The organism is Actinomadura darangshiensis (assembly GCF_004349235.1).
GTDB classification, from domain to species: Bacteria; Actinomycetota; Actinomycetes; order Streptosporangiales; family Streptosporangiaceae; genus Spirillospora; species Spirillospora darangshiensis.
This window is the reverse complement of the sequence record NZ_SMKY01000024.1, coordinates 1-57,630: the sequence shown is the minus strand read 5'-3', so window position 1 is coordinate 57,630 and position 57,630 is coordinate 1. Positions and strand designations below refer to the sequence as shown.

Annotated in this window: 54 protein-coding genes; 22 read left to right on the top strand and 32 right to left on the bottom strand. The window is 65.9% G+C overall.

Features of this window, described 5'->3' with window-relative positions:
- Positions 1-50 precede the first annotated feature (50 nt).
- The 5 genes from E1293_RS08180 to E1293_RS08160 all read left to right on the top strand — a co-directional run bounded on the left by E1293_RS08180 (position 51) and on the right by E1293_RS08160 (position 6,643).
- The gene (locus E1293_RS08180) at positions 51-473 is read left to right on the top strand and encodes a hypothetical protein (RefSeq protein ID WP_132195508.1); all 423 of its coding nucleotides are present in this window, start codon (positions 51-53) and stop codon (positions 471-473) included.
- 110 nt (positions 474-583) lie between these two features.
- Entirely contained in the window at positions 584-2,272 is a 1,689-nt protein-coding gene (locus tag E1293_RS08175; protein WP_243716088.1) for a VirB4 family type IV secretion system protein, read from the top strand.
- 2 nt (positions 2,273-2,274) lie between these two features.
- A complete protein-coding gene (locus tag E1293_RS47325) occupies positions 2,275-4,728 on the top strand; it encodes a type IV secretory system conjugative DNA transfer family protein (protein WP_207938731.1) in 2,454 nt (817 codons plus the stop codon).
- Entirely contained in the window at positions 4,725-5,642 is a 918-nt protein-coding gene (locus tag E1293_RS08165; protein ID WP_132195504.1) for a replication-relaxation family protein, read from the top strand. Before E1293_RS47325 ends, E1293_RS08165 begins: the two co-directional genes overlap by 4 nt.
- Positions 5,633-6,643, top strand: coding sequence for a C40 family peptidase (locus tag E1293_RS08160; RefSeq protein ID WP_243716087.1), 1,011 nt, complete (start codon positions 5,633-5,635; stop codon positions 6,641-6,643). Before E1293_RS08165 ends, E1293_RS08160 begins: the two co-directional genes overlap by 10 nt.
- Here the strand turns inward: E1293_RS08160 and E1293_RS08155 are convergent.
- From E1293_RS08155 to E1293_RS08145, 3 genes are all read right to left on the bottom strand, one after another.
- Positions 6,582-6,953: a helix-turn-helix transcriptional regulator gene (locus E1293_RS08155; RefSeq protein ID WP_132195502.1), complete on the bottom strand. Its 372-nt coding sequence runs from the start codon at positions 6,951-6,953 to the stop codon at positions 6,582-6,584. The two genes, E1293_RS08160 and E1293_RS08155, sit on opposite strands and share 62 nt — an antisense overlap.
- Positions 6,954-7,789: 836 nt before the next feature.
- The gene (locus tag E1293_RS08150) at positions 7,790-7,990 is read right to left on the bottom strand and encodes a DUF397 domain-containing protein (RefSeq protein ID WP_132195500.1); all 201 of its coding nucleotides are present in this window, start codon (positions 7,988-7,990) and stop codon (positions 7,790-7,792) included.
- Entirely contained in the window at positions 7,987-8,871 is an 885-nt protein-coding gene (locus tag E1293_RS08145; RefSeq protein ID WP_132195498.1) for a helix-turn-helix domain-containing protein, read from the bottom strand. The genes E1293_RS08150 and E1293_RS08145 overlap by 4 nt, the downstream gene beginning before the upstream one ends.
- Positions 8,872-9,339: 468 nt before the next feature.
- Between E1293_RS08145 and E1293_RS08140 the strand changes: the two genes are divergently transcribed.
- The 7 genes from E1293_RS08140 to E1293_RS08115 all read left to right on the top strand — a co-directional run bounded on the left by E1293_RS08140 (position 9,340) and on the right by E1293_RS08115 (position 14,503).
- On the top strand, positions 9,340-9,567 hold the full coding sequence (locus E1293_RS08140; protein ID WP_132195496.1) for a hypothetical protein: 228 nt from the start codon (positions 9,340-9,342) through the stop codon (positions 9,565-9,567).
- Positions 9,564-10,202, top strand: a complete 639-nt coding sequence (locus E1293_RS08135; protein WP_132195494.1) for a hypothetical protein — start codon at positions 9,564-9,566, stop codon at positions 10,200-10,202. Before E1293_RS08140 ends, E1293_RS08135 begins: the two co-directional genes overlap by 4 nt.
- Entirely contained in the window at positions 10,202-10,672 is a 471-nt protein-coding gene (locus E1293_RS08130) for a hypothetical protein (protein ID WP_132195492.1), read from the top strand. Before E1293_RS08135 ends, E1293_RS08130 begins: the two co-directional genes overlap by 1 nt.
- 88 nt (positions 10,673-10,760) lie before the next feature.
- Complete coding sequence (locus tag E1293_RS08125; RefSeq protein ID WP_132195490.1) at positions 10,761-11,753, top strand: hypothetical protein; 993 nt, start codon at positions 10,761-10,763, stop codon at positions 11,751-11,753.
- Between the two features lie 11 nt (positions 11,754-11,764).
- A complete protein-coding gene (hemC, locus tag E1293_RS08120) occupies positions 11,765-12,763 on the top strand; it encodes a hydroxymethylbilane synthase (RefSeq protein WP_132195488.1) in 999 nt (332 codons plus the stop codon).
- A gap of 5 nt (positions 12,764-12,768) precedes the next feature.
- Positions 12,769-12,897, top strand: a complete 129-nt coding sequence (locus E1293_RS50130; RefSeq protein ID WP_279473028.1) for an NUDIX hydrolase — start codon at positions 12,769-12,771, stop codon at positions 12,895-12,897.
- Positions 12,898-13,549: 652 nt separating this feature from the next.
- Positions 13,550-14,503, top strand: a complete 954-nt coding sequence (locus tag E1293_RS08115; protein WP_132195486.1) for a pentapeptide repeat-containing protein — start codon at positions 13,550-13,552, stop codon at positions 14,501-14,503.
- A 218-nt stretch (positions 14,504-14,721) separates the two neighbouring features.
- On the opposite strand, the gene E1293_RS08110 is transcribed toward E1293_RS08115, so the two are convergent.
- The 5 genes from E1293_RS08110 to E1293_RS47320 form a co-directional block, all read right to left on the bottom strand.
- A complete protein-coding gene (locus tag E1293_RS08110) occupies positions 14,722-15,111 on the bottom strand; it encodes a ParB N-terminal domain-containing protein (protein WP_132195484.1) in 390 nt (129 codons plus the stop codon).
- Positions 15,112-15,216: 105 nt separating this feature from the next.
- Positions 15,217-16,215 carry a helix-turn-helix domain-containing protein gene (locus E1293_RS08105; protein WP_132195482.1) on the bottom strand — a complete coding sequence of 333 codons (999 nt, stop codon included), beginning with the start codon at positions 16,213-16,215 and terminating at the stop codon, positions 15,217-15,219.
- Positions 16,216-16,900: 685 nt separating this feature from the next.
- The gene (locus E1293_RS08100) at positions 16,901-17,353 is read right to left on the bottom strand and encodes an ATP-binding protein (RefSeq protein ID WP_165978134.1); all 453 of its coding nucleotides are present in this window, start codon (positions 17,351-17,353) and stop codon (positions 16,901-16,903) included.
- Between the two features lie 314 nt (positions 17,354-17,667).
- Positions 17,668-18,876 carry a hypothetical protein gene (locus E1293_RS08095; protein ID WP_132195478.1) on the bottom strand — a complete coding sequence of 403 codons (1,209 nt, stop codon included), beginning with the start codon at positions 18,874-18,876 and terminating at the stop codon, positions 17,668-17,670.
- Positions 18,877-18,988: 112 nt separating this feature from the next.
- Complete coding sequence (locus tag E1293_RS47320; protein WP_165978133.1) at positions 18,989-19,165, bottom strand: hypothetical protein; 177 nt, start codon at positions 19,163-19,165, stop codon at positions 18,989-18,991.
- A gap of 90 nt (positions 19,166-19,255) precedes the next feature.
- Between E1293_RS47320 and E1293_RS08090 the strand changes: the two genes are divergently transcribed.
- Positions 19,256-20,005, top strand: coding sequence for an FkbM family methyltransferase (locus tag E1293_RS08090; protein ID WP_132195476.1), 750 nt, complete (start codon positions 19,256-19,258; stop codon positions 20,003-20,005).
- On the opposite strand, the gene E1293_RS08085 is transcribed toward E1293_RS08090, so the two are convergent.
- From E1293_RS08085 to E1293_RS08020, 14 genes are all read right to left on the bottom strand, one after another.
- Positions 19,989-23,450 carry a hypothetical protein gene (locus tag E1293_RS08085; protein ID WP_132195474.1) on the bottom strand — a complete coding sequence of 1,154 codons (3,462 nt, stop codon included), beginning with the start codon at positions 23,448-23,450 and terminating at the stop codon, positions 19,989-19,991. The two genes, E1293_RS08090 and E1293_RS08085, sit on opposite strands and share 17 nt — an antisense overlap.
- A 115-nt stretch (positions 23,451-23,565) precedes the next feature.
- On the bottom strand, positions 23,566-26,313 hold the full coding sequence (locus E1293_RS08080; protein WP_132195472.1) for a BTAD domain-containing putative transcriptional regulator: 2,748 nt from the start codon (positions 26,311-26,313) through the stop codon (positions 23,566-23,568).
- Positions 26,310-26,705, bottom strand: coding sequence for a pilus assembly protein TadG-related protein (locus E1293_RS08075; RefSeq protein WP_165978132.1), 396 nt, complete (start codon positions 26,703-26,705; stop codon positions 26,310-26,312). The genes E1293_RS08080 and E1293_RS08075 overlap by 4 nt, the downstream gene beginning before the upstream one ends.
- Positions 26,706-26,767: 62 nt before the next feature.
- Positions 26,768-27,220: a TadE/TadG family type IV pilus assembly protein gene (locus E1293_RS08070; protein WP_132195468.1), complete on the bottom strand. Its 453-nt coding sequence runs from the start codon at positions 27,218-27,220 to the stop codon at positions 26,768-26,770.
- On the bottom strand, positions 27,217-27,612 hold the full coding sequence (locus E1293_RS08065; protein ID WP_132195466.1) for a TadE family protein: 396 nt from the start codon (positions 27,610-27,612) through the stop codon (positions 27,217-27,219). Before E1293_RS08065 ends, E1293_RS08070 begins: the two co-directional genes overlap by 4 nt.
- Positions 27,609-27,833 (bottom strand): hypothetical protein, encoded by a 225-nt coding sequence (locus E1293_RS08060; protein WP_132195464.1) that lies wholly within the window; start codon positions 27,831-27,833, stop codon positions 27,609-27,611. Before E1293_RS08060 ends, E1293_RS08065 begins: the two co-directional genes overlap by 4 nt.
- A gap of 34 nt (positions 27,834-27,867) precedes the next feature.
- Entirely contained in the window at positions 27,868-28,758 is an 891-nt protein-coding gene (locus E1293_RS08055; RefSeq protein ID WP_132195462.1) for a hypothetical protein, read from the bottom strand.
- Positions 28,755-29,636 (bottom strand): type II secretion system F family protein, encoded by an 882-nt coding sequence (locus E1293_RS08050; protein WP_132195460.1) that lies wholly within the window; start codon positions 29,634-29,636, stop codon positions 28,755-28,757. Before E1293_RS08050 ends, E1293_RS08055 begins: the two co-directional genes overlap by 4 nt.
- Complete coding sequence (locus tag E1293_RS08045; RefSeq protein WP_132195458.1) at positions 29,636-30,910, bottom strand: TadA family conjugal transfer-associated ATPase; 1,275 nt, start codon at positions 30,908-30,910, stop codon at positions 29,636-29,638. Before E1293_RS08045 ends, E1293_RS08050 begins: the two co-directional genes overlap by 1 nt.
- A gap of 98 nt (positions 30,911-31,008) precedes the next feature.
- Positions 31,009-31,818, bottom strand: a complete 810-nt coding sequence (locus tag E1293_RS08040; RefSeq protein ID WP_165978128.1) for a P-loop NTPase family protein — start codon at positions 31,816-31,818, stop codon at positions 31,009-31,011.
- Positions 31,819-31,820: 2 nt separating this feature from the next.
- Complete coding sequence (locus E1293_RS08035) at positions 31,821-32,420, bottom strand: SAF domain-containing protein (protein ID WP_165978131.1); 600 nt, start codon at positions 32,418-32,420, stop codon at positions 31,821-31,823.
- Between the two features lie 875 nt (positions 32,421-33,295).
- Positions 33,296-33,730 (bottom strand): hypothetical protein, encoded by a 435-nt coding sequence (locus E1293_RS08030; RefSeq protein ID WP_132195452.1) that lies wholly within the window; start codon positions 33,728-33,730, stop codon positions 33,296-33,298.
- Positions 33,731-34,532: 802 nt separating this feature from the next.
- Positions 34,533-37,091 carry a DEAD/DEAH box helicase gene (locus E1293_RS08025; protein WP_132195450.1) on the bottom strand — a complete coding sequence of 853 codons (2,559 nt, stop codon included), beginning with the start codon at positions 37,089-37,091 and terminating at the stop codon, positions 34,533-34,535.
- Positions 37,088-39,043, bottom strand: coding sequence for a site-specific DNA-methyltransferase (locus E1293_RS08020; protein ID WP_207938729.1), 1,956 nt, complete (start codon positions 39,041-39,043; stop codon positions 37,088-37,090). Before E1293_RS08020 ends, E1293_RS08025 begins: the two co-directional genes overlap by 4 nt.
- Positions 39,044-39,423: 380 nt before the next feature.
- Between E1293_RS08020 and E1293_RS08015 the strand changes: the two genes are divergently transcribed.
- Positions 39,424-41,184, top strand: coding sequence for a hypothetical protein (locus E1293_RS08015; RefSeq protein ID WP_132195446.1), 1,761 nt, complete (start codon positions 39,424-39,426; stop codon positions 41,182-41,184).
- Positions 41,185-42,062: 878 nt separating this feature from the next.
- Here the strand turns inward: E1293_RS08015 and E1293_RS08010 are convergent.
- Entirely contained in the window at positions 42,063-42,629 is a 567-nt protein-coding gene (locus E1293_RS08010; RefSeq protein ID WP_132195444.1) for an ImmA/IrrE family metallo-endopeptidase, read from the bottom strand.
- Positions 42,626-43,150, bottom strand: a complete 525-nt coding sequence (locus tag E1293_RS08005; protein WP_132195442.1) for a helix-turn-helix domain-containing protein — start codon at positions 43,148-43,150, stop codon at positions 42,626-42,628. Before E1293_RS08005 ends, E1293_RS08010 begins: the two co-directional genes overlap by 4 nt.
- Before the next feature lie 127 nt (positions 43,151-43,277).
- Between E1293_RS08005 and E1293_RS08000 the strand changes: the two genes are divergently transcribed.
- The 4 genes from E1293_RS08000 to E1293_RS07985 are packed head-to-tail and all read left to right on the top strand — an operon-like array spanning position 43,278 to position 45,994.
- Positions 43,278-43,547 carry a hypothetical protein gene (locus E1293_RS08000; protein ID WP_132195440.1) on the top strand — a complete coding sequence of 90 codons (270 nt, stop codon included), beginning with the start codon at positions 43,278-43,280 and terminating at the stop codon, positions 43,545-43,547.
- A 5-nt stretch (positions 43,548-43,552) separates the two neighbouring features.
- Positions 43,553-43,990, top strand: coding sequence for a hypothetical protein (locus E1293_RS07995; RefSeq protein WP_132195438.1), 438 nt, complete (start codon positions 43,553-43,555; stop codon positions 43,988-43,990).
- Positions 43,987-44,484 carry a hypothetical protein gene (locus E1293_RS07990; protein WP_132195436.1) on the top strand — a complete coding sequence of 166 codons (498 nt, stop codon included), beginning with the start codon at positions 43,987-43,989 and terminating at the stop codon, positions 44,482-44,484. Before E1293_RS07995 ends, E1293_RS07990 begins: the two co-directional genes overlap by 4 nt.
- Entirely contained in the window at positions 44,474-45,994 is a 1,521-nt protein-coding gene (locus E1293_RS07985; RefSeq protein WP_132195434.1) for a ThiF family adenylyltransferase, read from the top strand. The genes E1293_RS07990 and E1293_RS07985 overlap by 11 nt, the downstream gene beginning before the upstream one ends.
- A 793-nt stretch (positions 45,995-46,787) precedes the next feature.
- On the opposite strand, the gene E1293_RS07975 is transcribed toward E1293_RS07985, so the two are convergent.
- Positions 46,788-48,011 carry an alpha/beta hydrolase family protein gene (locus E1293_RS07975; protein ID WP_207938728.1) on the bottom strand — a complete coding sequence of 408 codons (1,224 nt, stop codon included), beginning with the start codon at positions 48,009-48,011 and terminating at the stop codon, positions 46,788-46,790.
- A 94-nt stretch (positions 48,012-48,105) separates the two neighbouring features.
- On the opposite strand from E1293_RS07975, the gene E1293_RS07970 reads away from it, so the two are divergent.
- Positions 48,106-48,732 (top strand): TetR/AcrR family transcriptional regulator, encoded by a 627-nt coding sequence (locus tag E1293_RS07970; protein WP_132195432.1) that lies wholly within the window; start codon positions 48,106-48,108, stop codon positions 48,730-48,732.
- Positions 48,733-48,813: 81 nt separating this feature from the next.
- Here the strand turns inward: E1293_RS07970 and E1293_RS07965 are convergent, their stop codons facing one another.
- The 3 genes from E1293_RS07965 to E1293_RS07960 all read right to left on the bottom strand — a co-directional run bounded on the left by E1293_RS07965 (position 48,814) and on the right by E1293_RS07960 (position 51,132).
- Positions 48,814-49,239, bottom strand: coding sequence for a nuclear transport factor 2 family protein (locus E1293_RS07965; protein ID WP_165978130.1), 426 nt, complete (start codon positions 49,237-49,239; stop codon positions 48,814-48,816).
- Between the two features lie 818 nt (positions 49,240-50,057).
- Positions 50,058-50,408, bottom strand: coding sequence for a barstar family protein (locus E1293_RS50670; RefSeq protein ID WP_207938727.1), 351 nt, complete (start codon positions 50,406-50,408; stop codon positions 50,058-50,060).
- Positions 50,317-51,132, bottom strand: coding sequence for a hypothetical protein (locus E1293_RS07960; protein WP_207938726.1), 816 nt, complete (start codon positions 51,130-51,132; stop codon positions 50,317-50,319). The genes E1293_RS50670 and E1293_RS07960 overlap by 92 nt, the downstream gene beginning before the upstream one ends.
- Before the next feature lie 332 nt (positions 51,133-51,464).
- On the opposite strand from E1293_RS07960, the gene E1293_RS07955 reads away from it, so the two are divergent.
- On the top strand, positions 51,465-52,160 hold the full coding sequence (locus tag E1293_RS07955; RefSeq protein ID WP_132195428.1) for a hypothetical protein: 696 nt from the start codon (positions 51,465-51,467) through the stop codon (positions 52,158-52,160).
- 109 nt (positions 52,161-52,269) lie between these two features.
- Here E1293_RS07955 and E1293_RS07950 read toward each other — a convergent pair whose 3' ends face one another.
- The 3 genes from E1293_RS07950 to E1293_RS07940 all read right to left on the bottom strand — a co-directional run bounded on the left by E1293_RS07950 (position 52,270) and on the right by E1293_RS07940 (position 54,374).
- Positions 52,270-52,683: a DUF3592 domain-containing protein gene (locus tag E1293_RS07950; protein WP_165978129.1), complete on the bottom strand. Its 414-nt coding sequence runs from the start codon at positions 52,681-52,683 to the stop codon at positions 52,270-52,272.
- A 145-nt stretch (positions 52,684-52,828) separates the two neighbouring features.
- The gene (locus E1293_RS07945) at positions 52,829-53,872 is read right to left on the bottom strand and encodes a hypothetical protein (protein WP_132195424.1); all 1,044 of its coding nucleotides are present in this window, start codon (positions 53,870-53,872) and stop codon (positions 52,829-52,831) included.
- Positions 53,859-54,374 (bottom strand): VOC family protein, encoded by a 516-nt coding sequence (locus E1293_RS07940; RefSeq protein ID WP_132195422.1) that lies wholly within the window; start codon positions 54,372-54,374, stop codon positions 53,859-53,861. The genes E1293_RS07945 and E1293_RS07940 overlap by 14 nt, the downstream gene beginning before the upstream one ends.
- 57 nt (positions 54,375-54,431) lie before the next feature.
- Here E1293_RS07940 and E1293_RS07935 point away from each other — a divergent pair, with 57 nt between their 5' ends.
- Positions 54,432-55,067, top strand: a complete 636-nt coding sequence (locus E1293_RS07935; protein WP_132195420.1) for a TetR/AcrR family transcriptional regulator — start codon at positions 54,432-54,434, stop codon at positions 55,065-55,067.
- A 434-nt stretch (positions 55,068-55,501) separates the two neighbouring features.
- On the top strand, positions 55,502-56,917 hold the full coding sequence (locus E1293_RS07930; protein WP_132195418.1) for an endo-1,4-beta-xylanase: 1,416 nt from the start codon (positions 55,502-55,504) through the stop codon (positions 56,915-56,917).
- A 26-nt stretch (positions 56,918-56,943) separates the two neighbouring features.
- On the opposite strand, the gene E1293_RS07925 is transcribed toward E1293_RS07930, so the two are convergent.
- On the bottom strand, positions 56,944-57,630 hold a 687-nt coding region (locus E1293_RS07925), incomplete at its 5' end, for an MDR family NADP-dependent oxidoreductase (RefSeq protein WP_132195416.1).

Below are 57,630 nucleotides of genomic sequence, written 5' to 3'. Positions count from 1 at the left end.
TGTATAAGAGACAGGCCCATCACCGCCCACATCACCGAAGGAGCTTCGGCATGACGCACACCTATCTGCGTTCGCAGCGACCGGCCGTCAACCATCTGGCCGACGGGCTCCGCCGCTACGCACAAGGCACCTGCGGCGAACTCGCGGCGGTCGAGCTGCTGATCGTTCACCGGTTCTGGCTGACACGCGCCGACTTTCGTTCACAGTTCATCGAGCGCGACGTCGCCCCAGATGTCCGTGCTGACGTGCTCGCCTGGGTGAAATGGGACCGGGCCGCCGCAGCGCTCGCCTGTGGGCGCCTGGTGTGTTCCGCGGGCGAGGCCGCCGTCCTCCAGGTCGCCGCCGCCCTGGCCACCGGCGGTGCGTTCTCCGCCTCCGCGCTGAGCAGCCTCGATCGCGAGAACTTCGCCCGCGTCTTGACCGCGACCGTGCAGGCCAGCGGCCACTCGGCCGCTCAGGTGGTGATCCGATGAAGTTGGCCGCACTCGTCCGCGCTGCCGCTGCCCCAGCCGCATCCACCGAAGGAGACGAGCGAGAGCAGCGCACCGGGCTGGGCGATCTCCTGGCACCATCGGCGCTCCGCGTGAACGCATCATCCCTGGACTTGCCGGACGGCTGTTGCGCGTCGTTCGCCATCACCGGATATCCGCGCGAGGTCGGCGCGGGCTGGCTGGAGCCGCTGCTCACCTACCCCGGCCGCCTCGACGTCTCCCTGCACGTGGAGCCGATCCCGCCGATGGTCGCCGCACAACGGCTCCGGCGGCAGCTCGCGCGCCTGGAGTCCAGTGCCCGCGCCAACGCCGAGGCGGGCCGGCTGGCGGACTTCAGCGCCGAGGCCGCCGCTGACGATGCCGCCGACCTGGCCTCGTCACTGGCGCGCGGAGACGGCCGCCTTTTCCGTGTCGGTCTCTACCTCACCGTGCACGCCTGGGACGCCGAGGATCTGGACGCCGAGGTTCAGCAGGTTCGGGCCCTGGCCGCATCCCTCTTGCTGGACGCACAGCCGACCACGTTCCGCGCCATGCAGGGCTGGGTCTCGACGCTCCCGCTCGGAACGGACGCGATTCGGCAGCGCCGCACCTTCGACACCTCCGCCCTGGCCGCGTCGTTCCCGTTCGCGTCCCCGGACCTGAACGCCCCGACCGGCTCCAACGGGGTGCTGTACGGGGTGAACGTCGCCAGCTCCGGCGTCGTCGTGTGGGACCGGTTCGCCCAGGACAACCACAACTCCGTCGTCCTGGCCCGGTCCGGTGCGGGCAAGAGCTACTTCACCAAGCTCGAAGCGCTCCGCCTGCTCTACCACGGCGTCGAGGTATCGGTGATCGACCCCGAGGACGAGTACCGGGCCCTGGCCGAAACCGCCGGCGGCACCCACTTGGGCCTCGGCGCGAAAGGTGTGGCGTTCAACCCGTTCGACCTGCCCACTGACCAGGGCGACGACACCTTGATCCGCCGTGCCTTGTTCACCCAGACACTCGTCGCCGCCATGCTCGGCGAGCCCCTCAAGGCGTCCGCGCGGCCTGTCCTCGACCGCGCCGTCCTGGCCGCCTACGCCTCCAAGGGCATCAATTCCGACCCCGCCACCTGGACACGTCCCGCTCCGCTCCTGGCCGACCTGGTCGAACAGCTCGCCATCAGTTCCCATCCCGAGGGCGAGGCGATCGCTGAACGCCTCAACCCCTACGTCGCCGGGTCCTACAAGGAGCTGTTCGCGCAGGCAACGACGACCCGCCCGGACGGGCATCTGGTGGTGTTCTCCCTGCGGGACCTGCCCGAGGAGGTCAAGTCCGTCGGGGTGCTGCTCGCGTTGGACGCCATCTGGCGCAAGGTCGCCAACCCCGCCGACCGCCGCCCCCGCCTCGTCATCGTCGACGAGGCATGGATGCTGATGAAGGAGGCCGAGGGCGCCCGCTTCCTCTACCGGCTCGCCAAGTCCGCCCGCAAACACTGGGCCGGACTGACCGTCGTCACCCAGGACGCCGCCGACCTGCTCGCCTCCGACCTCGGCCGCGCCGTCGTCGCCAACTCCGCAACCCAGATCCTGCTCCGCCAGGCACCCCAAGCCATCACCGCCGTAGGCGACGCATTCGCCCTGTCCGAAGGCGAGCGCGCCTTCCTCCTATCGGCCGAAAGGGGTGAAGGCCTGCTCTGCGGCGGAAACGCCGGCGACCGGGCAGCCTTCGCCGCCATCTCCTCACCCGCCGAACACAAGGTCATCACCACCGATCCCGCCGAGCTAATCGACCACGAAGAGGAGGGCGACCCGCTGTGACCATGCTCCAGGACGTCCCGCGCTGGACGCACATCTTCGACCAGAGCCAGCACATCCCTGCGCTCGTCACGCACTACGGCCCCATCACCGCCGTAGCCGCAGGAGCGGCTTTCGTGGTGTACCAGGCGGCTCGTGCGGCACTCTGCCACTGGCAGAACCGGCGGTTCCATCAAGTCGACCGCCTGATCACGGTGTCGGTACCGCCGCAGGTCGATCCGGCCAGCGCGCATGCGTGGTGGGCCCACCAGATCGGCCTGCTCGCCCCGGCATGGAAACGATGGCTCTTCGGACAGCCGCACTTGGCCTTCGAATACGTCGCCGACGCCTCCGGAGTCCGCATACAGATCTGGGTTCCCGAAACGGTGCCGAACGGCATGGTCGAAGAGACCATCCGAGCCGCCTGGCCAGGCGCCACCACCACAACAGCCCGCCCCGCCGCGCTACCCATCCCCACGAGAGCGGCGACGGTCGGAGGGCGTCTCGTGCTGTCCCGGGACGACTCTCATCCGCTGAAGACCGATCACCAGACCGATCCGGTCCGCTCCCTTCTCGGCGCGATGTCGGGACTCGACGAGGGGCAATACGCCGCCGTCCAGATCCTCGCTCGGCCTGTCACCGGCCGCCGCCTCGCCCGCGCCCATCGTGTCGCCTCCAGGCTCAAGGGCGGGAGCCCTGCCGCATCGCGGGGCTTCTTCTTCGACCTGATCACACCCGGCATGCGCGCACGTACATCTGGGCACGGGGCCACCGCCGCGCGGGCAAGTGCGCATCCCGAACGCGCCGAGCAGGTTCGCGCGATCCTCGCCAAGGCGGCACAACCGCGCTTCGAGGTCGACATCCGTTACGCGGTCGGGGCACCCGATACCGAACACACCCAGAAATGGTTGCGCGGACGAGCCCACGCCCTCGCATCGGTCGCCGCGCTGTACGCCTCCGGCCACCAGCACCTGCGCCGCCGCAAACTTCCAGAGCCGACCAGCGCCCTGGCCTGGCGTCGATTCCGACGCGGCTACCTGCTGGGCGCCGCCGAACTGGCCGCCCTCGCACACCTGCCACTCGATCCGGACGCGCCCGCGATCACGCGCGCCGGAGCCCGACCGGTCGCCCCGTCACCCGACGTCCCCACCGGCCCGGACGCCGTCAACGGCCCCGCGCGGCTGCTGGGCGACGCCGACGCGAGTCACCGGCGCCCCGTCGCGCTACCGGTCAGCTCGGGGCGCCAGCACGTCCACATTCTGGGCCAGACCGGCGTCGGCAAATCCACCCTGCTCGCCTCGCTCGTCCTGGCCGACGCCAACGACGGCCGCGGCGCCCTGGTCATCGATCCCAAGGGCGACCTGATCGCCGACGTCCTCGACCGGCTCCCGAGCCGTATGGCGGGCCGGACGGTGCTGTTCGACCCGTCCGACCCGGCACCGCCGCCCTCGGTCGGGATCCTGTCCGGCCCCGACCCGGCGTTCGCCGTGGATTCGGTCGTGTCGATCTTCCACCGCTGCTTCCGCTCGTCCTGGGGCCCGCGCCTGGACGACCTGTTGCGCTCAGCCTGCCTTAGCCTCATGCACGCCCAAGGCGCCCGCGCCACCCTCGCCCAAGTGCCGCAACTCCTCACCGACTCCGCCTTCCGTGCCCGCGTGGTCGGACGGCTCTCCGACGACCTACTACGCGGCTTCTGGGCTGGCTACGACGAACTGTCACCGGCGGGACGAGCGGCCGCGATCGGCCCCGTGATGAACAAGCTCCGCGCCGTCCTGCTCCGCCCGTTCGTCCACCAAGCCCTCTCGGCGACCGGCTCCACCGTCGACCTGGCCCGGCACCTCGACCACGGCGGCCTCGTCCTGGCCCGCCTCCCCAAAGGCGTACTCGGCGAAGACGCCGCCCGCCTCATGGGATCACTCCTGCTCGCGCACACCTGGCAAGGCATCACCCGCCGCGCCGCAGTGCCCGAGCACGAACGCCCGGACTCGGCCGCCTACATCGACGAGTGCCACAACTTCCTCAACCTGCCCGGATCAGTCTCCGACATCTTGGCCGAGGCCCGCGGCTACCGCCTGTCGCTCGTCCTTGCCCACCAGCACCTGTCCCAACTGCCCAAGGACTTGCGCGACGCCGTCTCCGCCGACGCCCGCAACAAGATCTACTTCGCCGCCTCGCCCGAGGACGCAAGCGACCTCGCCCGGCACGCCGGCCCCGTGCTGTCCGCACATGACCTCGCCCACCTCGGCGCCTACCAAGCCACCGGACGACTCGTCACCGCCGGCCAGCCAACCCAGGCATTCACCTTCCGCACCCGCCCACTCCGCGACCCGATCCCTGGCCGCGCCGACCACATCCGCGCGGCCTCCCGCCAGCGCTTCACACCACGCGTGACAACGACCAAGCCCGCCACCGGAAAACCCGGGGCGCAGTCCGACCCGCGCGCCGAGGGCCCAGCCACCGAGGAGAACCGGTCACATTGAAGAAGACGATCCGCCACCGCCGGACGGCCAGCACGCCAAGACGAGCGACACCCGAACTCTTCCTCGAACTCCGATCGCGCCTCACCGACCGCGACCGGGCAATTCTGGAGTTGGTCTGGGAACACCGTGTCCTCACCACGCACCAACTCGCCGCCATCTTCTTCACCACACCCGGTAAGGCCCGAGACCGGCTCCTGCAACTGTTCCGTCTCAAAGCCCTCGAACGCTTCCAACCCTGGGTCCCCGTCGGAGCAGCGCCCTACCACTGGGTCCTCGGCCCTCTCGGCGCCCACAGCCTGGCCGCCCACCGCGACATCACCCTGTCCGGGCTCGGCTACCGCCGCACCACCACCCTTCAGATCAGCCATTCCCGGCACCTGGCCCACCAGGTCGGCGTCAACGAGTTCTTCACCCAGCTCCACACTCAGGCCCGCCACACACCCGGCGCCCACCTCGACAAGTGGTGGCCCGAGCGCCGCTGCACCCAGCTATGGGGAGACCTCGCCCGCCCCGACGCCTACGGCCGATGGACCGAAACCACAGCCCAGGGGCCAGCAACAGCCGACTTCTTCCTCGAACACGACACGGGCAGCGTCACCCTCGCCAAAGTCGCCGCCAAACTCAGCGGCTACGAGGCCCTCACCGAGGCCACCGGCATCACCACTCCAGTTCTGTTCTGGCTGCCCAACGCCCGCCGAGAAGCCCATCTCCGTGCCTTGCTGGGAACACCACCGGTTCCAATCGCCACGGCCGTCCATACTCCCGCCGACACCACCACCGGCGGCCCCGCCGGACCCGTATGGCTACCAGCAGGACAGGACGCCCCCCGCCGCCGACTGAGCGACCTGGCCATGGCATCGCCGCCAACGTCCGGGCCCGGACCCGGTAGGGCGGGGGACGCCGGTTGCCCGTAATCGCGGTCCTGGTCGCCCTCATGCTTTTTGTGGTCGTCCTCATCGGTGCCGTCACCGGCTCGACACCCAACGCGTGCGGACAGCGGGCAACTGGACCGCCAGTCGCCGGAATCCCCGCCAACTACCTCGCCCTTTACCGCAAGGCGTCGGTGGACTACGGCATCCCCTGGGAGATTCTCGCCGCCGTCGGATCCATCGAGTCCGACCACGGACGCTCCAGAGCACCAGGCGTCCGCTCCGGCGAAAACGACGCCGGAGCCGGTGGCCCCATGCAGTTCCTATCCGGCACCTGGGCAAGCTTCGGTGTCGACGGCAACCACGACGCCGAGAAGGACCGCCACGACCCAGCCGACGCCATCCCCGCCGCCGCCAACTACCTCCGCCACAACGGCGCCCCGCCCAAGATGCGCGCCGCACTCTTCGCCTACAACCACAGCAAAACCTACGTCGACGACGTCCTCAACCGCGCACGCAAGTACAAAACGACGCCCGCCAGCAGTAGCAGCCCAACCGAGGGCGCTTCTCCGGCCGAGTGCGCCGATGCCGCCGCCATAACCGCACCCAACGAGACCATCGCAAAGATCATCGCCTTCGCCATGGCGCAACGCGGCAAGCCCTACGTATTCGGCGCCACCGGCCCCGACGCCTGGGACTGTTCCAGCCTCGTCCAAGCCGCCTACGCCGCCGCCGGCCTCACCATCCCACGCACAACCTTCTCCCAATGGCCCTTCGGCGTCCGCGTACCCAACAGCCAAGCCCGACCCGGCGACCTCGTCTTCTTCAACTCCGGTCCTGGCACCTCCAACAACCACCCAGGCCACGTCGGCCTGGTAATCGGCCACGGCCAAATGATCGCCGCCCGCTGCTCCTCCTGCCACCCGGCCATCGGCGTCGAGCCCTATCGCCGCTCAGACTGGACCGGCACCACTCGCCCGCTGCTTAGGATCTTGCGCTCACGGCCTTCGGTCCCTCCCCACGCAAGAGCGCTGCCACGGTCGTAGAGTCGCGGGACGTAACGGCTGCATAGTGCGCCAGCAGCGCGTCCTGTTCTTTACGGGTCATGGCCGCGTCGGCCAAGATCGCATTCTCAACGTCCGACGCCAAGCCAAATTGCTGAACCACGAGGTACTTGTAGGGAACGTTGAAGATCACCGCCAGTTTCTGAACCTGGTCAGCTTCTGGCCAACGCTTGCCCCGCTCCCACTCAGAGACGGTTCCTTGGGACACGCCCACGCGTGCCGCCACCTCTGACTGCTTGAGCCCAGCATCGTCCCTGTGGTTGCGCAGTACGCGACCGAATTTGTCGTTCATGCAGGCGACAGTAACAGGCTTTCGCGCCTCACAGACTGCGATGAGAAATACCGTTGAGATTCCAGCAAGCAAAGTCTTTCGGGCATCAGCCACAACCGCATCGGGCCCGAACCACACGGGCGAGATCCATGATCATCGAGTAAGTCCACGTCCTTCCGTAGCTGGCATATGACCAGCTCACAGGCCACCTGACCCCACCCCACGTCACCAGACATGTCGCCCAGAAAATATCTAACCATCTCAAGTATTCCTCTAATCCCATCACCGCCTTAGTGAAGTCCAAATATCAAGGCTCCCATTGTTGGAACACTCAACCTTATCTATTGATATTCCATGCCCTCCATTTCGCCAGAAAGGCGTCTTGTCGAGTCGACAAAATATCGCCCTTGAAACACCAAGCCCTCACATGTCAAGCATTCACTATAAGGGATGTTAATCCACCACCACCTTAAAGTATGCTACTAATATTGAAATATCCGCACAAACAAATTTCTCACTTGAGTGCCATTCACTTTTCCCTCAAGCAGAAGGTTCTTTTTGGGTATACAAATACTTGCATCTCACTGATCATCTAAAATGAATAAAGAGTTTTGCGGCCTAATATCTCAAGGATAGTTGGTATCGGACTAATGTGTTAGATAGACTTCGGCATCAATGTATGCCTCTAAACTAATGGGAACCATCGAATGGCGCGCACTGGCCCGGGTGGTGTCCCACCTACCCGGGCCTGCGTGGGCTACTTCCTCAGACTGCACCAGAGACGAACAGCGCCACGCATCTCATCGAGCACGCGACGGCCCCGGCCGTAACTGATGCCGAGAGTCCCCGTGGGACGGTTACAGGTCCAGGTCGCCGGCTTTCACATCATTGAGGAGTCGAGTGAAGACCGTGCGGTCGAGGAGGAGGTGGCCGCCGTTGAGATTCTTACTGTCACGCACACCGATGGCGGACCGCGCCTGTGCGACCTCCACGCATGCCTGTTCGGAGTTGCTGCGGCTGCTCTTGCGCCACTTGGCTGCAGCGAAGTCGGCACTCATGGTCTGTTCATCTCCCTTGCTGTCTGCCGGAACAGCGCCGAACTGTCCTCCTGGGGGAGGGCGTTGTCCCAGATGAACGCAAACCCGTCGGAGTAGCGGTCGATCTCGCGGGGTTTGTCCAGGTACAGGGCTCCGGTGAAGCCTTGCACATACACGATGGGGGGTTCGTGGTCGCGTCCGTCTCCGGTGGTCGGGAACCTCATGAGGATGAACGGCCCGGTGTCGAGCCCTCGATGCGCCCCCACCTCGTAGGGCACGACGCGGATGGAGACGTGCGGGCGTTCGTTGAGTTCGGCGAGTCCGTCGAGCTGCGCCGCCATGACCGCCGGCCCGCCGACGACTCGGCGGACAACGGCTTCGTTCAGAGCGACCCTGATGGTGGGGGGTGACGTCGGTCGGGTCACCAACGTCTGGCGTTGGACTCGCAACTGCACCCGACGATCGATGTCCTCGTCCTGTAGGCGCGTGTTGTTGCTGATGACCGCGCGGGCATAGTCGGGGGTCTGGAACAGACCTGGAACCAGCTCGGGTGAGTACTCCTCAAGACTCTGTGCCGCCTCCTCCAAGCCGATGAACAGGTCGAATCCGTCTGGGATGACGTCACCGTAGGCGTGCCACCAGCCCTTTCCCTTGGTTTCCTTGGCGAGGCCCATCAGGGCCACCTTCAGCTCGTCGGGCGCCCCGTATACCCGGCACATGGTCTCGACGTCGTGAGATCGCAGGGACGTTTGCCCGGTCTCGATCCGCCACATTTTCGCCTCGGACCATTCGAGCGCTTTCGCGGCGGCTTGCACCGTTAGGCGTGCGTTCGTCCGAAGTTCGCGCAGGTAGCGGCCGAGCTGCCTCCGCGGGACGGTTGACCCCGTCGCGGCTTCCGGCATCCGCTTCACCTCCATCCCGGGGCGGTCTTTCACTCGAAATGAAAGCATCCCCCCGCACGATTCGCAATGAGCCTCCGACCTGCGGAAATTCGGTACGGAGAATCACTCTGAAACCTTGCAGCGCTGGTTTTCATGGTGCTCTACTCGGAGTCAGCACGGAGGTAGTTCGCGGCAATCCGTGATCTCGGCGAGCCGGTCAGGGCGCCCGTTCCGCGCTTCGCCACCGCAGAGGAACAACGCCCCCACGCATGGAAGAGGCCGACTATGAAGATCATCGAGAAACACCGACGGATGGGTGGCGGCGGCCACACCTCGGGGGTGTGAGCTGTGGGAGCCCACGCGCGATCTTCCGGAGCGCGATATGTCCCCCCACGTCCGGAGCCGAGTCAGGCAAGCGTCCCCACCACTCTGATCCCGCAACGCGAGCGAGTCACGTTCCTGGCCCACCTCTCTAGGGCGTTCGCCCAGATGGAGGGCATTGTCACGGCCTTCGCCGACCCGCAGGGGTTCGTGGTCCTCAACGTGATCCCGCTGGGCGTCCCCGGACGAGCCGTCACGGTCGGGTGCCACTACTGCCGAGACGGGGCGTGGTGGTTCTACAACACCCGCACGGGCGAGTCCATCCGCCCCGTGAACGACACGAGGGTGGCGGCCCACCAGATCAGGACCCAGATGGAAGAGGCGGCAGCGGCATGACCTTGGTGGTATCGGACTACCCCCGCAAGCATGTCGGCAAGGTCGCCGAGATCAACGGCATGACCATCGCCGACGGCCCGTGGATCCCCGTACGCGAGGCGTTCGGCATCACGGGTCTCAGGTCTGGTGTGCTCATGCGCTGGGAGGAGGAGGGCCTGATCTCTGTTAGCCAGGACTCCGAGCGGTCGCCGCGGCGGTACCTCAAGCCCGAACTGGAGATCGTCGCCAAGCTGGGCACCAACGGCCCACCGAGTCTGCGGGCCCTGCGCCGCTACCTGACGTCCCGCCTCGACGGCGAAAGCGACGACGGCCTGCCGGTCGGCCTCGCGAACGCCGACACCCAGAAGACGGACGCTCCCGGCGCGGACGGTGCAGAGAGCGCGGCGTTCCTGACCACGCTGGCCAACCTGCTGCGCGGGCAAAAACTCTCGCCCGAGGTGGTCAGTAAGCAGCGGATACGCGTCACCAAGGACGCTGCCTCCCGCGGGGTCGCGATCGAGTGCCGGCGCCGCGCAAGCGACGCTGATCGCTGGTGGTTCAGCTGGGGCGGCGGCGTCTGGCTATGCGAGGCCGACAACCCGACCGAGGCCGTGGTCCAGGTGAAGACGGCGCTGCGCACGGTGGGAGGACCCTGATGACGACGAGCGGGCCGATGGGGTATACGGCCAGGCCGGAGGCCATGGGCGCGCTGATCTCCACCCTGTTCGCCGACCGGCTGTTCGAGCACGGCATCCCCTACCTGCGCGTCGGACTGATGACGGTCTACGTGGAGGAGCACGCAACGGCGGAGTTGGCGGACATGAAGCGTCGTCCCGCTGCAGAGGCGATCGGAGCGGCCCTGGGCGTCGTCGCGAAGGTGTGGGACGAGGCGATGACCATGCACGGGATGTTCCGCCAGACGATCGATGAGTGCCAGCGGCAGGTTCGTCTGGAACTGGAAGAGATCGTTGACGAGCACATCACGCTCGTGAGGCAGGCGGGAGAGCGCGGGCCAAACCCGCGCGTGGAACCCGACCAGACCGACTCCGGCCAGAATGAGCTGTTGCCTGCCCAGATGCGCACCCTGGGCGCGGACCCGTCCCCCAAGCGCTCCGGCCCCCCGTAGAGATCACGCCCCGGAGCGCGGGGAGGGGCGCGCTCCGGGGCGCGGGTCCTGAAGCCGTCGGTGATCGGACGGTTCCAGGCCCCTCCAGATGCGAGGCGAACGTCTCACCCTCATCAGATCCAGTCCAGTCCTTCAGCAACTCCTCTATGGAAGCGAGGTGACGATGGTCAAGGAGTCTCTCCCTCGGCTGTCGGCGGATCGTCTTGTCATGGTCGTGCTCGTCCGGGAGGACGGCGGGGACGCCGGCCGTCCACCCGGTGCGGTCCCGACCTACACCCTGGACCAACTCCCCAGCGTGACGGCGCGCGCCCACCAGGCCGGCATCACCGCGTTGAAGGTCTTCACCACCGACCGGCGCGACGCCTCGGCGGCGGGTGCCGCGGCGAGCGGCTCGGTGATGCCACGTGCGATCCGCGCCATCAAGTCGATGCGCCTGGGTGTGCAGGTGATGACGGAGACCTGCCTGTGCGGCTACCTGTCCACGGGCGATTGCCATCTCACCGCGCCCAATGGACAGCCCGACCAAGCGGCGACCATCGCGGCGCTGGCACACCAAGCCGTGACCCAAGCCAAGGCCGGAGCCGACGTGGTCGGCCCCGCCGCGATGATCCCCGGCTCGATCGCGGCATGCCGGAGCGCCCTGGACTCCACCGGATTTCACCGCGTCCGCATCATGCCGCACTTGATCGTGGACTCACGTCTTTATGGCGGCTACCGGGCCGCCATGGGCATCCGCCCCCAGAACCGGCCGTTCCAGCTCCCCGCCTCCGGCCGTACGGCCACGGCGGTCGAGCGGGGACTCATGATGCTGTCCGAGGGCGCCGACTCGCTGCTGATCGAGCCCGCCCTTTTCTCCACCGACATCCTCTGTGCGCTGCACGCCAGGGCCAGCGTGCCGCTACTGCCCTTCTCCGTCTCCGGAGAATGCACCACCCTGCCGCCCGAACTGCTGGCCGAGGAGTACGCCATGCTCCTGCGCGCCGGGGCATCGCGAGTGGTCAGCCATGCCGCTCTCACCCTCGCCGCTACGCTCGGTGAGGCGTCCTCCACCGTCTCGACATCCCGGAAGACACTGACATGACCATCGTTCCCATGGGTTCCAGCAGTCCTCTGACTCCCGCCGCCGCGTACTTCGAGAACGCGCTGCCCGGGCGAGCGCTACGGCTCGGTGGACGCGCCAGCCACCTCGCCCGCGCCTACGCCCGGAACGTCATCGACGCTCTCACCGCCGTCATGCCCGACCTGGATATCGAGTACGTCCCCATCGAGACCTCGGCGGACCGGTACAAGGGCGACCTGTCGGAGCTGGGCGGCAAGGGCCTGTTCATGAAGGAGATCGATAAGGCCCTGATGATGGGCCGGATCGACGCCGCCGTGCACTGCATGAAGGACGTCCCCGGCGACGTCCCCCTGCCCAAAGAATTCGTCTTCGCCGCCTACCTCCAGCGCGACGACGTACGCGACGCTGTGATCTTCCCCGACGGCTCAAAGCACGCCACCATCGGCGACCTCCCCGCAGGGGCGCGCATCGGAACGTCTGCTGTCCGGCGCAAGGCACAGCTCCTGCGGACGCGGCCCGACCTCAACGTGCAGCGGTTCCGCGGGAACGTCGTCCCACGCCTGACTCGCCTCGATGAAGAGCAGGAGGTGGATGCCCTGGTTCTGGCGGGCGGCGGCCTGGCCAAGGTCGGCATGCAACACCGCATCTCGCAGCTCCTCAGCCTGGACGAGATGTGCCCCGCCATTGGGGCCGGCGTCGTCGGCGTCCAGTGCCGCAAGTCCGACGAAGGGATAGTGGAACTCCTCCAGGTCATCGACGACGCCCAGACCCGCACCCACATCCTCGCCGAACGCACGATGCTGCACGCGCTCCAAGGCCACTGCAACAGCCCGATCGCGGGACACTGCCACACCACCGACGACGGCCAGCTCAGCCTAATCGGCAGGGTGTTCAGCCGCGACGGCGCGACGTTCGCCTACGCCCACGAGTGGGACACTCCCGAACACGCCTACGAGCTGGGCGCCTACGTCGCCGCCACCCTGACCCGCAAGAACGCCCGAAGCATCATCGCCGGCACCCGCCTGCACTGAACCAGGTGGCGACCGACATCGCGACTCCGCAGACAGCGGCGCACGCCGCACTGACCGACCCGCGCCGACTCGTCCTGCTGCTGGTCAAACCGTCCTACAAGAAGCGATGGCACCTGCCCGGCGGATTCGCGTGAGAGGGCGAACTGCCATCCGCCGGAGTCGCCCGCGAGGTGCGGGAGGAGCTGGCCATCTCGCCGTAGCTACCTCGCGCACCCTCAGTCATCGCGTGGGTGCCACACGCCAGCGACCGCCTCCTGATCTACTACGCGGCCAAGCTCACGTCTTCGCAAGCACGCGACGTGAGAATCAACGGTCACGAGATCATCGGGTTCCAATGGTGCGACCACTGCGCCCTCAGTCAGTGGGTTCACCCGACCATCGCCGAACGGGTCTACCTCACCCTGCAAGCCTCTCGGCGAGGCCAAACCCTCATCACGGAACGACGGGACCTCTAAAAACCGCCTCGGAGATGTTCGTACTTGGGCTTACCGTCCCCAGTCGCTAGAAACCAGAACGTCCTCTGCGGAGTCCAAGAGAGTGACCGACTTGCACAGTGCCCAGGGAGTTACGATGCAACCCACTTCCTCTCGGCCACCGTCGCCCGATGGCCAAGCATCCTCCAGTGACGTAGGCGGACCGCGTCTGGTACCGATTGGCACTGCATTGGCCGGGGCCTTGGTGATGGCCGTAGCGGGGGCGGTCGGCCTTGTGGTGTCGGTCCTGTTGGTCCTGGGGACGCCGGGGCTTCAGACTTCCCGAACGGTACCCCTCGCACAGTTCTTGGACGTGATCAAGCTTGCGTTCGCTGCGATTGCAGGGATCGGTGGAGTAATCGCACTGGTCGTGGCCTATCGACGGCAGCGTGTAACTGAAGCAGCAGCTCGTCTTGAGCACGCCAAAGAGGGCCGCGAAACAACACGCCTGTTCAACGAGCGCTTTGCTGCCGCATGCGGTCAACTTGGAGACGAGAGCCCTGCGGTCCGGCTGGCGGGTGTCCATGCCCTTGCCGGGCTGGCCGACGACTGGCCCACCGGTCGCCAAACCTGTATCGATGTTCTATGCGCATACTTGCGAATGCCCTACGAGGAGGAACCACCAACTAATTCCACAGTTGAGCACGCCATCCGCCTGCGCTCAATGGGCGAGGTACGCCGAACGATCTGGGCAGTAATCGGCTCTCACCTGCGAACTGGAGCGACTTCATCTTGGACGGGACATAATTTCGACTTCACAGGCGCTGTGATCGACTGCGACGTTCCGTTCTTCGACATCGAAATTCCAAGTGGCATCATGACATTTAACGGCGCCCGCATCATCTGCGGCAACATATGGCTCCACAACGCGAAATTCTCGGGAGGTGAAGTAATATTCACCAACATTGAACTTCTCGGCGGAGAATTTTCCTTTCAAGGTGCCACCTTCGGGGGTGGCGTCATCTGGTTCGTTGGCGCGGAATTCTCAGGAGGCGAGCTATCCTTTATCTGGACTCACTTCTGCGGCGCAGAGATTTGGTTTCCAAAGTCGCGATTCTCCGGCACCAGAATATGGTTTGACCACGTACGCTTCTCCGCAGGGAAGGCATACTTTGGGGACGCACAGTTCTGTGGCAGCGAAATCGCGTTCAAAGAAGCATGGTTTGAGGGCTGCGAAGTTGACTTGCGCACTGTGACTGGCGTCGACCTGACCGCTTTTTGCCTACCGCCCTCGGCACCAGGACTCCTACTTCCCCCAGGCACGTAACCGGCGGCGGCGCGCACGGGGCCGCACCGGCGGCGGCGCGCACGGGGCCGCACCGGCGGCGGCGCGCACGGGGCCGCACCGGCGGCGGCGCGCACGGGGCCGCACCGGCGGCGGCGCGCACGGGGCCGCACCGGCGGCGGCGCGCACGGGGCCCGGGTGGCGTTCCGCCTACCCGGGCCCCTGTCGCGCGTGGTGCTGTGTGTGATGTTCCTGTCGGTCTACCAGCGGCGTTTGATGCCGCCGCCCATGAGTCGGCACGCGCGCTCGTCGTCGCCGTCCAGGAAGATGACCGGCAGTTCGGTGACGCCGGTCTGCCGGGCCTTGTGGATTCGGTGCCACCCGTCGATCACGATCGGCGTCCGCACCTCGGGAAGCGGAACGGCAAGCAGCGGGCGGGACAGGTCCACCGTTTCCGCGTAGTCGTCGTCGATGCGGATGAGTGCGCCGAGTGCGCCGATTTCCGACACATTCGCGCGCGTGACCGGGTAGCGGGCGGCCGCCCGTGCGGCGAGCGCGACGTCCCATGCCCACCCGAGCAGGACGAACACCTGGTCGTAGGGGTCGTGGTCCGTGTCGTGCGAGGTCGTGCCGGTCGCGTCACCGGACATGTAGCGTCTCCTTCGTCATGACAACCTCATTGCGGTGGGTGGGGTCGTGAGACCCCGAGTCATGACGGGGCGGACGGGCTGCTACCCGTCCGCCCCGCCTACGGGTCACGCGGCGTTCGTGCTGTCCTCGTCGCCGCTACCGGTGTCCGCGTCGCTGGTTGCCGGGCTGGCCGCACGGAACCGGCGGGGCCGCTCACAGGTCAGGACCGCCTCGCCCCGTCCGACGAGGGTGTCGAGGGCGTTGGCGACGGCACCGGATGACCGGTCCAGGACCTTGGCGATCTCGCCGGGCGTGAACTCCAGGTCGGGGAACGCGTTCAGGTGCCCGGCGACCAGGGGCCGCAGGGGCGTCGGCGCAGTGCGGTCACCGGCCGCGCGCGGCGCCCGCATCCCGGTGCCCGTCCGGGTGGCGGTGGTGGCGCGGCTGGTCCGGCGGACGCTACCGGCGTAGCGCGCGATGTCTTCCATGCCGCTGGTGATCCGCTCGTCGTCGTCCGCCGCGATCGCGGCGAGGGTCGTGGTGACCGTGCTCAGCAGGTCGGTCAGGATCACGCGGGCCGTTTCGCGCTGCTCGGCCTTACGCATCTCGGCGTCAACCCGCGCACGCCGTTCGGCCTCCTCGTCCTGCGCCTTGCGCAAGGACTCGGCCGCCGCCGCCCGCCGGTCGGCCTCGTCCGACAGCACCTGCATCGCCGTGGCGAGGGTGTCCGGTGAGATGACACCCGTTCCGGCGGTGGTGTCCGGGGCCGTCGTGGTGTCGGTGGCCGTGTCGTCCGACGGGTCGGGCGGGGTGGTGTCACCGGCCTCGGTGGTGGCCGTGGGGGCGATAGGTGACCACACGTCCGGCGTGCGGCCCCGACCGGTGCCCTCACCGGCCGCCCGGACGGCGCGTCCGGCGTCCGCGAACGCCGTCAGGGCTTTGGTCACCGTCGCGCGGCTGACCCCGGACGCCTCAGCCAGCGCCGTCACCGTCGCGCCGTCCGGCGCAGCGTTCAGCGCATCCCACACGGCCCCGGCCGCCCCAGTCGGGCGGTTGTCCGCCGTGCCGTCCGCCGGGACGGTGGTAGCCGTGTCAGCGGTCTCGGTGGTGTTGGTGTTCGCCATTGTTTCTGCCTCCCGATTGGCGACCGATTCAGCGGGACTTTCCCGCCCGGCGTCGTCCGCCATAACGACCATTGCTCGACGTCACGATGAATGCAACACGGAGCGCCGACGAATTTTGTTGCCGGAACGGCTGGAGAGGCTTACCTCAGTAAACAGAAATTTAATGATCGGGCCGGTAGTCGCGACCTGAACGAAACTGCGATGCATGGCCTTGCGCGAGATTCCACTGGACTTGCACATTCGGCCTCGGCCGTTCCGGTAGCAGCGACTCGCCTCGCACGCGAGTCGAACTTCTTGCTGCGCCATCAAATGGCACCCAACGGCGCCGGCCATTGATGCGGATCTGGTGGTGATCAAAAAAGGCCAGGTGGTTGGTTCTCGTAATTCGATGAAGGATTCTAATGCGAACAACTACACCCTTACATGTTCCCCTTGGAGGGATATCCGGGCGCACCGCCACCCCACCCGAGGCACGCGTTGACCTGCGTCGACACCGATGGGAGGACAGGGTGCCCATAGACAACCCTCCGGCCACTCCCCCGATCGCACCCCCGGTTGCCCAGCCACTTCGCCTCGTGGACGAGCAAAGGTCCCGCCCGCACCTGAGCAAGGTGCAGACGGGACCTGAGCTTGGTCCTATTCTGGAGGCGCGGGACCAGCCTGATAACCCCAGGCTGGTCCCGCCCTACGCGGCAGGGGTAACCGGCGTGCCCAGCGGCGGGTCGTCGTGCGGCTTGTCGACGCAGATCAGGTCCGCCCAGACGGTGTGGCCCTCACCCGGGCTTCCGTGGACGCCCAGCATCGCGGCGAGCTGCGAGACCGCCCGCAGGCCCCTCCCTCCCTCACTCTCGACCGGCCCGTTGAGCGGGTCGTGCCTCACGGTCGGGTAGCCGCCGCCACCGAGGTCACTGACACCGACGTAGGCCAAGCCACCGAGCACCAGCTCGACGGCGAACTGACCCCCATGCTGGCCCGATCGGGTGTGGCGTACCGCGTTCGAAGCGAGTTCGGTCACCACGAAGCCCACCTCCGAGGCGATCGAGGTCTCGGCGAACAGGAACATCGCGAACTGCCGCGCGAGCGGAATCTGATCCGTCCGCCCAGGGAAGACGCGCCGCCACGACATCGATGCACCCATCGCCGACGCCGTGGGTTCGAGGTTGAATCTCGACATTCCTTGAATCCTCCTGCCCGGCCACCACGCCGCCGCGTTCCCATTAGCGGCGAATTCACGTGGTGAACCGGCCACCATCAAGGAACAGCTCGCATCGATTCGTCAAGCTCGCGAATACTTACACCGCGGGCCCATGCGCTCAAGGAATGGACGAACATTCAACTTCAAGTAGGCCGCGATACAAAGACGCCGCCCGTAACATGGCGCGCCAGTAAAGGGTATTCGCTTATGCCGCACGCCCACCCTACCGCAGAGCGAGCATTGGCCACTCGCAGGCCTCAGGTGGTATTGGTTGGCGGGGACCAGTCCGGCAGGCCGGCTTGAATTTCCTCTCGGATAGCATCCACTGCTCCCTGGGCGATGATCACCAGGGCCGTCCAGGTATGTCCCGGGTCGTAGGGCGGATAGGAGATCCCGAGGTCTCTGTAGGCGGTGACGGCCTTACTTTTGGCATCTCCGTGCTGCTGACCATTTCGGATGACGACCACTTTGCGAAGGGTATCTATTGAGTCTTTAATGCGCCCCTTACCCTCGAATGCCAAGCCCTCGGGAAGGGCATCCTTCAGCGCAGATAGCGCCCCCGTTCGTGGAGGCGACATCCTTCCGATCGGGACCACACACGCGAAAACCTCCGCCAAGGCACTCATCGCCGGGTTGAACTCCTCCTCGCTGGCACATGGCTGGGCGAGTCGCGCACAGTTTGCCATGTGTAGACCAGCAAACAGGCGCTGCCCCGTCTTCAGCTTCCAGACGACGTCCAGGTAGTCGATGGCCTGGGGCAGGTCCATGTGACCGACTGGCCTCGGCGGTGTGGGATTAGGCGCGGGGGTGAGCAGTTGCAGGATCCGCTCAACGTATTCATCGATGGACTCGACACCGCGCATGGCGCGGATGCCGCCCAGCCCAGTGAGCAGCCGCATCTGCCATCCACCGCCCGCCCGCGTTCCCAGGCCCGACCAGGCCCGGAGGGGTTCGTTCGCCAGCAGCGTTCCCACAGCTGCTAGTACCAGGTCACTGGGCGGCGGGCCACCGGCCTTGCCGGCGTGAGACCAGAGCCGGGATTTGACGTCCTCGGAGTCGACGTGGGCCAGGACTTCCTTGGTGGGATCTGGTTGGATGGCCCGCTCTCGCTCGGTCATGAGCTGGATCGCCGCCAGGAATGCGCTCTGGAGTGGCTCGGTCCCAGGAATGAGCCGGAGACCCGCCGCAGTGAGGCGCAGCACGGTCGTTGTGCGCAGGTGCGGACCAGAGTCGGAAGTCGAAACGAGCCCATAACTCGCGACACCTGGCCAACCCTCCGCCAAGCGCGGAAGGGATGCCAGGACGGCCTCGGCATCTATGTCCTCGGCATCGAGCCTGAGGTCAACGTACTGCCAGACCGGCCAGCTCGCTCTCGCGCTGAAGCCGTCGTAAACGACCTGGAGAAGGCGTTTCTGTTGGTCAGTAAGCGGAGCATGTAGGGAGGGTGGGGGAAGTTCGCTACTCATGCGCTCATAGTGGCCGCTGACCTGTGGCCCTGCCCAACCCATTTTTCACATGTCGCGGGTTGGGCATGAAGGCGCCCTTGGCGATCCGCCCGCCTTAGCAAGACTGGGGCACCTAGGGAGTCTGCGCGATGTTGTTCATCCGCCCCACGGCGAGCATCACGGTTCTCGCCGGGCTCACCGCTGGCGCGGTCGCCAGGCTGGCAGCGGCAACATCGGTCAACAGCGCCACCCGCGTCCCGGTTGGCCTCTGGATCGGCCTGATGGTCGAGATCAGCGTGACGACCTGCACGTCATGTCGCCCCGGTGGCCTGAGGTTTCGAGTTTGTTGTCCGCGTGACGCCTCCGCTAGATCGGCGAAGCGGGCCGTAGGTTGGCGTACGTGGGTGGTTATGACTTGATCGCGTATGCGGGCAACGCGGAGGATGTCGTGCTGATGCGCGCCTTCGCCGGCCATCGAGGCGGGTCCTTCGTGGATGTCGGTGCTGGGGAGCCCGTCAGCGGCTCTCTGACCAAGAACCTTGTGGACGGCCTGGGCTGGCGAGGGGTGAACGTCGAGCCGTTGCCCGAGCGCCACGCGCGTCTTCAGCAAGCCCGGCCCAGCGACGTCAGTCTGTGTGTGGCCGTCGGAGATGAGCCGGGCACCGCAGCGTTCTTCCGGGTCGTCCCAGGGCGGGGAAAAACGGGCGGCCGGGGTCTCAGCACCCTACGTAGGGATGTCCTGGAGGAGCATCTTGGGGACGGCTGGCGTCATGAGGAACTGCGCGTCGATGTCATCGCCCTGGAGACGATTCTCAGCGCGCATACAAAACCGGGCTTCGACCTGTTGAAGGTCGACGTGGAGGGGGCGGAGGCCGCCGTCCTACGGTCTGCTGACCTGCGGGTGTGGCGGCCGCGGGTGATCGTGGTCGAGGCGACCGTCCCCTTGACGTCCCGGCCGAGCCATCAGGAGTGGGAGCCCCGCGTCCTCGCGGCCGGGTACAGACTCGCGCTCTTCGACGGCCTCAACCGCTTCTACGCGCGCGACGACGAGGCTGACCTGTATGAGCGGCTCGCGGTGCCCGCGAACGTGCTGGACAACTACATTCCGTACGCGTGCGCTCGCCGCGCCGGGCTCATTGAGCCAGACTGAGCAGGTCAGGACGGTGGTCACGTAGCCATCCCGTGATCCATGCCCCGTCGGTTTCGGTAAGCCCGAGGGACGGGGCGTCAATGAGGCGACGCAGCATCATCAGCGGCAACAGGGCCGTCAAGGCGTCCTGGTCGACGGCGTCGTGACCGTAGCCGTCAAGGAGAGGCCCGGGTTCTCCGCCGCGTGGCATATCGACGGCCAGCGACCAAGCGAGGTCAAGTACCGGTGGCCCGGTCTCGTTCGCCCCCGGGTCGAGCAACCCGGTCAGGACGTCGCCGTCGAACAGCGCGTTATGGCAAACGGCGACATCGCCATGGATCGCGGTTTGGGGAAGCCCTCGGAATGCTGCATCGAAGTGCTCGCCGATGGCCGAGTAGGCGTCCGGTACGGCGGTCCGCGCCCAGCCCAGCAGGACGCCGAGCGCGCCGGGATCGTCCAACCGCAGCCCCTCGCCGGGAGGCTGAGAATGCCATAGCCGAAGCTGGTAGCCCAGATCCCGCTGACGCGTGGGTGTCGGCCGGTCCGCAGGCACGCCCGGGAGGCGTTCGAGGACGGCCCACCACGCCTCCCCGACCCTTCCCGCGTCCAGCAGCCGAGGCGCCCGGACGCCTGCTGTAGCGCGCAACTTCTCAAAGGTACGGACGGTCTCCAGTCGTTCGTGCAGCCGCCGGCGCACCTTCACCACCGTCCGCTCGCCCGGCACGACACCGTGGGAACCGAGCGTCGCCAGCGCGGCGGTGAGGTCACGCGTGCCGTCGAACGCCGGGCTGGCCAACGCGCCCCGGATCGCGGACTCCACGAGGTCGTCGGGGACGCGGCCAGTCGGGATCAGCGTGCGGCGATCACCGGTGTCCAGGGGGCCGCAGATCGGTGCCTGCAGTCGGGACAGGACCTCCGACCAGCGGTGTCGTGCAGACTCGGGATCGTCCAACCACTCGATGGCTGCGAAGTCGGCGTCCAACCCGGCCCAGGACCGGGTGACCGGCCCCCAGACAGGAAGGCAGTCCTCGCCCAGCCTGTGTGCGGCGCGCGCAGCCTGCTCTGCCCGTCCGCCGGAGGCGTCCAGCAGGATCTGCAACGCCTCCACAGGCAGCAGTTCACGGGAGGCTCCGAGTTCACCGAACCGGCGCGCCGCTGCCTCAAGCAGTTCAGCGGCGCTGCGACGCTCGCCCAGCAGCGACCGCGCCATCGCCTCGGCCATGTCGCACTGGGCGAGCCCGATTGGTTCGCCAGCGGAGCTGTTGAGCTCACGAGCCCGGTTAACGAGCGACAGCGTGCGGTCGGGGTCGTACCACATCAGCGCCAGCAGCAGGTGCCGCAGTGCGCGCGCTTCCCAGAGGGGTGCGTTGGCTTCGCGTGCCGCCTCCAGCGTTGATTCGAAGAAGCGAGCCGCCTCGGCGAACCGCGCGTTCTGGAGGTGAGCGTGGCCGAGCAGGTCAGCAGCCCGCACCTGGTCCGGCCCGACCTGTGATGCGCCGTCCATCAGTCGCGCCACAGACCGGTAGTCGCTGCGGCGTAGTGCGTTGTCGGCCAAACCGAACCGCGCGCTCGCACCGATCAGAGAGGTGGGCTCGATACCGGACAGATGCTCGGCGGCCTCTTCAACCTTGCCGATGATGTGCGCGCGGCTCGCCAGCTCGTGCCGGTAGTAGTCCGCGAACGGTCCGTCGGGTTCACCGATCAGCTCGCGCAGCGCGCGGTAACGATCCTCGGCGTTGGCATCGCCGCGTGCCGTCAGCCGCGCGACGGCGGTCAATCGATCCAGCTCCCGGGAACCGGGAAGCTCCGGCAGAGACGACAGCACCTGCCAATGCCCGAGAACAGTGAGGCTGTAGGCGACATCGCCGAGAGAGTCCGGCGTCAGCCGATGTTCGTCCGCGGCGCGCAGGACCAGCAGGAACGCGGCCACGCATCGCCTGCTCCGTATGCCCAAAGGAAGCGGATGATCCGCGTCGTCGTCCCATACCGCCAGCGCAGCACGCGTTAGATGCTCGATGGCCTGTTCGGTGTTACGGGTCCGTTCGGCCTGTGTCCAGCCGTCGTCGGTGTCGGCGTCACAGTCGATGACACTTCGGCGCAGGTTCTCGTGCAGCCGGTACGGCGGCCACACCGTCTCGTCCCGCCGGACGAATGGGCGCTGCACGAACCTCTCGATCTGCCGGAGTCGTAGATGAGGCAGCACCGCATGCAGGACGTCCCCATCGAACGCCTCCAGCAGCGACGCGGCTCGCAACAGGTCGCGATCGGTCGCGGACAGGTCCCGCATCGTCCGCAGCACCAGCTCGGGGAAGCCCAACCCGAACACGTCCGGGGGCGGCACTTCGCCCCGCGCGAGGTACTGCCCGAACAGCTCAGCCGACAGATCGAGGTACAGCGGTGACCCGCCCGACCCGGTGATGATCCGTTCCCGGATCGCGGGCCCTATCGCCGGGGTCCCGTCCACGGTGAGCCGTGCCGTCAGATAGGTCTCGGCTGATGCCCTGTCGAACCCGCCGAGCCCGAGTTGGTCGTGCTCGGCGAGCCCTGGCCAGCGGCGCTCACCGCCGTATGTCAAGGCGACGGCCTTACCCGGATCGTGCCAGCGCAATGCGAGTCGTCCGGCCGCGATGAACACCACGTTCGGCATCAGATACACCAACCGCGAAACCAGGTCCTCCAGGCCGCCGCGTTCGGTGGGCGGACGCTGGACGTTTTCCAGCGTGTCCAGCACGCATAGCGCCAGCGATGGACGTTTCCGCCGTGCTCGTTCCAGGTCTGCGGCCAGCAGTACCGGCATATAGCCCAACATTCGGTCGGGGTCCTGCTCCCCAAGGATCGGATCGAGAGCGGGCAAGTCCGCCCGCAGCCGTTTCAGCCGGGCTTTCTGCGTAGCGGTTCTGCCGAGAAGGTTCAGTGCCCGGTAGGCCACCGAGAGCGCGCCGAAACCACCCAGGAGTTGATCAACGGTGTCCCCTACCTGGTCGGCGACGCCGAGCGACTCCGCCGTGGTCTCCTTCCGCAGGAACGCCGTCAGTGACTCTCCCGGATGCTTGCGCTGCCAGTAGACGGCCAACGCCACGTCGAACGCGGGCCACGATCTCGCCAGCGGTGCGAGGGCGGCACGCACCCTCAGCAGGACGGCCTCGAAGCTGGAGCTAGCAGGATCTGCGAAGTCCAGTACCGCGTGCGCGCCGCGGGGCGGCAGTCCGTCCAGCTTCCCGGTCACCGCCAGTTCCGCGACGTGCCGGGCCAGCGTGGATTTGCCGATGCCGCCTTCGCCGGATACGGCGATGAGGTTGGACGCCGGCCGCTGGAAATCGAGCAGTTCGTCGACGGTCCACGACCGGTCGGCCAGTTGGGCGAACCGGTCTCGAAGGGCCCGGATCGGCCCTTCTCGGTCGGTGAAGACATGTTGGACTTCGAATGGAGCGCGCGGCCCGTAGTTGAAGAACTGGTCGACGTCCACCCCGATAGCCGATCACATCCCCTCGGTCCTGACAACGCGTCTTCCCTGTGCAAGTCCTTGCCGGATGCTCGCACCAAATCGACGCTCGCGCGCGCGTTGAGCGCTGGCTCCGCCCTCAGTTTCGATTCAACGCCCGCGTTGCGGAGCTGACGAGCTTACGCGTCTCGCCATCGGGTTCGGCATCGAGTTCATCGAGGCGGGCCGCGAGGAGGCCGTAGGTACGGCGGACGGCGTCGGGACGGTCGAGGCGGGCTTGTAGCCGCATGACGTGTCGGTAGAGGGGCTCGGAGTAGGGGTCGCAAGTGATGGCCTGTTCCAGCACCATCAGTGCCCGCTCCGGATCGGCTTCTTGAAGGAGACGAGCGAGGTTCGCGAGGGCGTCGCCGACGGTACGGCGGAGGTATTCGCGATGGACCTCGGCCCACTGCTGTGTGAGGCCGCTGGCGAACTCGCCGGCGCAGCGGTCGGCTACAAGGGTGAGCGCCCGGATTCTGGCGGTGTCGTCGGTGGCCTGTTGAGCGTCGGCCAGGGCAGCGTTCAACTGCCAGAGGTCGATGTCGACGACGTCGGGATCGATGCGGTAGCGGCCGGCGCTGTGGACTACGTACATGGGGCTGCTGAGGCCGGTCGCGTTCCGGAGAACGCTGCGGATATTCGTGACGGCGGTGTTGAACGTCGAGACGATGCTCCCGGGGCTGTCGTCTGGCCAGAGATCGGCACTCGCACGGTCTCGGGTGACGCCGTCGGGGTGCAGGGCGAGATAGGCGAGCAGATCACGGGCACGCTGACGCAGTCCCGTCTTGATCGGGCCGTCTGCGGTGTGCAATCGGACGTCCCCAAGCACCTCAAGGCGGACCGGGGGACGCGGCGCTCCTTCAGGTGGGCGCGGCGGCGGAACGATGGTCACGGCAGCGCGCGGCTCGGGTTCAGTTACGTGGTCCGCGCTCGTCCGCAAGGACGTGGCGTCTGTTTCGGTGCCTGTGGCGGTCCGGATGGTCCGCAACATGTCTGTGGCGTCGCCGGTGGTCAGGTGGAACAAGCGGGTTTCAGTGAACCGTGCGGCGTTGGGGCCGCGCGTGTCCGTAACAGTCGCGTCGCTGGCGAGTTCCACGCTCGTGCCCGACGTCCAAGCACCGAGCGCTAGGACGCCGATGCTGAAGCGGCACCCGAGCGTTGCGAGGGCGTCAACCCTTGCGTCGTCCGCGGGTATGGACGCGACCAGTAGCACAGTCGGCAGCGGTTCGGCCGGGTCCTCGGCGCGCAATGCGGCCACGTCGGGTTGGTCGGTCATGTCCAGGACCCGGGCACGGTGGAGGAGTTCTACCTCTAGATGGTTGATGGCCTCGCGCAGGGAGGGCTTGATGATCAATCCGTCGAGCGCCGTGGACAGGTCGGTGATCTCGTCGCCCGGAAAGAGCGCCTGCGCGTCGGCCTGCGGGATGAGGATCTCGGCGCGGTAGCGGTGGGCCTTGGCCAGTAGTTCGGTAGTGATGGCTCGGGCGGCGGCGTGGGCGCCATCTCCGGACAGGCCCAAGCTGAGCCCTGCCAGGGGCACACTGACGGCCTGCCCATCACGGGTACCCACAACGAGTTGGTCGGGTTCCGGCGTCAGCAGGTCCTCACGGACGAGTTCCGGGTCGGACGGGACGGGAGCCTCGCGGACAACGTAGGTGTCCAGGTGCGCCTTGCGGGCTCCGAGGACTGGGGCCGCGATCGGGGGCTCAGGAATGTGCTCGGAGGAGTCCGTATCGATTTTCAGTGGACGCCGGCGGCGTCTGTGCAGGCGGGTGGCAGCAACGGCCACGCTGAGTGCGGCAGCGAGACCAAGGCCGATACGCGAGCCGGACGGAAGAGAGATCGCCAGGGGCGAGTCTGAGTCATCCTGGTCGTTCGGTGTCGAGGGTGCCGGGCTGGCGGAGTGGTCGGCGGGCGGTGCTACGACCGGGCTCGGCACCGGTGACACCGTCGACTGCTCGGACGTTGGGCGAAGCGGAGTTGGGGTTCGGGCATCGCTTTTCTTGCCTTGATCGGACGGGGTCGCGTGTGCGCCTGCACCCGGCGAGGCCGCTTGCGAGCGGGAAGAGGGGCCATCTGGCGCGCTGGGGCGCGGGAGTCGTATGCGCTGGCCAGGGCGGATAACAGCGGGATCGGTCAGGGCGGGGATTCCGTCGGGTTGGTCGATCTGCCGACTGTTCTTGAAGATATTGGGGTAGAGGTCGCCGGAGCCGTAGGTGTGCCGGGCGAGGCCCCAGAGAGTTTCGCCTCGCTTGACGATGTGGGTTCGCCAAGCGTGGTGATCGGGCTTCGGCTGGGCTGTGGGCTCGTCGGCAAGTAGCGGAGTCCACTCGGATGCGGTCGGTTCCCGTGGTGGTGTGTCTTGCCTGGGCGACGACTGTTCATGAGAACCCGCTTCGGGAGCAGCGGCGACATGGGGATCGGTCGCTACATGCGTGTGCGTCGCGGCGGAAGCCGACGTGGCGAGGGAGGCCGCGGCGCTGAAGGTGAGGGTGGCTGTGGCGATCAGGTCTCGAACCAGTTGTTGCAACGGTCGGACCGGGCGCGGCAGGACGGGCCTGGATCGTCCGGCCAGGTAGTTCATCGTCTCGGCGCAGACGGTGACGATGAACAGGCACCACGCGCCCCAGCCGATGAGAAAGATCGTGGCCAGGAAAACGCTCTGGTCGGTGTCCTGTCGCATCAGGATCGCGCTGACCTCCTCCCAGGACGGAATCCGGTCCGGGATGGGCGAGCCGCCCATGACGTACATCGCGACCGGACACCCGACCAAGAGGAACAGGAAGACCACAAGGGCGCCGAGGCCGCGTGTGAAGTCGGCGAGGCGGCTGCGTCCGGTGTAAGTCACGGCTGGCGAGGTCCTTCGACTCCGGTGGTCAGGTTCGCGGTCGCGGTGCCGTCGGCGTGCAGGACGGAGATCCCGATCACCGACAGGAACCGCGCGGGACGGGTGGTGGAGACGTGTACGCGCATGGTGCGCGTTCCGGCCGTGGTCACGGTGCCGCTGTAGCCGCTGGCTCGCAGGTAGGAGCGCGCCGCTCGAATTGCGGCCTCACGGTCCACGACGAACTGTCCGCGGGTGTAGGCACGGTCCTGGTCAACTCGCCCAGCGCCGGCACGGGCGGCCTCCTGGGCAACGGTGTTGGCGTCTTGCCGGGCTTCGAGAGCCTGCTCGAAGTCGACGACCGCGCCGAAGAACACCACGACGACCAGCGTGATGATGACGGCGAAGACGCTCACGCTTCCGCAGTCGGATCGTCGCCGGAGTAGACGCACGCGCGACCGCATCCAGGAAGCAGTGATCACCGAGTCCCCCGGTACGGGTCGATTGGTGATCGATGGGTCTTCGTGACCGTCCGGGCACCGGGCATCCCGGGTAGGCCAATGTCACTAAGCCGGATCACACAGATCACCTGGGCCGACACGGTGGCCGGCTGCCCGACCGGCCGCTTGAAGCCGGAAAGATCGAGTCGGACCGACGGCGTGCAATGCAGACCCCGGTCACGCAAGGTGTGCATGGCACTGGTGTTGGCCTCGGCTCGCGCCTGGCGAACGGTGCGGGCGATGGACGCTTGCCGCGCGGCGTCAGCGGCGGCTTGTGCGACTACGGCGCTGCCATGCGCTACCCGCATCACCACGAGCAGACCAGCGAGAAGCGTGATGAACACCGGAGCGAGAATCGCGGTCTCCACCACCGCGTTGCCAGCGTCCCGTGCCCGGTCTGCATGAACCAGCGTCCTCTCCCCCACGGTCACGTCGGCCCCGGAGTAGTGAACCGTTCACGGGCACCGCGCACGGTCTGTGAAACGCCGATGTTGACGCCCGGCAACAGCGACGGCGCGCGACCGACCACCCGCACGGTGATGGTGTTGGCACCAGAAACCGTGACGTCGGGCGCTTCCAGGATGGGCTCGTCGCGCGCGAACGACGCTGCGGCGGCGCGTCCTCCTGCGAATGAGCCCTGGCGGGCGCGCGCGACGCGGAGCCCTTCTTCAGCGGCCGCCTGCGCCACGTCCCGCGCCACGGACACCATGACCGCCTGAGCGAGCGCCAGGAAGAGCAGCCCAACGACGGGGAAGGTGATCGCCGTCGCGACGGTTGCCGATCCCTTGTCCCTCCGGCCGTCTGCTCGTTCAAGCACCTTCACGGGCCGGTGGCGCCAGGAATCTTGTTGATCCAGCCGTGCACCTTGCTGGACACGGCCAGGTAGACGGCAAACGCCAGCCCAGCGAAGCCCGCCACGATGATGATCGTCTCGACCACGCCGGAGCCCCGGTCGCCACGTTCCCGCAAACCTGCGGCGAGTCGCTGAGTTCGGTCCTGGGCGGCGAGTGCCATACGGATCGCCGCAGCGTTAAGTGTGTTCATGGTCCCCCGATGCGTTGGTGCGATAGTCCGACGCTCAGCCGGACGCCAGGAGTTTGGAGAAGAACGGGAAGCCGACCAGGATCACGAAGCCGAGCATGAGCAGGCTCGTCGGCACCCACATGGCGGTAGTCCGGGAGTTCGCCTCAGCGCGCGCCGCTGCGGACGCCTCGTGCCGCATCGACGTGATCTTGGCGACCAGGACGTCGTGCATCTTGGCCCCCTCGTTCCCGGCGATCTCGGCCGTGTGCGCCAGGTCGATCAGGTCTCGGACGCCGATCTCCTCGCCGAGCTGGGCGAGAGCCCGCCAGGGTTGCTGCTGGGCATGGCGGGCGCGCGTCAGCGCCTCGTGAACACGCCGGAACGGCCACCCCTCGGTGATCATCGCCGGGTTCTCCAGCGCGGCGTTCAGCGCGGCTCCGGCCTCGCGCTCCAAGACGACGAGCTGGAGGTAGGACGTGAAGGCGTACCGGAAGTCGCGCCGGCGCTGACGAGCCTGAGACCGCACATTCCAATCCGGGACTAGCCACAAGACCGCGGCCAGAGCAAGCCCGGCAACGACAGGGAACGTCCACGTCAGCGAACCTCCGGTCAACACCACCAAGGCGCTGAACACGGATGGCAGGACGAGCCCGGTGACGAACAGGGCCAGCTTGTCGAGCATGAACCGTTCGGCTGGGCGTCCGAGCAGTGCGAGATCAGTCCGGGGTAGGGCGAGAAGCCCGGCCGAGCGTGTGACGTGATCCGCCAGCCACCGCCCGACACCTTCGCCGATACTTAGGCTGTCAACGGGCAGCGGATGGTTCGGCACCGGCTCAATGCGCGCCAAAGCAGCGTCCAGACGAGGGGGCGCAGACCGCAGCTCGCCGACGAGGAGGATGAGGCCGACAGCGCCCAGGCATCCGGCAACGGCGGCAATCACGGTCACAGCTCGGCCCCCTGCACCGCGGGGGTATGCCGGTCGGTGTGTAGAAAGCGTGCGCCGGTCGACAGGACGGCCAGCCGCCGCATCCACCAGAGCCCGGCCCCGTAGATCGCGGCGACAACGGCCAGCACGGCCTGTCCCAACGCGGTGCCGTAGGGCGCCGCGAACGTCTGAGACGAGGCGAACAGCACGCTCAGGGCCACGACGGACGCCACGATGACGATGAGGGTCGTACGGAGCCCCGCGCGTTCCGCCTCGACATCCCTGCGGACAAGGACCTCGTGCTCAACCGCGTCGGCCAGCAGACTCAGCGCTTCCCGTGTCCCAGGGCCGCGTCGGCGGGCGGCCAACACCAGCGCGCAGGCGATCAGATCTGCGATCGAGTCGTCCAGCTCCTCAGCGAACGCCCGGAGTGCCTGCTCAGTGTTGGCGTGGTTGTTCAGCCGCTCTGCAAGCACGGTCACCGGCGCACTTATGGCCTCGGGTGCGATGCGGGCGCTGTCCGCCAGGGCTTGCTCCAGGCCACGGCTGGCGCCCATCATCTCCGCCAACCGCCGGGACCACTGGGCCAACGCCTCCAGCCGCGCGATCCGTCGCTGCGGTGCCCGCCCCGACAACATCGGCGGAACCGTGTACACCCCAACCCCCATCGCAAGGGCGGCAACCGGCCAGCTGGACAGCAGGAATACCGCGAGGGCCGACACGCCACCGGCGAGCAATCGGTTACGACGTCCAGGCCAGGCTGACGAGCGGATGAGCGTCTGCAACCGCGTCGGTGGACGCACTTGTCGTTCTGCGGGCTCGGTTCCCCGCAGTCCGGCCACGATCGCGAAGACGGCTCCGGCGGCGCATAGGCCAGCCAGCGCGGCGAGCATGGTCATCACAGCCAGCCTCCGACGTCCGAACCGGGCTTCAGCAGCTCGGGATCGAGGCCCTGTGCTGTGAGCTCGTCAAGGAGGGAGGCGCTGATGTGCCCGCCCGCGGGTGTGGCTCGTCCGTCGGGTCCTGGGCTGAAGATCAGGTTGCGGGTCGGTTCTACCGAGTCCGCCGGCGGCCCGATCTCCATCACCTGCGAAACGAACCGTTCATTGCTCTCCTGGTCCCGCTCCAGGTAGACGATTACCGGCTCAGCCAGCCCGAACATCAGGTGCACGTCGTCAGCCCCGAGGCCGAGATCGGCGCGGCGTCCGAGCTGGACAACGCGGCTGAACACGTGTTCCGGCCGGTGGACGTGGAGGGTGCACATCGAGCCGCGTGCCCCGGAATACATCACTTCGAGCATCGGCGCCAGCTCCCCGTGCCGGGCCTCGCCCACGATCACGCGATCGGGGTTCAGGCGCAGGCACGCCGGTACGAGGTCCTGCAAGCGGACCTCGCCCGCCCCCTCGGCGTTGGCCTGCCGGGCCTCCATGGCGACGACGTCGTGATGACGATGCGCAAGGCGCGGGTCGTCCAGGAACAGCTCGAAGTCGCTCTCCAACGTGATGACCCGCTCCTCGGGCGGGATCTCGTTGGCCAACGCTCGCACCAGCGTTGTCTTGCCGGTGTTGACCTCCCCGCACACGATGACGTTGCGTCGGGCCCGGATCGCTGCTCCCAGGAAAGCTTCGAGGGGTTCGGTCAGGGTGCCGAGGCCGGTGAGCTGACGCAACGTGACATCGACCAGCCGGTGCACCCGGATCGCCAGATGCGGACGCCTCGAAACCCAGCCCACCACGGCCAGCCGGACGCCGTCAGACAGAGCAACGTCGAGCAGCGGCGAGGCGTGGGAGAACTCGCGGCCTGTGTTTCCGCGGCGCGCCAGTAGTTGAACCCACTCGATGAGGTCATCATCGGTTTCGGCGACCGGCGGCCCCGATCGCTTGGTGCCGTCGGTGTAGCTGATCCAGGTCTGCCGGCATCCGTTGACGACGATGTTCTCCACGTCGGAACGATCCAGGTACGGCTGCAACGGTCCGAGCCCGAACCGCCGGTCGAAGATCAGCCGGGCGATCTCACGCAGCGCCTCCGCCGACATCACCCGTCCGGACGCGAGCAGCCCATGCGACCACGCCTGCACCCGGGCATCGATCAACTGCCGGGCCCGTATCCGGTCGAGGCCGTCGCCTAGGACGTCCACTAGCTGCGCGGACACCTCACGGACGGCCGCCCACACATTCGCATCGTCCGATTCGCCCAGCTGCGCTACTCCGGCGGACGCGGGGTCAGCGTTGCGGGCTCCCTCTGGCCTGGCGAACGTCCATCCCGCCGCACTCACCGGACGCCCCGAGCAACGGTCCCAGCACCCGCCAGAACGGCCCCGTCCTCGTCCCCGACGTCCATCGTCTGCGCCCCGGCAGTCGCGTTGATCCGCCGCCCCAGGCACTTGAACGACCGCAAAAGTAGCGATGTCTTGAACGTCCTTCGGGGCCGAGCACCCTCCGAGAAGACTCGGGCATCAGCCGGCGAGTGCGGCAACTCGGCAAACACCGGTGTTCCAAGAACCCGCTCGACCTCAGCCGCGCTGTACGGCCCATCCGTGATCAGACACAGCCCGACGGCCGCGCGATCGCCCACCAGGCCCTTCAGAGCATCGAGCCGTGGAGCAGCGACATCGACCTGCGTCAACGTCGGCTTCAACACCATGACCACGCTCCGCGCGGCCCGCAGCAGGGCATCCGGTGTGTCCCGCCCGCCAATACGTCCCAAGTCCGCGATCACATCGCCCGGTCTCGACGCCAACACCTCGGACAGCCGGCTCCACAACGACGCCAGCCGCACCCCGTGCCGAGGATCACGAACACCGTGCAACAGTTCGACGAAGTCCTCGCCGGGGATGGGCAGCACATAGTCCTCCAGCGGAAGACGAGCATGCGGCCCGGACTCGGCGGCCATGGCCAAGCCGAGGAGACCCGGGCCGACCGACTCACGGACACGATCCGCCATAAAGCCCGACACCACACGACGCCCCATGGGATCACACTCGGCCAGTAGCACCCGGCTCGGCCAGGCCATCGCCAAGCCCAGCGCCGTAGTGGTGACACCCGGCGATCCGCCCGCCGAGACGACACAGTGCAGCGCCACAATCAGCCCCGCCTTTCCGTCACGACGAGAACGACCATCCCGGCAGCCGCCTGCCGCGCGACCGCACTGCTGTCGGCGTCAGGGACCACCAGGGATACCGTCATCGCTCCCTCGGCGTCCGGTCCAATCACCTCGTCGACCACTGCGGCGACATCCCGGAAAACCGTGGTCTGCGCGCGGCTCCGTGGAGTGCCGGTTGCGGGCTCCTGTCCTTGATCCCCGAAGGTGAACACCACTCGGACTGCCCAGCCGGGAGCCAGACCGGGCGGCATAGCACCAGCCTTCAACGGGACGGCAACCAGCGTCCTCCCCGCCGGAGGGCTCTGCTGCGTCGTCAACTGCGACGCCGCCAGAAGCGTCCCTTTCCGCAACCCCACAGCGGCCCGCCGCCCGACAACCTGCTCAAGCTGACGGCCCGGAACCATGTTCACGCCTGGCACCAGCGGAACCCGGGCCTCGTCGAGATCAGCCTGGGTGACCTTGTGCCCCATCGCGACGTCACGCGCCACCCTGACGACTGAAATCCGGTCGCCCGAGGAGCGGAACAGATACACGTTGGTCGCCACAGCCAGCACCAGCAACAGCACCGCCGCCGCGATCACTCCTGGACGGCGCTGCCGCGCCAGTCGCTTGGACGACGGGGCCCCCGCGCCGCTCACGGTCTTCGAGGCGGCGTGCCCCTGCAACGCTCGGTCACTCAATTTCATACCGGCCCTCATCGGTAAAGCGCCTGCGCCTCGGCCACCCGCAACCTGAAACTCGTCGACCGGCTCACCTGCGGAAGCACCCCACCAGACCCATCAGAACCCCGCCATGTGCCGCCCCACGCCACGGTCACCCGCACTTGATACGCCTCGCCAGGCTCACGCAACGAGGACCGCGTAAAGGTGTAGGAGCACTCGGTGCGCTGTGACGCGGCTGACCGTGACTTGTCATAGGCGGTACCGGGTCCAGAGCACCGAACGACCTGCTCCCCAGGCCCCGGCGCGATGGTCATACGTTGCGGCCGAGCAGTGACCTCGACCCACACGTCCCGAGCCGCGACGCGACCGCTCAACGGATGCCAGTTGGTCACCCAGAACCATTCCGGCAGGCCCACCAGACCGTCGGTCCGGCGAGGCGGTGCCGTCCGCACTGCCGGCGTGGGGATCTGCATATGCGCCCACTTGGTCAACGCCAACTCAGCCGGGGAGACCTTGCGTGCCTTACCGCCCCCATGCACTGGCTCGCAGACCTGCACATCGTCGCTCAGTCGCCGGCAATCATGCGGTCCCAGTTCTTGCTCTTCGCTGGCGTTGCTTCGGGGCGATCTAGAAGCAGGGGCCCCTCCGCCGCCTGGATTACCGTCGTCCTGAGCGCCGAAGTTGTAGCTGTAGGGGTTCGCGCTCGGCGGCAGGGGATCCCGCGGAGGTGACGCGCCAACGAAAGAGGAAATGAAAAGTCCAACTCCAAGCACGGGCGCAACAATTTCCACCCGTCAGCACCCTTCACCGATCGTGATGGATTTACTGACCCGCCACTGCCCATCCGAACTCTTGACCATCAGAGCCTTGGTGTTCCCCTGCGGAACCCCACGATTAACCTTCTTGCCTGTAATCGAGTTCAGAAGTCCGGAGTCGCGGGAATCCTGGCAGTCATAGATCGTGGCCCCACTACCGGCGAACTGAACCTTCTTTACGTGAACAATGATGCGACCGTAAGTCGTCAGGTGTTGACTCCTCATCTTGTCGATACGTTGCAACACACGCGAAAGCTGAGGATCTACCATGACAGTAGCGAGCTCCTGCTTACGAGACTCAGTAGGCAGAGAATCCGCACGATCGAGCATCGCGACGAACTTCATGTAAGCCGACGCCACAGCCTTCTCTTCCCCCGCAGTCGAGGACGGCAGTGGCGTGCTGGAATCCGTCACCGAGGGCAAGGCAACAGCCTGTGGCTCACCACCGCACCCCGAGGCCATCAATGCAGCACCCGCCACACTAAGCCAGCAGAGCCGATTCACCACCCGTCGACCGGTACCGGACAAGTCTCCACCCTCACGAACTTGATCGCTGTGGAGCGCCACCGTGAACCGTCGTGACAGCGGCGCTATATGACGACGTCGAGCGATGGTAGATGGAGACCGGATACTTCGACCACAAATCAAGGCGCCACGAAGGTAAATCTCTTCACAACCAGATTCAGACAATCCACCTTCAAGTGGACATATTTACCTAATAGCCGTGACGTCATTGGCAGATGTTAAATTGCGGCATTTCTGATCTAATCCCCCGGAGGGAGATGAGCACCCCGGGCCGCCGTGTGGAACTCGGCGAGGAGCCGGGGCAGCGCGCCCACCATGTCGCTTACGACAAGGCAGCACCGCGGCGGCGCAAACCAGCGCTGGAGCAGGTGCAGTGAGCCGGCAACCGGCAGAACCACGAGTTGACAGATTCATCTGCAACTGATCGACCGAAATCGCGACCGGCAGGACCACGATCACCAGCGCGTACGCCATCACCAGGCTGACAGCCGAGGACACTACACGGGCTGAGTTAGCTCGACACACCCGCGGCTACTTCCATCGAGCAGAACGCACCAGCCCGCGCGGTCATCCCAGGTCAAGGCAGAAAGCACGTCATCAGACCGCGCAGAAGCCCTTCGGAACTCTTCACTGCGAAATCTTGAGTGGCCCAATTAGAGCAACAGGCCCAGCCTCCCCGGTCAACGACTAACTACTGGCCGAACCCCTTCAAATGTTCCCAGGAGCCCTGCGCATCCTCGACATCTTGTTCGCCCACCAATAGGTAACGCCACGTTATCGCCACATCGGGCGAAGAATTCGCAGTGTTCGCCCATCTCTTTGCGGCCTTGCGTTTTCCAGCTACTTCTTGAGACGTCAGATCCTTGTCAGCCTTGGTCTCAACGAGCCAGCCATAGCGTTTCCCCTCAACCTCTTCGATCACCACAAGATCCGGGTTGTATTTGTTCCCATCCGATGTCCAGGTGATCGGGACATCGTTGATGTGAAGACGCGCCCACACCAACACGCTTGCACCAGCATCGATGGCATTGGCCGCATCGAACTCGGGAGAGGTATCAAACCAGGCGTGACTATAAAGGTTCCTACTCCAGCCGCCAAAGGCCAATGTCTTGTCGAACGACCCGTCAGCGTGACCCGATACCTGCGCCTTCCTGGTCAGACGAACCTTATTAAGCGCGACGACCTCGACATGATCAGAATAATTGACTTGGGCCACACGACTCGCAGCACGAAGTGTCTTGGAAACGTCAGCAGCGAGACGTTGACCACACCGCGCTCCGAAGGCCGAAAGGTGCTCGGCCGCTTTGTCTCCCATGGCCTTGATCAGGTGATCGACGATACGATTGGCTGCGCCAAGCTCTAGCTTGCGGTTCGCCACACCTTTGACGGACATCACGCGCTTGATGAGCATTGCGCGGGACGACGATAGCGGGATGTCGAGTGGAAGTGCAGAGGCGATCTTGTCGGACGCATCCTGGGTGGATACAACCACCCGGCGGCCATCATGGGCGGCGATGATCTTTGTCCGTCTTAGATCATCAGAAATGTCTGCCGTGAGGGTACGCCCCAGTTGCTCGAACGGCCCATAGTCATCAATGTCGTTCAGGCTCACCGAGATACTTTGCACCTCGGAAATCAGCCTGGGAATGAGAATAGGTTCCCTGTTGGCGAGGGGGTCATACTGGACTGGGGCACCGGCCTTTTTGGCGGCTCCCTCAGCTTCCCTTTTCCGGCTATCAAAATCCACGACTCCCGCAACCTCGCCTGACGTGGACGCCAGCGACGGTCCAGCGATCGAAACCGAGTCGGAAATAAAAAAATCTGCGCCCGATTGAATTGAAATACCGGAGCCCTTCGGCGTTCCTTCGGAGACCGATGGAGGAGCGATCACCGTTGCGTCGGTCATCTCCTGCCTTTGTCGTACAACAGCACTGCCATCGGGCAGGCTACGGAGCTCGGCATACGTACCGTAGTCGATAAATGCCTCGTTGAGGACCTTGCGCTTGGCCAATAGATCGCTGTACTTCTCGTGCGCCAAAACCTCAAGCGTGTCCAGAAGTTCGATATTTGTATATTTGCCGAACGGCAATCGCATGCCCCTGCCGAGAGTCTGTTCCGTCATCACCTCAGAGACTGAAGCCCGCATTGAGGCAATCACGTATACACTCTTGACGTCCCATCCTTCTTTAAGCATCCCGACGCTAATGATAATGCGGGTTTGTGAACCCGGCTCCTCAACCGCATCAAGCGCGGCAAGAGCCACCTCTTTTTTATCACCAGTTAGCTTCGAATGGACGAGCAAAGTCTTGCCAACCCACTCTCCGCCGTCGAAACCAGTCGAATCGAGGATCCCATGGAACTCCTCGGCCTCCTCGATACTTTGCGCGATTACCAGCATGACCGGGTTCACCGGGGCGAAGCCGTTCTCCTTGGCGTAGGAGTCCGCGGCCTGCGCCTTGTAGCGGAGCAGATTGACGCCGTCGAGTAGCTTCGTCGAGAGATCCGTACGGTCATCCCGCCGGCCCACCATGACCGGGGTCTTCACGAGTTTGTCAGCGATCGCGGCCGCCAGAGGGTACCGGAACGCGACCAGCGCCTCATCGGCTCTAACAGGCGTAGCAGTCATACCGACTACTAGTTCGGGCTTCAATTTCGAGATAGTGCTGGAGAATGCTTTCCCGCGGTAGCAGTGATGTTCATCCGCCAAGATCACGAGGTCGTCCAGGCTTGCGAGATAGTCGAAAAATGATTTCCCGAGGTTCTCCAATGGAGCATGCGTGGCCCGGCCCTCGCCAGTGGACGTCGTGAGCGCCTGAACGGTAAAGATGTAGAGTTTCGTAATCGACGAGTCGTCCATAGCGATCCGTGTCGCTTGGGTGTCAAAGTTTTCGGCTGTTATCACAAACGGGTTTGACCGCAGCATGTGACGCAGCGATTTGATGTTTCCCGCAGTGAAATTGCGGACTGACTTGTCGCGGATCGTACGCCCGGGGGCCAGTAGTAGGAAATTTCGAGCCGGGATCTCTGCGCCAGCAAGGTACTCCATCAGTCCGGCCATGACATAGGTTTTCCCTACGCCGGTAGCCGAGTCAACGATGCACTCGTACGGCTCGGCCTTGCCCTGCACGTCATAGTGATCCGAAGTCCGCAGAACAACGGATTCAATCGCCTTGCGGTTCGGCTCACGGAGATCCAGGCGGTGAGCGATCTCATCAAGCAGATCGAGTTCAAACCGCAGTTCGCTCATCATGTACCTCCCAAGTCGTCAAGCGTGGCCGCTTCTCCGGCTTCGTCCAAGGACGCAGCTGACTGCGCAACGGAGCGACCAGCACCGAACGGCGAGTTTTGAGACGATTTACGCCTATAGTTGTCAAGCACCTTATCGGGTATCAACTCAAGCCGTGAACCCTTCCGGCGCTTCTTGAGTACCTCGACGGCGGTCTCGTCGAGTTGGGTCGCCCAGACTTCAACTACCTCGTCGGCCGCGAGACGATCGAGGATCGCGGCTACAGTCCCTTCGCCGACCATCCCATCAACCACCACATAACGGGTTCGCCCTTGCCGCGCAGCAAAGATCCCTTCCGGACGGTAGTCGACTGAAAGCTGAGCACACATGGCCTCAGCCAAAGCTCCTTGAGTGGCCCACTCTGCCAAAAGGACTACGCCTTCCAACTCATCAAACATGGACTCGCCGACCTGGAGATGAACGAAGCTGCCACCACCGTGCCAGTTGACGGTAGTTACGGTCTTCGTCTTGGTCGCAGATTTGAGGGCCTTAATCGTGGTGTCGTCGAGTTCTGGCCCGATGGTCTTGGTCACCCGGGCCAGCAATCGATTGAACTGCTGCGCCTCATCCGCCGTCATCCCGCCAGGTAGATCATTACGATCACTATCCTCGTCGTCGCCATTCATCGCTGATATCCGCTCCGTGACTGCGGTGACGCCGCCAGCGTCCTCGCCATTGACGACCTTGACAAGGCGGGGCAGCGCGTACCGTGCGACCGTATTCGAAAGTAGCTCACTCGTCACCCAACGGCGCCCCATCTTGTGTGCGACGGCCGCCGTTGTGCCCGAACCGGCGAAACAGTCGAGGACAATGTCACCGGGGTTAGAGGCGATATGGATGATACGCCCGAGCAGCGCCTCAGGCTTCGGGGTCGCGAACGGGTGCTCGTTGGGAAACAACGCCTTTATTTCGAGTTTCCCGCGAAGGTTTCCGCCAACCTCGCTTCCGAGCCAAAGCGTTTCAGGGACGCGACCGTTATCAGCCAAGTGCTTTTTACGCTGAATCTTCTCTCGAAGTCCCAACATAACAATTTCCGGCCAGAGGCCGGCGGCATATCGAGCCTGCGCTATCGGTGCGGCCTCCTCGACTGGTACTGCCAACATGATTGCGGGGACGCCCGCCCGCACCTTGTTCGAAGTTGTCCCGCAGATGCGAGCACGTTCGACTTCGTCGCCAATATTTCGCAGTTCATATGGAGCGTACTCCGACATCTGCTCCAGCATCCATGACTGCGCCTTGCCCCAGCAGCGGCCTGCTGTCGGATACATCAGAGCCCCAGTCACTGGGTGCTGAATCGCGTAGACCATGGGATGGTTCGTCGCGGCCTTTCCTGCCGTGGCATCTCCATCACGCCACGGCACAGGATCCCCATCTCGCGACTGATATCGGCTCGTATTCGAGGCGGCGAGTCGTGGCATCCGATTAGGAGTCCACGATTCGGACTTCCGATAGACCAGAATCGTGTCCTGGGACGTCGACAGCAGCCTGGTGTCATTTCGCGGAGAATCCGCCTTCTGCCAGGCAACCTCGGCGACGAAGTTGCTTTCCCCGAGTTCCTCGTCGAGAACGAGTCGGCACCTGTGGGACTCGCTATGATCGAGATGAACCCATACGGAACCATCTTCAGAAAGAAGTGGCCTGATTTGGCGGATTCGGTCTCGCAAGAGGGTAAGCCAGATCGAGTGCGCGATGTTATCCTCGTAGCTGGCAAAGGCCTGCCCGGTGTTGAACGGGGGGTCGATGTAGACCAGCTTCACTCGTCCCAGGTACTGGTCCGCGTAGGTGGGAATCTTAGCGAGAGCGTCTAGTACATGCATCGCATCACCACTGATGAGGAGATTGCCCAACGTCGGCTGAGGCAACCCCAGTGGCAGGTCGTCCGGCGTTGAAGCTTCGACCCGGCCAACCTCGTGCAAGAGCCTGACCTCAGAGACTCTATAGTCAGACGGGTCAACGAAGGTGTAGTCGTACCTTCCGTCTCCGGTTGACAAGATCGTTTTGTCCTTGTCGGACCAAGTGAGTTCGAGACGACCCTGGTGCTTGGGCGTCGAGCTAGAGGTCATGGAGTGTTCCCTGGCTAGAAGGTGACCTGTTCATCTTGTCGGATCCCTACGACAGTCGCGCCAGATCCCACCCGGGTGACGATCAGCCCTCGCCGTCGGTTCGGTGACCGTCTGTGGCCGAAGAGAACGGTGTCGACCTTGCGTGTCCGGTTGACTCCGGCTGTGCCGGAGCAGACTTCAAATATAGTTGGCAGCATCGACAGGGGCCACGTAGACGGGAGAGCTCGGCGCAGGTGGCTGAATCTGATGAGGAACGACCGGACGGTCGGAGAGTCACGTCGGAGACGCACCAGCTGCGCCAGGCTACCCGCGAATTGCGTCTACACCTGGACGAACTGCCCATCGATTACCGCCCCGACGTTTCCGGCGACCGGTTCCTTGCTGGGCTGGCGTTCATGTTCGCCCGCCAGCGCTACGCCTGTGCCGAGTCGCTGATCGGTGCTGGCTTCGGCGGCACGGTCATCGGCTCGATGGCACGCAGCCTGTTCGTCGACGGGCTGCGGTGGCTGTGGATCGGCGATGAACCGGATCGACGTCGTGCGCTACTTGGCGACCTGCGCGACGAACGTAACCGCCTGTGCATTCTGCTCGAACAGACTGATGCCACCCTGGGCAACGAACCACGCTGGCTCATGCCGCTGCCCGACATCGCGGACCTGACCGGTCAGTCAATGAGTTGGCTGGACGTACCGGCGCTGCCGAACGAGAACGAGTTGCTCGACGACTTCCTCTCCCGGCGTGGCGTCGGCTCATCTCCAGGCAACGTCTCGGAGCATGCGCAACTGCTACGCAGGACACGAGAGCTGTTGGATATGTCGGGCCTGCGTGGTGCCGTGATGGTCCTGGCTCATGCCGGGCACGGCAACTACTTGGGCTTGCTGAGCAGCTTCACTGACGACGGCGCTGCCGGCCATGATTTGCGGGCCGACCATGAGGCGCTCTTCATGCAGGTGGCTTCAGTTGGAGTGGCCGCTACATTAATCGGTACCGCTGCTGCAGTACCGGAACTCTGGCCTGCCGACGTGCCACGTCAGGCCTTCCTTGAGCGCGCGGTGGAACTGGCAGCAGGAGTCACGGCGACAGCGGTGCCGCTCCACAGATTGGACACCGCACGACGCCCCGTTCCACAACGCAAGGGAAGGAGCGCTCCGTCGCGGCAAGCCACCTTGTTGCGACCGGGCGTCGTCCAGCCCGCCGGTGACCTCCCGCCGGGCATAGACGCCGCTCAAGGAGTCGTCCAGGCCGCGGAGACCTATTACCAGTCAGTCAAAAGCATGCGGGTCAACCCGTGGGACTGCGGACAACCCACACTGCACGCCATGCTCGCCTACGGCGGGGGCCACTCCAACCTGGAGGCAGTGATGGCAACCTACGACCAGCCCGGGTCAAGTGTGATCGCCGTCTTCGCTGCGCGGATGCTGCTAGAGGAAGCTGCTCGCATGGCTTGGCGCTATTCCGTAGGCGACTGGCAAAAGTTCAAAGAGCGCGCAAAACAGTACTTCGACGAGTTCCGGGCCCGTCAGCAGAAGACGATCAACACGTTGATAGGAAGTGGCGTACCTAGGTCTGATGCGATTCACATCTTCGCACGGCCTAAAAACGTTCTTATCGTTACGCCCGACGACGAGATCGCAAGGAATCGGAAGCCACTCCCCACAATCGGCAGCATGCTCAGGGACTTGGGAGACCCATTCCCCGAGCCCGGTTGGTTGGAGGTGGCCTACTCCTTGCTCAGCCAGATCACTCACAGCACCCCCATTGGGCACCTGCACACCACCCGGTTCCGTCACGGCGTCGGGCACGGCAACGAACTAAGCCCCGAGATGCTCGGCTTGTCCATTGACGTAGCCTGCTTGGGCAGCGCCCACCTCATCGGGCTATCGGCACGGCTTCTAACCGATAATGCCAACGACGCAGCTCAGTACCACAATGAGATTATTCGTCATGCTGCGGCAGTACATTCGATCGCGCGATTGGTACACGGCCTCGACTAAATTGGGTGCGCTCACCCGCACTCGACCAAGGGAACGCGGGCACCGCACACGTCGCCCTACATGCTCAGCATCATCCGATGCAGCTCGCCGATCGCGGCCCCGGGGCGTGGGCGGATGGGTTGTAGTTGTCCCAGCCGCACGGCCCGCGCGGTTGCGGAATCGCGGAACGGAAGCGAGGTTGTTAATCGGCGCCGGGGGTAGGTCCAACCGGTAGACGGTCATCCGAGGCCGCGCGGGGAGATCTCCCCTGCGTCGTTGAAGCCCGTTGATACTCAGGCCCGGCAGCTCTCGATAGTTTTGGCTCGTATGCTGTCATGTCTCGCACGGGCCGGGATATCGCTGCGACATGCGGGCGGGTAGCTATCTCACCAGCGACACGGCCCATGCGGTTACGGTATTGAGAAGCGGGACGGGATCGTTAGTTGGCAGCGGTGGCTGGTGGGGTTGTGGGTGCAGCCATGCGTGCGGTTTCCCGTAGAGGAGTCGAATCGGCGCCAAATCTGACTGGTGCCAGGGGAACGAAGAATGAAGGAGTTCCCAGACCTGATCATGGTTGCTAGGCTGGCCGGTCAGGCGGACCAGCGGCGGCCTCGGTGTGGCCAGGTGCTTGCGGCAATGTTGACGAACTCGCGGCGCCTGACCTCGAGCCCCTCCCGCAACGCGAGCGAGTCAGCATCAGAAGTTCACCAGCGGGCCCACCGGCCAGAACGCCGCGTCAATCTCCTGAGCAGCCGCCACTACCTCATGGTCTGCGATCAAAGCCACCATCGCCAACGCCTCGTTCCATGGCCGCCAGTCGAGTTGCCAACCAGGTCACAGATCAGAGGCGGGTGACCCAGGTGTATCCATCTAACCGCACGGACCAGCCCTCGCGACCGTCAGCTTCTTGAAGTGCTGAACCTGCGTACCTGCTTCTCGACACCGGTGCTGTTGTAGCGGAATCGGGCCATCTCTAGCGTCACCTCGTAGGTATTGGCGATCTGCTGAGGGCCCATGCCCTTGGAGGCCGCAGCGAGCAGGAGGGGCCGGGGCAGCATGAGGGTCCCGCCAAAGGCGGTGGCCTGCTCTTCTTCTTGAGGCTGGCAGGTGCGGAAAGGAACGCCATCGACTTCGCGGATCTCGGTGAGTTCGTGTTTCAGAATGAGGTGCGACAACTCGTGGGCGATGTCGCTGTTGCGCCTGGGGTCGGTCCGGACGGGATTAGTGACGACGTAGTTCTTGTCGTTCACCGCAAAGGTAGCGGCGCTGAAGGCGAAGGCCTGGATCCGTTCAATCTCTTCCAGGCGTCCCACGTCGATGAGCGTCCCAGCGTCGACGACCTTTACATCGAGGTTGGCTGCCAGTTCCTGGATGTTGAGGCGGTCGGCCGGCGAGAGCCCTAGTTCACGCCGCAACTGGACGGCCTCACGTTCGGCCGAGGCTTTGAAGCCACGAGGAAGTGTCAAAGCTCGCCTGCCTCGATCTTCTGCGTGAGCGCCTCATGGATGTCACCCAGGATCCCGGCCAGCCGCTGTGGGGCTCCCGGGCGCATGACAGATGCCGCTCGAAGGTGGCAGGCGATCGGTGGGCGCGTCGGCGCAACGTTACGCGCGAGTGCCTCGTACATGTCCCTGAGCATCGAGCTGATCTTGGCGGCCGCGTCATCAGTCAGCCGCGGATCCGTCTGCAGGTGGCCGATGGCCTGGTCCAACGGGGACATCTCACGCTCGGTGACAGGGTTGAAAAAGCGTGCCGGTGACACACCGAGCCACGCGCACAGGAGCGTGAAAGTCGCCAGGTCTGGCTGGCCCCCAGCCTCGATCCGAGACCAAGTGCTGAAACTAACCCCAGCCTCGGCGGCGGCCTTCCGGATCGAGAGCTGCCCACGCCGCTTCTTCAGCTGCTGGCCGAGGTGCCCGATGTCGAGCCGCTCGGTCTCGACAGGCAACTCCTCCTGGGAGTACCCCGGACTTCGCGGTTCCGTCATGCCCCGATCATAGGCTGGTTCTGACGCTCTGCTGCAACATTTTGCCCTCCAGCCCCTTGCGGAGCGCAGCCATCTGTTGCAACACTCAAGTATCGGTGATTCTTTGCTCGCACACCTGGAGGGTTCGATGCCCGGGACGAAGACCAACACGATCAAGACGACCGTCAGCTTCGCGGCCGCACACCAGCCCTACCAGCATGACTACGAGCCGATCGTGATGCTTCAGCAGGTTCTCAACGACGCCCTTACGGCGTTCGCGATCCACCCGGACGGCACCTCGCGCTACTACTTCCTCCACAAGGGGAACGAGGCCGACCTCACGCAGACCTTGGGAGAGGTTGCCGACCACGCTCACGCTCTGCACCTGCGGCTGCGGACCGAAACGATCTCGGGCTGAACCTCGTGGACCTGGAGAGCCAGCTTCGGCTCAAACAGGACGTCCCTGAGGTCGGGGAGTTCCTCTCCTCGATCTCAGGGTCCCTCGTCCACCGCGACACTGACAGCAAGGGCCTCTACTGGGCCGCGATCCCGTCGGCCAGTTCGACCTCACGGCCATTCATCGCGCGAATCGCTTGGACGGCCTACCCCCATGCGGCTCCCTCGGTACTCTTCGCCGACGAGGTCGGCGGCGCGACCACCGACCCGGAGTCATGGCCCGCTGCGCCCGGTTACCGGGCGCCCAACGACATCTGCAAGCCGTTCACTGCCGAGGGGCAGGCCCTGCACTCGGAATGGCGTACCGGACCACACGCCTGGCGGAGTGCCGGCAACCCCTTCCTCCACGTGGTGGAGACCATCTGCGGCGACCTCGCCCGAGCCGATGGAAGGAGAGCAGCATGACCAGCTTCTTGCCGCTGCGCATCAATCCTGGTGGATTCATCGACCTTCTCGATGACGTACGGCAGCATGGCCAACGCGACCGCGAGACCGGTGCGCTGCTGCTGACCGCTCCGGGCACCGACGAGGTGGCCGTCATCGCGCTTACTGCGGACACGGGGATACGGCGACGTTCGGACCTCTTCACGATCACCCGACCGGCGTTCGACTCCCTGTTCACCTACGCCGAAGACGCCGGTCTCCAAGTCCGCGCCATGATCCACTCTCACCGAGGCGCCGCGTTTCTCTCCGCGACCGACCGCACCCACGGCCTGAATCTGCGCGGGTTCATCAGCGCGGTCATCCCCGACTACGCGTGCCCTTCTAACCGTCCCGACCATTGGGGCTGGTGGCGCTTCAACGACTCCTGGATCCCGACGGTGCCAGCGACCCTCGAAGAATCCCTGCCCGCACCGAAGATCATCAAGTTCGACGCGGAGGCCGTCCATGACCACTGATTACACCCGAACCCTGAGCATGGGCGCCACCGCCGCTGACAGCAGCCAAGACGCGATGCTGACCCGGCTCCAGTCCACCCGCGTCCATCTCACCGCCCAAACAGACATCCCTGGCGTGCCCGCAGCGCTGAAGGTCCTCATCGGCAACCTCCGGCGTCTGCCCATCCAGCTCAGCATCGCTCCGGGCCAGGCGGCGGACCGTCTGCCGGGTCGACTCCTCGACGAGGTCCTGCACCTGGCCGCAGGTATCGACGAAACACGTCCTTTGCGGATTGGCTCCCCAACTGGCGGATTGCACATCCACCTGGGCACCCAGCCTCCGACAACCGCTGCGGCCAGCGCGGTTCCCGACGGCCACGGCGTACGGCTCCGCGCAGCAGGGTCCTCCTTCCCTAACTTGCGTGGGGCCGGCACCGGGTTGGGCGCAGTCGCCGCTGCGGCGACACTGACCGGGGAGGTCTTCAAGGTGATCACCGGCCTGCACGCCGATCGTTTCCGGCCACTGAGCAGTTTTGACTTCTGCCCGGTCACCCTGACGCGCAACCCTGGCGATCACACACAACCGGTCACCTCACTGCTGGAACTCGCCCTGATCGGGACGGGCGCCATCGGCACCGCTATCGCAGTTATCCTCGACGCGCTCGCTGTCGAAGGCAACCTCACCATCGTGGATCCCGAGCACTACGACGACCCGAACCTCACGACCTATAGCCTCGGTACGCGCGCCGATGCCCGCGACAAGATCCGCAAGGTCGACCTTCTCGAACGCGAACTCAACCGCAACGGCCGATGGAACATCCTCCCCATCCACGGGACCGCGCAGGACCTGATCAACAAAATTGATGCCCGGAGCGCGGCTTGGCCACGGATCGTCCTCGGCGCGGTCGACAGTATCGCTGCTCGCCACGAACTCCAGCGCATCCAAGCCGACCTCACCCTGGACGGAAGCACGGGCGGCCACGCCGGCACCACTCTCGCTCTTCACGAGGCACTACCCCTGGGCCCGTGTCTGCGCTGTTATTACCCTGCGCAGCCGCTTGACGTCGTGAGTGCGGAGGAGCAACTACATAAGGCCACCGGCCTCTCCCTCTCACGCATCGCCCAAGGTGACTCACTCCTAAATTCCCTAGATCTGGCAGGCCTTTCCGCACACGGCCGACAGCTTCTGGCTCGTCACCTAGGACAGCCCATCTGCGGCCTCAGCAAGATCATCGTGTCCATCGATGAGGGGACCTACCGCCCGTCGGCCGCCTTCGTCGCCCAACAAGCCGCCGTACTCGTCATTGGCGCTCTCATCGCCCGCACGACCGGTTGCACAGCAGGGCCGCGCCACACCGAATACGACGCCCTCTTTGGTCCTTACGACGACATGACCACCTTTCGCCTGCCGCAAAAGGACTGCGACTGTCAAACCCACTCGGAAATCATCATGCAGGTCCGAAGCTTGCGTTCGCAAGCCGCCCCAGTCCGTGCCGGTGACCACAAATGGCAGCGCCGGAAACAACGGTAGCCCGGCAGTCAATGATCATCTCATCGACACAGGGCTGACGTTAGAGAGCCACCCCGATACGACAGTTTTAGACTTTCAATCCGCAGGTTGTACGTTAATGCTCACAGCTCCACATCCCCGGACGCGACAAGACTTAGGCGAGAATCACATCGTACAACCCCTGACGTTTGGCGAACGGGCATCCTGCCAGCCTTGCACTCCGCTCACCCTTGGCGGAGAAGCCGATACGGTCTGCCCACGGCCGACGATCTACGGCGGATCCGACACCGGATCTTCGAGCAGGCGCAGAGCGAAGGAGAAACTTTACCTTGCCTTCCGTCTGCGCTCCCGGGTGTGACGGTGATGTTGAGCCCGCACGCAGATCTCGAATCTGCGCGCGGTTCGTTAAAAATCCCGACAGGTTGGTCGCAGGCCACGCACCAACCGGAATGTAGTGGGGCGCGCCGAGCGGCGAATGGGCGGGCCATGTGCCGTCCGGGCGTGTCGCCCCACCGACACGAACCCGCCGCGATCATCCGATCGTGAACCTGGACGGGATCGTCAGTTGGCAGCGGTGGGTGGTGGGGTTGTGTGTGCAGCCATGCGCGCGGTTCCCCGTAGGGGGTACCACGGGAGCCGGCTCGACCGGAACCCATCACGACGTTCGCGGCATCGCACTGAATGTCGACGGTCTCGGACGTGATCGTCACCTCGCACTCGACGAGGTTCTTCTCCCGCTCATGGCGCATCGTCAACCCGAAGACGTCCAGCAGCCGCCGGTCTGGGGCGGACTTCGGGCGAGACTCGGTGGAACTCAGGTGGTGAGACCGACGTGGTCGTCGAGGAAGTCGAAGAATCGCTGGGCGGCGAGGGCTCGGGCCATCGGCTGGCAGTGCCCGGCGGCTCCTTCGGCCTCGGTGAAGTGGACGAGCTCCTTCTCACCCGGGAGCATGTCGTACAGGCGCTTCGGCTGGCCGGCGAAGTACTTCTCGTCGTCGGGATCGGCGACGAGCACCGGCGTCGTGATCTGCGCGGCGAGTTCCGGCGTGATCCGGTAGCGCGGGACCTCGAGGTAGACGTCGTAGACGCTCGGGAGGCCGAACGGCTTGGCCCGCCAGGTGATGATCCGCTTGGCGTTCGGCGGGGCGAGGTCCATCGTCGCGTTGAACCGGTCACGCTGGCCGGCGTCGAGCATCGCCTTCAGTTCGGGCGATAGGACAGCGTGCCACGCCGCGGACACGTCGACCACCCCGCCGTCGATCACCGCGGCCGCGAAGCGATGTTCGAACGCCAGGGCGCGGGGGGCCCAGTAGCCACCCTGGCTGACGGCGTAGAGAGCGAGTCGCTGCGGGTCGACGTCCGGGCGGTGCAGCGCCGCGTCCACGACCGGCCCGATGACATGCTCCCAGTCGGGCCGGAACGGGATGCCCCGCTCGAACAGCATGCGCTGCTGGCCGGGCCCGTCGAACAACACGACGTTGTAGCCACGCGCCGTCGCCTCGGAGCCGTAGCCGGGCCACAGGAAGCTCAGTGCACCGTCGGCGCCGTTGGCCACCACCAGCGTCGGCTTCGGGCCGTCGCCGCCGGCGGCGAAGAACCAGCCGGGCATCGTCGTGCCCTCGTAGGGGATGTCGAACTGCTCAGGCGGGTTGTCCAGCAGGCCGAGGTACCGCTCCCAGCACCGGCGGTACGCGGCGAACGTCCGTGCCAGCACGATCTCCGGCTCATCACACCCGTCGGCCATCAGGACGCACGCCGTGTAGTACGTCGCAGCGCGCAGCAGGGCGTTACGGCCGCTCACCCGGTGGCCTCGCCGCAGGCAGTCGTCGCCGATCGCGGCGATGCGATCGGCCGTGGCCTCCCACTCGCGTGCCCACGAGGCGTTGTCGCCGTCGGTGATGCGATCGAACGTCGTCAACGCCTCACCGGTATCCGCCGCGCCGGTGTACACCCGCCCGAGCATCGCCCGGGCCATCGAGTTCATGCCCTGGTCGGTGAAGAAGGCGGAACCCTTGCCCGTCGTCGTTGCGCTGCTCACGCTCATCGCCTCGCCCCAAAATAAGAGTTTAATTCCTCTCTTATGAGAGTAGTACGCCTCACTAAGGAATGCAAGCCTTCCTTATACTGGAACCGTGAGCACATCTTCCGCCACGTCCTCCCGCCAACGCCGACGCGGGCCCGAACTCGAGGCCGCGCTGCTGGACGCGGCCTGGGACGAGCTGATCGAGGTCGGTTTCGCGAAGCTGACCATGGATTCCGTCGCCTCCCGCGCCGGCACCGGCATCGCCGTGCTGTACCGCCGCTGGGCCAACAAGGACCAGCTCGTGCTCGCCGCGCTCGAGCACCACCGCAGCAGCCACCCGGTCGACCTCCCCGACACCGGCAGCCTGCGCGGCGACCTCCTCGCCGCCCTGACCGGCATGGGCGAGGCACGCGCCGCCTTCTTCGCCATCGCCGCGGCCACCGCCTTCTCGGGGCTACTGGCCGGCGCCGGGCTCACCCCCGCCCAGGTGCGCGACCGGATCATCGGCGACCAACGGCTCTCGCGCGTTCAGGCCATCTACCAGCACGCCCACGACCGCGGCGAGATCGACCTGGAACAGATCCCCTCCGCGGTCCTCGCCATGCCGTTCGACCTGGTGCGCCACGACCTGCTCATGGACCTCGAACCCCTGCGGCCGGCACGCATCCAGTCGATCGTCGACGAGATCTTCCTGCCCCTCGTCCACAACCACCGCAACGAGCCGGGTTCCGGCTGAGCCCGGATGCGCCCTCGATGACGTCACCCGAACTGCGCGCGGAGCCGGATCGATCCGTCTCCCGGTGAATGCCGACCGGGATCAGAAACCGGCGGGGAGCAGGAAGCTGTCGCCAGAGAACGGAGACGTGTCGAGCCAGAGGTATTGGAACGAGCGGCTGGTGAAGACCCAGCCGTGCTCCGAGCGCCTCAAACGATCGGCGGTGACGGCGTGGTTCCGGTAGAACGTCTCGCCGGGCCCGCGTGCGGCCTCGTGACAGATGATGCTCGTGGTCGCCTCGTCACCAGCGATCTCGATCGGGCCCGGTACCGCGAACTGCACGAAGAAATCCCGGTCGTCGCGCAGCATCCGGAACGTGGACACGATGTCATCCACGCCAACGGCATGGACCATCTCACCGATCGTAAACTCCGCGTCATCGGCCCATGTCGCGCGGAAACGGTCAACGTCACCTCGGGTGGCGGCGTCGGCGAAGCGAGCGATGGTGTCGGCCGGGTGATTCGACAAGGCCCGGATCCGGTGATGGTCATGTCCTCCATGGTCGCACGGCCGGGACATACGAACGAGAGACGCTTCGACGGTAGAATTCGGGCTTGCTGATTTTGATGATCCGAGCTGAACCTCTTTCTGATAGTTGACCGACTACTCAAGCCTGCGCTTAACGCGGATGGATCCGCGTCGTTGCCTCTGGCGCCTACACCTTCCCTGTACAGACCGGCGCGCACTCTCCGGTGCGTACGGCTTCCCTAAATGGGTTTGCAGGTCTGCGACTTTGACCAGCACCTTGCCGGTGTTGCCTCCGGTGAACAGGCGGGCTCGTCGGCGCCGTACTGATGGAACAGACCGACGAGTGGACCGAGGCCCGCCGCTACATGGGCCTGGAATTCCTGTCTGGCTCGGCCTGAGCCGTTGCCCTGCAGCATCCGGCGGGTGTGTCATCAAGCCCCCGGCCATGGTCATCTGCTGGTCGGAGCATCTGAACGGAGAGACGTCTGGGCCCAGAAGCCGCCCTTCATCGTCGCGGCCGGCCCGAGGGCGCGTCCAGGGTGTCGGTGACCATGACCGGACGGCGCTCGGGACGGTTCTGCGAGGCGCGCAGGTATATCCCCCGCTACGGTGATCGAGTCGTTTCGGAGCCGGATGCAGGTCGAGCTGCTCAACCGGGGCACCGTCACAGTGCGCACGGGATGCTCAGCCCCATCGAGCGCGAAGAACCCCCACTCAGCCCAACTGCTCGCCTGAGATTCCGGTATTCCGACACCACGAAACTCGGGGTACATCCCCCTTGGCCACATAGGTGCATGTCGGGTCAGGCGGGCTGCAAATCACGCGAGGGTAACGTGCATGCCGCGCTCGGCCAGGACGTCGAGAACCTCGGCGAACAGGTCGTAGGGCTCGCCGTCGGGTGTCAGGGTCTGGGACAGGTGCTCGCGTGCAGTCTTGGCTTCGCGCCAGAGAAGGGCCGCGGGGGCGGTGTAGCCGAAGGTGCCGCCAAGGCAGTCGCGGAGGGCTTCCAGGCAGCCGCCGAAGTAGCCGCCCGGTCCGTTCACCGCCTCGCCGAGCGCCAGGTAGAGGGCCGGTTCGTCAGTAACGTGGCGGCCGTCGAGTTCGTAGGTGTGACCGGCCGGACGGTCGCGGTGGGCGCGCCGGCAGGCCCGTTCTCGGACGAGATCCAACCAGGCCTTGCGGTGCCGGGTGTCGAGGTCGGCCCAGGTGTTCGGGGGTGTCCGGCGGCCCGGCGAACCACCGCTCCCAGAGGGGCCGGTGGTGTTCGGGAACGGGTGTGAAGCATCCCCCTTCGAGTTCCAGGTCGATCAGGTCGGTCCCGGTGGAGGATGGGCGCCAAGCGTTGGCCTTGGCCCAGAACGGCCGGTCGGTGAGCAGGTTCCCCTGGTCGTCCCGTATCTCCAGGGCGATCTCCTCCAGGTTCAGCGCCCGCCGGGTGCCCTTCGCCAGCGCCGCCTGCAGCCGGCGGCTGGGGGCCAGCCCTCGCAGGACGAGCGGGGGCGTGGTCTGCTCGGGCGGCAGGATGCGGGCGAACTCGGCGCAGGACCCCAGCCACCGGTACCCGTCATGCACCCGGACGCGGCCCCGGTGTTCCTCGGGCGGACCTTCGTAGTCGTCCAGGCCCGTGAGGACGAGACTGCTCGTCCCCGAGTGCCGTCCCGGGCTTTCGGCGTCCGCCAGCAGCCAGGCGTCGAACGTGTCACCGTCCGGTACCAGCCACACCCGGTCACCGACCCAGCCCCGCACCTCGGCGCCTTCCGGGACCCAATCGAACAGCTCGTACGTCCCGCGTCCGGGCTCGCCGAAGAGACCGTCCACCGCGGCGCACACGCCCCAGACGTGGTCGTCCTCCGTATCTACCAGCGTGAACCGCCCATGCCCGCGATGCTCCACGGTACGGATCATGCCCGGACGGGCCTTCACGACAAAGCGCTTTCCAGAACCTCGTCCTACTACCAGACAGGCCCGCCTACGACACGAAGTTCAGCGGCCGAGGGGACCGCTAGGGTCGGCGGCATGTCGCTGACCCGGTTGGCCGTGATCGACGCTGGTGATCCGCTGGGCTGCAGTCCGGGCCCGAGTCGCAGCCGATCCACCTCTTCGTCCGGGTTCGGGAGGGTGCTCTCTATCTCGGTACGGTCGAGCAATCGCAGAGCAGTTGGGGCACCGATCCGTACACGCTCGAGGATTGCGTCCTGCGCATCGACCCGCCCCTTGAGTTCGACGTGTTGGATCGAGTGCGTCCGCCGAGCACCGCGCCCGCCGCTCTACCAGGGCTGGAGTGGCTGGACCACCTTGATGGCGATCGCGCCACGGCGCTGCGAAGGTTTATCGAGGGCTGGTATCCGACTCCCACCGATGCGCCCGAACTCGCCGTGAGCGTCGAGGTCCCGACCGCACTGGCGGAGTTCTACAGGCTTGCCCACGGACGTCCGCACGTCTTGGGCGTCCAGAACTTCATCTGCCCGCCGGGCGAACTGCGCACCGCAGGCAAGGGGCTACTGGAGTTCGGTTACGAGAACCAGGGCGGATTCTGGTGGGCGCTCGCCCCGGCCGACGACGACCCGATCGTGTGGACCATCGAGAGCCCCACACAACGACACGCCGAACGCGAGCGGCTGAGCGGCTTCCTCATCCAGTTCTCGCTGCACGAAGCCGTAATGAGCGCCCCCAACATCGCCTGGACCGACCCGATCCCGTGGCCGGTCGCCCGCCGGCTGACCGACACAATGCGCCGGGTGCCGCTCAAGACGTGGCTGTGGTCCCAGTACGAGACATCCTTCTACGCCGCGCCCGGTCTGATCGCCCGAGTCAGTGACCAAGGCGAAGGCCAATGCAACATCCGGGCCGGCGCCACCCACCGCAGCATTTTGCGGTCGCTCGCGCACCTCGGGGTGCCCTGGAAAGGCTTCGACGGTTGAGCCGCCATATCGCGGGGCCTGTCATGTTCACTCGTTGTCCGCTCGGCGGTTTCGAAACGGGGCGGCACGGAGCGGGATGTAGCAGACCGGCGGCCGGGGGCGTGGCCGGTCACATTGCTCCTTCGGGGCCGAAGAGCAGGATCAGGACGAGGGCGAGCAAGTTGCATACCCCGAAACCAATGAGGACTCCGCCGACCCAGCCGCCGCGCATCGAGATGCCTTCGACATAGGCCACGGTGGGTTTTCCAGGGTGGTACAAGACTTTGACCGGGCTTCCCGCACGCAGGCGCCGCGACCCGATATCGCCGCCCTTGGTCGTGATCTCGCGCCCATCCTCGGTAGTGAACTCGACGGTCGCTTCCCGGACGTTGGCCCCGTTTTCCACAACGATGACGTCGAGCTTCGTGATCCGCCCGGACACGCGCACCGCGCGGGCACGGAACAGCCGGGATCTGACCAGCAGGACGACCCCGGCCAAGATGAGGCAGGCCCCGAAGGCCGCGAGGAATGACGTCTCGTCCACGAAACCTCCCGGTCCCTGCGGGCCCATCGACCGGACCGTCCGCGGCAGGCTACAGGGACCCTGCGAACTCCTGCATGCCGAGATGGGCTCCGGTTGGGGTATGCCGTAGGCCGGACCTGGGGCTGTACGACCGGGCGATCGAGTATCACCGCGCCCGGATCGCCCGCCCGCTGCGTTGCTGTGGGCTGTTAAGGCTGGATGGGGTGTAGCTGGTCGAGGTGGTACGACCTGAAGTCCGGCCGACGGCGCTGACCTCGATCGTTCCGGGCGGCGAAGCGCGGAGAAGCTGGTGTTCGAAGCTTCCGTCGCCTGCGGTGGCGACCTGGTATTGGCTTCGTGCGCCCGACGGCCAGGTGTAGGTCAGCTCGACGGTTTCACCGGGCTTGAAGCCTGTGCCCTTGATCGGGCAGGCCGCGCCGTCGGTCGGGGTCGCGCACGGGGTCAGCATCAGCGGCCCGGTGACTTCCCCACCGCCGGTTTGGTCGCTGGTCACCTCGACCTCGGTGGGGGCTCCGGGGAGGTTCTGGTGGATGATCAGGCGGGCGGTGCCGGCGGTGGCCGTCTGCCTTCTGACGGTGATCTGGCAAGGGTCGCTGTGAAGGGGAAGGGTCTGGTGTTCGCAGCCGGTGTGGCTGTAGGCCGCGGCGGCGGGTCCTCGGAGTTCGATCTCGCCGATCCGGAGTGGCAGGGTTCCTTCGTTGGACACGCTCACCGTGCCTTCACATGCTTTCGCGGTGTCGTCGCAGTCCAGCTCCAGAGGTGAGGGACCTGCCTTGATGTGCAGGCCGGTCTTGGTGGGGTTGCCGCTGAACCTGCCGAGGTTGCCGGTGCCGCCGACCGAGGGAAGCGGCAGGTGCGGGTCCGTGCGCCCGGTGGCGCTGTCGACGACGGCGAACCCGCCGTAGGTGACGGCCAGCGCGACGATGGTGATCATCAGGCCGGCGCCGATGCGCAGGTGATGCAGCCGGCCGACGGTGGCGATCATCGGTGCGAGGGCCGCGCATCCGGCGGCGGCCACCACCCGGGTGGTGGGCGACAGGTGCAGCGAGCTGGTGATCAGTGTGCCGACGACTGAGCAGCAGATCGCGCCGAGCATCGCCGGAAGGACCGGGCCGATGCTGCCTTGACGCTGTTGCGGACTGGCCACCAGGGTTCCTCCATCACTGGCGGGGACATTACGGGTGATCATCTGACCTGGTGCTTTGGGCTCGGTGGGTCTGCTCACGCTCGGCTTCGGTGCCGATCGGGTCGTCCACCACCAGGGGCTTGCCGTCGACGGGAGTCCGGGTGTGGTGGTCGGTGGTGTAGAAGCGGACCTCGTGCCCGTCGGGGTCGTGCGTGCCGGGCAGGATCCAGCCGATGGTGGCGAAGTGGACCCCGGCGTGCTCTTGACCGAAAGCGGTGAGCCGAGCGGCCAGGTCCTCGAGCTCTGCCTTGCCCGGCACCCCGATCGCGAAGTAGTCGAAGCCGCTCGCCCGGCGGGCGAGCTCAGGATTGAGGACGAACCCGATCATCGGCCCGCCGTTCGGATGAGCCATGGTGATCCCGGTCGTCCGGCCGCCCTTGGTGAACTCGATCAGCGGCACGTAGCCGAGCCGAGAGGCGTACCACGAGCGCGAGCGCTCGATGTCCGAGACCGGTAGCTTCAGGTGGTGCACCCCGTCTAGAGCAGGAGCGTCGTTGGTGTCCATGGGGATTTTCCCTCGGAATTGCAGTGGGACTGCATCATTACAGTTAGACTGCATCCGATGAATGATCCTGTCAAGGGACTCCGCGCCGCCAGGGTGGCCGAGACCGAACAGCGCATCCTCCAAGCCGCGCGGACGCTGTTCGTCCGCGGCGGCTACCACGCGACGACCCTGACCGCTGTCGCGGACCACGCCAAGGTCGGGCACCGGACCGTCTACGTCCGATTCGGCACCAAAGCGGCGCTGCTGCGACACGTCGTCGACGTGGCGGTGGCGGGGGACACCACAGATCGAACGGTCGCCGAAAGGGACTGGTACCAGGCAGCCCTCACAGGCCGGACTCTCGCCGACCGGATCGAGGCGCTGGTCGACGGAACCACCGGCCTGATGGAACGTGCCGCTGATCTGTTCGACGTGGTACTGCAGGCTCAGGCGACAGAGCCCGAGCTGGCGGAAGCCTTCCAGGCCGGCCGCACCGCCACCCGCGAACTGCTGCACCAATTCGTCCGAAACGCCCGCACCGACGGCTTGCTCACCGAGACGACAGACCCGGCGTGGCAGGAAGAGACGGTGGCGCTGGCGGGGCAAGCGGAAACCTACCTGCTGCTGCGACGCACCACGGGGTGGACGCACGAGCAATACCGCGCCTGGCTGCACCGCACCCTGACACAGGTGCTGACCGCGCCTCCAGGATGATCCCGAGGCAACACCGCCCCAAAGACACGAAGGAACGTGGGGGCGGCGGCGGAGTCCTTGAGCGAGATCCACCTCGACTCGGGCAGCACAGTGTTAGCGCTAACATTTCTGGCCGGCCGGGACCTTCTCTCCATCGGTGATCTGGGGGGGGGTGGTGGTGGGCCGGAGTAAATACGAGGCGGCGCGGCATCGTCAAGTACTCCGGTACTTCGAAAAGTTTCGGATTCAAGCTGGCTGGTAGAACGCGCAAACAGCTCGGCGACTGGATGTACGCGATGAAATCTTTCAATACCATATTGACGTGATCTGTGGGCGCTCACACACTGGGTCCGCGACGCCCTGGTGGTGTGTGCGTACCCGTGATGGGGCGCGGCGTCTGTTGCACGGCGGTGTCCGTGCTTCCATCCCTTCTTCATTTCATGGAGGAAACAGACGTGCGTACCAACGCCATGCCCCGGCCCCGGATCCGCAAGCGGGCCCTCCTCGCAGGCGCCCTCGGGGTGCTCAGCGCGACCGCCGCTCTGGCGGCACCGCCTCCGGCCGCTGCCGCGGAGAGCACGCTGGGCGCCGCGGCGGCGCAGAGCGGCCGCTACTTCGGCACCGCCATCGCCTCGGGCAGACTCAACGACTCGGCATACACCACGATCGCGAGCCGCGAGTTCACCATGGTGACCGCCGAGAACGAAATGAAGATCGACGCCACCGAGCCGCAGCAGGGCCAGTTCAACTTCAGCTCCGGCGACCGCGTCTACAACTGGGCGGTCCAGAACGGCAAGCGGGTACGCGGCCACACTCTGGCCTGGCACTCCCAGCAGCCCGGCTGGATGCAGAACCTCGGCGGCAGCTCGCTCCGGCAGGCGATGATCAACCACATCAACGGCGTCATGGCCCACTACAAGGGCAAGATCGCCCAATGGGACGTCGTCAACGAGGCCTTCGCCGACGGCAACTCGGGAGGCCGCCGCGACTCCAACCTGCAGCGCACCGGCAACGACTGGATCGAGGTCGCCTTCCGCACCGCGCGCGCCGCCGATCCGGCGGCCAAGCTCTGCTACAACGACTACAACATCGAGAACTGGACCTGGGCAAAGACCCAGGGCGTGTACGCCATGGTCCGCGACTTCAAGCAGCGCGGCGTGCCCATCGACTGCGTCGGCTTCCAGTCTCACTTCAACAGCGGCAGCCCCTACAACAGCAACTTCCGCACCACCCTGCAGAGCTTCGCCGACCTCGGTGTCGATGTGGCCATCACCGAACTGGACATCCAGGGTGCCTCGGCCACGACCTACGCCAATGTGACCAATGACTGCCTGGCCGTCTCGCGATGCCTCGGCATGACCGTCTGGGGTGTGCGCGACACCGATTCCTGGCGGTCGGAACAGACGCCGCTGCTGTTCGACGGCAACGGCACCAAGAAGGCCGCCTACACCGCGGTCCTCAACGCCCTCAACGGCGGCACCTCGACGCCTCCCCCCGGTGCTGGAACGATCAAGGGCGACGGTTCAGGCCGTTGCCTGGATGTGCCCAGCGCCAGCACTACCGACGGCACCCAGGTCCAGCTGTGGGACTGCAACGACGCCGCCAACCAGCAGTGGAGCTACACCGACGCGGGCGAACTGAGGGTCTACGGCGACAAATGCCTGGACGCCGCCGGCACCGGCAACGGCGCCAAAGTTCAGATCTACAGCTGCTGGGGCGGCGACAACCAGAAATGGCGCCTCAACTCCGACGGATCCATTGCCGGCGTCCAGTCCGGCCTCTGCCTGGACGCCGCAGGATCCGGCAACGGGGCTCTGATCCAGCTCTACTCCTGCTGGAACGGCGGCAATCAGCGCTGGATCCGCGCCTGACCCGGCACCATGTGTTGCGGCTTTTCTCAATGGGTTTGCGGGTCTGCGATCTTGATCAGGACCTTGCCGGTGCTGCCTCCGGTGAACAGGCGGTCTAGGGCGGCGAGGGCGTTCTCCAAGCCCTCGATGATGGTTTCGTCGTGGTGCAGTTCGCCTCGGGCCAGGAGTCCGGCGAGGTAGCCGACCGCCTCGCGGGACCGGTCGCGGTGATCGGGCAGGAGGAAGGTGTGCAGGGTGGCCCGGCGGGTCAGCAGATTGAAGATCGTGTGCTGGTCGCCGGCCCGCTCGGCCCGGGTGCCGTCGTAGATGCTGATCAGCCCGCAGACGACGACCCGGGCCCCGGGGTTCGTCCGGGCCACGGACTCGTCCATGATCTGGCCGCCCACGTTCTCGAAGACGACGTCGACGCCGCCGGGCGTCGCGGCGGCCAGGCCGTCGCGCCAGTCCGCGGCCTTGTAGTCGACGCAGGCGTCGAAACCCAGCACATCGACGACGTGCCGGGCCTTCGCGGCGCCGCCGGCGATGCCGACCACGCGGGCGCCGCGCGCCTTGGCGATCTGCCCGGCGACCCCGCCGGTGGCGCCACCCGCCGCGCTGACGACGACGGTCTCACCGGGCTGCGGCTTGCCGAACAGCTCCAGACCGACATAGGCGCTGATTCCGGTGTGACCGAGGACGCCCAGGAAGGCGGGGATCGGTCGCCACCCAAGCAG

Excerpts from the sequence above, each read along its gene's own strand:
- E1293_RS08180 (WP_132195508.1), top strand. The coding sequence starts at position 51 with ATGACGCACACCTATCTGCGTTCGCAGCGACCGGCCGTCAACCATCTG.
- E1293_RS47325 (WP_207938731.1), top strand. The coding sequence starts at position 2,275 with ATGCTCCAGGACGTCCCGCGCTGGACGCACATCTTCGACCAGAGCCAG.
- E1293_RS08155 (WP_132195502.1), bottom strand. The coding sequence starts at position 6,953 with ATGAACGACAAATTCGGTCGCGTACTGCGCAACCACAGGGACGATGCT.
- E1293_RS08150 (WP_132195500.1), bottom strand. The coding sequence starts at position 7,990 with ATGAGTGCCGACTTCGCTGCAGCCAAGTGGCGCAAGAGCAGCCGCAGC.
- E1293_RS08145 (WP_132195498.1), bottom strand. The coding sequence starts at position 8,871 with ATGCCGGAAGCCGCGACGGGGTCAACCGTCCCGCGGAGGCAGCTCGGC.
- E1293_RS08140 (WP_132195496.1), top strand. The coding sequence starts at position 9,340 with ATGGAGGGCATTGTCACGGCCTTCGCCGACCCGCAGGGGTTCGTGGTC.
- E1293_RS08135 (WP_132195494.1), top strand. The coding sequence starts at position 9,564 with ATGACCTTGGTGGTATCGGACTACCCCCGCAAGCATGTCGGCAAGGTC.
- E1293_RS08130 (WP_132195492.1), top strand. The coding sequence starts at position 10,202 with ATGACGACGAGCGGGCCGATGGGGTATACGGCCAGGCCGGAGGCCATG.
- E1293_RS08125 (WP_132195490.1), top strand. The coding sequence starts at position 10,761 with ATGCGAGGCGAACGTCTCACCCTCATCAGATCCAGTCCAGTCCTTCAG.
- hemC (WP_132195488.1), top strand. The coding sequence starts at position 11,765 with ATGGGTTCCAGCAGTCCTCTGACTCCCGCCGCCGCGTACTTCGAGAAC.
- E1293_RS08110 (WP_132195484.1), bottom strand. The coding sequence starts at position 15,111 with ATGTCCGGTGACGCGACCGGCACGACCTCGCACGACACGGACCACGAC.
- E1293_RS08105 (WP_132195482.1), bottom strand. The coding sequence starts at position 16,215 with ATGGCGAACACCAACACCACCGAGACCGCTGACACGGCTACCACCGTC.
- E1293_RS08100 (WP_165978134.1), bottom strand. The coding sequence starts at position 17,353 with ATGGGTGCATCGATGTCGTGGCGGCGCGTCTTCCCTGGGCGGACGGAT.
- E1293_RS08095 (WP_132195478.1), bottom strand. The coding sequence starts at position 18,876 with ATGAGTAGCGAACTTCCCCCACCCTCCCTACATGCTCCGCTTACTGAC.
- E1293_RS08060 (WP_132195464.1), bottom strand. The coding sequence starts at position 27,833 with ATGAACACACTTAACGCTGCGGCGATCCGTATGGCACTCGCCGCCCAG.
- E1293_RS08050 (WP_132195460.1), bottom strand. The coding sequence starts at position 29,636 with ATGACCATGCTCGCCGCGCTGGCTGGCCTATGCGCCGCCGGAGCCGTC.
- E1293_RS08025 (WP_132195450.1), bottom strand. The coding sequence starts at position 37,091 with ATGATGAGCGAACTGCGGTTTGAACTCGATCTGCTTGATGAGATCGCT.
- E1293_RS08005 (WP_132195442.1), bottom strand. The coding sequence starts at position 43,150 with ATGACGGAACCGCGAAGTCCGGGGTACTCCCAGGAGGAGTTGCCTGTC.
- E1293_RS08000 (WP_132195440.1), top strand. The coding sequence starts at position 43,278 with ATGCCCGGGACGAAGACCAACACGATCAAGACGACCGTCAGCTTCGCG.
- E1293_RS07990 (WP_132195436.1), top strand. The coding sequence starts at position 43,987 with ATGACCAGCTTCTTGCCGCTGCGCATCAATCCTGGTGGATTCATCGAC.
- E1293_RS07985 (WP_132195434.1), top strand. The coding sequence starts at position 44,474 with ATGACCACTGATTACACCCGAACCCTGAGCATGGGCGCCACCGCCGCT.
- E1293_RS07945 (WP_132195424.1), bottom strand. The coding sequence starts at position 53,872 with ATGATCACCCGTAATGTCCCCGCCAGTGATGGAGGAACCCTGGTGGCC.
- E1293_RS07940 (WP_132195422.1), bottom strand. The coding sequence starts at position 54,374 with ATGGACACCAACGACGCTCCTGCTCTAGACGGGGTGCACCACCTGAAG.
- E1293_RS07935 (WP_132195420.1), top strand. The coding sequence starts at position 54,432 with ATGAATGATCCTGTCAAGGGACTCCGCGCCGCCAGGGTGGCCGAGACC.